General features: G+C 53.3%; 52 protein-coding genes (2 of these 52 running past the window's edge). 30 read left to right on the forward strand and 22 right to left on the reverse strand.

The window, feature by feature from the left end; translation table 11 throughout:
* The 6 genes from ABRZ28_RS11695 to ABRZ28_RS11720 all read right to left on the reverse strand — a co-directional run.
* Window positions 1-632, reverse strand: partial view of an ABC transporter permease gene (locus ABRZ28_RS11695; protein WP_319602837.1) — the 5' portion only. Its footprint begins 394 nt before the window's first position; 632 of the gene's 1,026 nt are visible here — the first part of the coding sequence; its start codon is at window positions 630-632; its stop codon lies off the left edge, out of view.
* On the reverse strand, window positions 629-1,726 hold the full coding sequence (locus ABRZ28_RS11700) for a microcin C ABC transporter permease YejB (protein ID WP_319602836.1): 1,098 nt from the start codon (window positions 1,724-1,726) through the stop codon (window positions 629-631). The genes ABRZ28_RS11695 and ABRZ28_RS11700 overlap by 4 nt, the downstream gene beginning before the upstream one ends.
* Before the next feature lie 14 nt (window positions 1,727-1,740).
* Window positions 1,741-3,549 carry an extracellular solute-binding protein gene (locus ABRZ28_RS11705; RefSeq protein ID WP_330520328.1) on the reverse strand — a complete coding sequence of 603 codons (1,809 nt, stop codon included), beginning with the start codon at window positions 3,547-3,549 and terminating at the stop codon, window positions 1,741-1,743.
* A 424-nt stretch (window positions 3,550-3,973) separates the two neighbouring features.
* Complete coding sequence (mepS, locus tag ABRZ28_RS11710; protein ID WP_319602834.1) at window positions 3,974-4,558, reverse strand: bifunctional murein DD-endopeptidase/murein LD-carboxypeptidase; 585 nt, start codon at window positions 4,556-4,558, stop codon at window positions 3,974-3,976.
* Between the two features lie 431 nt (window positions 4,559-4,989).
* A complete protein-coding gene (locus ABRZ28_RS11715; protein WP_330520329.1) occupies window positions 4,990-5,706 on the reverse strand; it encodes a phosphatase PAP2 family protein in 717 nt (238 codons plus the stop codon).
* Between the two features lie 42 nt (window positions 5,707-5,748).
* Window positions 5,749-6,735, reverse strand: a complete 987-nt coding sequence (locus ABRZ28_RS11720; protein ID WP_330520388.1) for a CobW family GTP-binding protein — start codon at window positions 6,733-6,735, stop codon at window positions 5,749-5,751.
* A 150-nt stretch (window positions 6,736-6,885) separates the two neighbouring features.
* Here ABRZ28_RS11720 and ABRZ28_RS11725 point away from each other — a divergent pair, with 150 nt between their 5' ends.
* The gene (locus ABRZ28_RS11725; protein WP_319602832.1) at window positions 6,886-7,209 is read left to right on the forward strand and encodes a YmdA family protein; all 324 of its coding nucleotides are present in this window, start codon (window positions 6,886-6,888) and stop codon (window positions 7,207-7,209) included.
* Between the two features lie 68 nt (window positions 7,210-7,277).
* On the opposite strand, the gene yeiP is transcribed toward ABRZ28_RS11725, so the two are convergent.
* A complete protein-coding gene (gene yeiP, locus ABRZ28_RS11730; RefSeq protein ID WP_249246346.1) occupies window positions 7,278-7,850 on the reverse strand; it encodes an elongation factor P-like protein YeiP in 573 nt (190 codons plus the stop codon).
* 204 nt (window positions 7,851-8,054) lie between these two features.
* Between yeiP and ABRZ28_RS11735 the strand changes: the two genes are divergently transcribed.
* Window positions 8,055-8,336, forward strand: a complete 282-nt coding sequence (locus tag ABRZ28_RS11735; RefSeq protein ID WP_319602952.1) for a YkgJ family cysteine cluster protein — start codon at window positions 8,055-8,057, stop codon at window positions 8,334-8,336.
* Here ABRZ28_RS11735 and ABRZ28_RS11740 read toward each other — a convergent pair.
* Entirely contained in the window at window positions 8,323-9,501 is a 1,179-nt protein-coding gene (locus tag ABRZ28_RS11740) for a sugar efflux transporter (RefSeq protein ID WP_330520330.1), read from the reverse strand. The two genes, ABRZ28_RS11735 and ABRZ28_RS11740, sit on opposite strands and share 14 nt — an antisense overlap.
* A gap of 337 nt (window positions 9,502-9,838) precedes the next feature.
* Here ABRZ28_RS11740 and fruB point away from each other — a divergent pair, with 337 nt between their 5' ends.
* The 3 genes from fruB to fruA are packed head-to-tail and all read left to right on the forward strand — an operon-like array spanning window position 9,839 to window position 13,615.
* On the forward strand, window positions 9,839-10,972 hold the full coding sequence (gene fruB / locus ABRZ28_RS11745) for a fused PTS fructose transporter subunit IIA/HPr protein (protein ID WP_319602830.1): 1,134 nt from the start codon (window positions 9,839-9,841) through the stop codon (window positions 10,970-10,972).
* Window positions 10,969-11,907, forward strand: a complete 939-nt coding sequence (gene fruK, locus ABRZ28_RS11750) for a 1-phosphofructokinase (protein ID WP_319602829.1) — start codon at window positions 10,969-10,971, stop codon at window positions 11,905-11,907. Before fruB ends, fruK begins: the two co-directional genes overlap by 4 nt.
* A 16-nt stretch (window positions 11,908-11,923) precedes the next feature.
* Window positions 11,924-13,615 (forward strand): PTS fructose transporter subunit IIBC, encoded by a 1,692-nt coding sequence (gene fruA / locus ABRZ28_RS11755; protein ID WP_330520331.1) that lies wholly within the window; start codon window positions 11,924-11,926, stop codon window positions 13,613-13,615.
* A gap of 72 nt (window positions 13,616-13,687) precedes the next feature.
* Here fruA and nfo read toward each other — a convergent pair whose 3' ends face one another.
* Complete coding sequence (gene nfo, locus ABRZ28_RS11760; protein ID WP_319602827.1) at window positions 13,688-14,536, reverse strand: deoxyribonuclease IV; 849 nt, start codon at window positions 14,534-14,536, stop codon at window positions 13,688-13,690.
* A 123-nt stretch (window positions 14,537-14,659) separates the two neighbouring features.
* Window positions 14,660-15,001 carry a hypothetical protein gene (locus ABRZ28_RS11765; RefSeq protein WP_319602825.1) on the reverse strand — a complete coding sequence of 114 codons (342 nt, stop codon included), beginning with the start codon at window positions 14,999-15,001 and terminating at the stop codon, window positions 14,660-14,662.
* Window positions 15,002-15,395: 394 nt separating this feature from the next.
* On the opposite strand from ABRZ28_RS11765, the gene yieE reads away from it, so the two are divergent.
* The 4 genes from yieE to ABRZ28_RS11785 all read left to right on the forward strand — a co-directional run bounded on the left by yieE (window position 15,396) and on the right by ABRZ28_RS11785 (window position 21,748).
* Window positions 15,396-16,268, forward strand: a complete 873-nt coding sequence (gene yieE, locus ABRZ28_RS11770) for a DNA-binding transcriptional regulator YeiE (RefSeq protein ID WP_319602824.1) — start codon at window positions 15,396-15,398, stop codon at window positions 16,266-16,268.
* 142 nt (window positions 16,269-16,410) lie between these two features.
* Window positions 16,411-17,883, forward strand: coding sequence for an amino acid permease (locus tag ABRZ28_RS11775; protein WP_319602823.1), 1,473 nt, complete (start codon window positions 16,411-16,413; stop codon window positions 17,881-17,883).
* A 398-nt stretch (window positions 17,884-18,281) separates the two neighbouring features.
* Window positions 18,282-20,387, forward strand: coding sequence for a TonB-dependent receptor (locus tag ABRZ28_RS11780; RefSeq protein ID WP_330520332.1), 2,106 nt, complete (start codon window positions 18,282-18,284; stop codon window positions 20,385-20,387).
* Window positions 20,388-20,785: 398 nt separating this feature from the next.
* Entirely contained in the window at window positions 20,786-21,748 is a 963-nt protein-coding gene (locus ABRZ28_RS11785; RefSeq protein WP_330520333.1) for a 2-hydroxyacid dehydrogenase, read from the forward strand.
* Between the two features lie 356 nt (window positions 21,749-22,104).
* Here ABRZ28_RS11785 and ABRZ28_RS11790 read toward each other — a convergent pair whose 3' ends face one another.
* Window positions 22,105-23,025: an ABC transporter permease gene (locus tag ABRZ28_RS11790; protein ID WP_330520389.1), complete on the reverse strand. Its 921-nt coding sequence runs from the start codon at window positions 23,023-23,025 to the stop codon at window positions 22,105-22,107.
* Window positions 23,026-23,096: 71 nt separating this feature from the next.
* Window positions 23,097-24,611: a sugar ABC transporter ATP-binding protein gene (locus ABRZ28_RS11795; protein ID WP_330520334.1), complete on the reverse strand. Its 1,515-nt coding sequence runs from the start codon at window positions 24,609-24,611 to the stop codon at window positions 23,097-23,099.
* 243 nt (window positions 24,612-24,854) lie between these two features.
* On the opposite strand from ABRZ28_RS11795, the gene ABRZ28_RS11800 reads away from it, so the two are divergent.
* Window positions 24,855-25,961 (forward strand): oxidoreductase, encoded by a 1,107-nt coding sequence (locus ABRZ28_RS11800; protein WP_330520335.1) that lies wholly within the window; start codon window positions 24,855-24,857, stop codon window positions 25,959-25,961.
* A 60-nt stretch (window positions 25,962-26,021) separates the two neighbouring features.
* Here the strand turns inward: ABRZ28_RS11800 and ABRZ28_RS11805 are convergent, their stop codons facing one another.
* The 3 genes from ABRZ28_RS11805 to ABRZ28_RS11815 all read right to left on the reverse strand — a co-directional run bounded on the left by ABRZ28_RS11805 (window position 26,022) and on the right by ABRZ28_RS11815 (window position 28,436).
* Entirely contained in the window at window positions 26,022-26,234 is a 213-nt protein-coding gene (locus ABRZ28_RS11805; protein WP_330520336.1) for a KTSC domain-containing protein, read from the reverse strand.
* Window positions 26,235-26,444: 210 nt separating this feature from the next.
* Window positions 26,445-27,290, reverse strand: coding sequence for an S-formylglutathione hydrolase (gene fghA, locus ABRZ28_RS11810; protein ID WP_330520337.1), 846 nt, complete (start codon window positions 27,288-27,290; stop codon window positions 26,445-26,447).
* A gap of 24 nt (window positions 27,291-27,314) precedes the next feature.
* Complete coding sequence (locus tag ABRZ28_RS11815) at window positions 27,315-28,436, reverse strand: S-(hydroxymethyl)glutathione dehydrogenase/class III alcohol dehydrogenase (protein ID WP_330520338.1); 1,122 nt, start codon at window positions 28,434-28,436, stop codon at window positions 27,315-27,317.
* Window positions 28,437-29,089: 653 nt separating this feature from the next.
* Between ABRZ28_RS11815 and ABRZ28_RS11820 the strand changes: the two genes are divergently transcribed.
* From ABRZ28_RS11820 to yeiB, 3 genes are all read left to right on the forward strand, one after another.
* Window positions 29,090-30,775, forward strand: coding sequence for a methyl-accepting chemotaxis protein (locus ABRZ28_RS11820; RefSeq protein WP_330520339.1), 1,686 nt, complete (start codon window positions 29,090-29,092; stop codon window positions 30,773-30,775).
* A 299-nt stretch (window positions 30,776-31,074) separates the two neighbouring features.
* On the forward strand, window positions 31,075-31,737 hold the full coding sequence (folE, locus tag ABRZ28_RS11825; protein ID WP_319602814.1) for a GTP cyclohydrolase I FolE: 663 nt from the start codon (window positions 31,075-31,077) through the stop codon (window positions 31,735-31,737).
* 116 nt (window positions 31,738-31,853) lie between these two features.
* Window positions 31,854-33,017: a DUF418 domain-containing protein YeiB gene (yeiB, locus tag ABRZ28_RS11830; RefSeq protein WP_330520340.1), complete on the forward strand. Its 1,164-nt coding sequence runs from the start codon at window positions 31,854-31,856 to the stop codon at window positions 33,015-33,017.
* A gap of 21 nt (window positions 33,018-33,038) precedes the next feature.
* On the opposite strand, the gene sanA is transcribed toward yeiB, so the two are convergent.
* Together sanA and rimO are read right to left on the reverse strand one after the other, a co-directional pair.
* On the reverse strand, window positions 33,039-33,803 hold the full coding sequence (gene sanA / locus ABRZ28_RS11835) for an outer membrane permeability protein SanA (protein WP_330520341.1): 765 nt from the start codon (window positions 33,801-33,803) through the stop codon (window positions 33,039-33,041).
* 193 nt (window positions 33,804-33,996) lie between these two features.
* On the reverse strand, window positions 33,997-35,310 hold the full coding sequence (gene rimO, locus ABRZ28_RS11840; protein ID WP_319602811.1) for a 30S ribosomal protein S12 methylthiotransferase RimO: 1,314 nt from the start codon (window positions 35,308-35,310) through the stop codon (window positions 33,997-33,999).
* A 377-nt stretch (window positions 35,311-35,687) separates the two neighbouring features.
* On the opposite strand from rimO, the gene ABRZ28_RS11845 reads away from it, so the two are divergent.
* Window positions 35,688-36,830 carry a PQQ-dependent sugar dehydrogenase gene (locus ABRZ28_RS11845; protein ID WP_330520342.1) on the forward strand — a complete coding sequence of 381 codons (1,143 nt, stop codon included), beginning with the start codon at window positions 35,688-35,690 and terminating at the stop codon, window positions 36,828-36,830.
* 14 nt (window positions 36,831-36,844) lie between these two features.
* Here ABRZ28_RS11845 and ABRZ28_RS11850 read toward each other — a convergent pair whose 3' ends face one another.
* Window positions 36,845-37,462, reverse strand: a complete 618-nt coding sequence (locus ABRZ28_RS11850; protein ID WP_319602809.1) for a glutathione S-transferase family protein — start codon at window positions 37,460-37,462, stop codon at window positions 36,845-36,847.
* Between the two features lie 159 nt (window positions 37,463-37,621).
* On the opposite strand from ABRZ28_RS11850, the gene ABRZ28_RS11855 reads away from it, so the two are divergent.
* The 4 genes from ABRZ28_RS11855 to ABRZ28_RS11870 all read left to right on the forward strand — a co-directional run bounded on the left by ABRZ28_RS11855 (window position 37,622) and on the right by ABRZ28_RS11870 (window position 41,800).
* Window positions 37,622-38,467, forward strand: coding sequence for a MetQ/NlpA family ABC transporter substrate-binding protein (locus tag ABRZ28_RS11855; RefSeq protein WP_319602808.1), 846 nt, complete (start codon window positions 37,622-37,624; stop codon window positions 38,465-38,467).
* Between the two features lie 194 nt (window positions 38,468-38,661).
* Window positions 38,662-39,678, forward strand: coding sequence for a methionine ABC transporter ATP-binding protein (locus ABRZ28_RS11860; RefSeq protein WP_330520343.1), 1,017 nt, complete (start codon window positions 38,662-38,664; stop codon window positions 39,676-39,678).
* Window positions 39,671-40,330: a methionine ABC transporter permease gene (locus ABRZ28_RS11865; protein ID WP_319602806.1), complete on the forward strand. Its 660-nt coding sequence runs from the start codon at window positions 39,671-39,673 to the stop codon at window positions 40,328-40,330. Before ABRZ28_RS11860 ends, ABRZ28_RS11865 begins: the two co-directional genes overlap by 8 nt.
* 264 nt (window positions 40,331-40,594) lie before the next feature.
* Entirely contained in the window at window positions 40,595-41,800 is a 1,206-nt protein-coding gene (locus tag ABRZ28_RS11870; protein ID WP_413556066.1) for a serine hydrolase, read from the forward strand.
* On the opposite strand, the gene deoR is transcribed toward ABRZ28_RS11870, so the two are convergent.
* Both deoR and deoC read right to left on the reverse strand, forming a co-directional pair.
* On the reverse strand, window positions 41,797-42,570 hold the full coding sequence (gene deoR, locus ABRZ28_RS11875) for a DNA-binding transcriptional repressor DeoR (RefSeq protein ID WP_319602805.1): 774 nt from the start codon (window positions 42,568-42,570) through the stop codon (window positions 41,797-41,799). The two genes, ABRZ28_RS11870 and deoR, sit on opposite strands and share 4 nt — an antisense overlap.
* A 165-nt stretch (window positions 42,571-42,735) precedes the next feature.
* The gene (deoC, locus tag ABRZ28_RS11880) at window positions 42,736-43,416 is read right to left on the reverse strand and encodes a deoxyribose-phosphate aldolase (RefSeq protein WP_330520344.1); all 681 of its coding nucleotides are present in this window, start codon (window positions 43,414-43,416) and stop codon (window positions 42,736-42,738) included.
* A gap of 198 nt (window positions 43,417-43,614) precedes the next feature.
* On the opposite strand from deoC, the gene rbsK reads away from it, so the two are divergent.
* The 3 genes from rbsK to ABRZ28_RS11895 are packed head-to-tail and all read left to right on the forward strand — an operon-like array spanning window position 43,615 to window position 46,922.
* A complete protein-coding gene (rbsK, locus tag ABRZ28_RS11885; RefSeq protein WP_319602803.1) occupies window positions 43,615-44,544 on the forward strand; it encodes a ribokinase in 930 nt (309 codons plus the stop codon).
* A gap of 14 nt (window positions 44,545-44,558) precedes the next feature.
* Entirely contained in the window at window positions 44,559-45,893 is a 1,335-nt protein-coding gene (gene fucP / locus ABRZ28_RS11890; RefSeq protein ID WP_330520345.1) for an L-fucose:H+ symporter permease, read from the forward strand.
* Between the two features lie 15 nt (window positions 45,894-45,908).
* Window positions 45,909-46,922, forward strand: a complete 1,014-nt coding sequence (locus ABRZ28_RS11895; RefSeq protein ID WP_330520346.1) for an aldose 1-epimerase family protein — start codon at window positions 45,909-45,911, stop codon at window positions 46,920-46,922.
* Window positions 46,923-47,100: 178 nt separating this feature from the next.
* Here ABRZ28_RS11895 and ABRZ28_RS11900 read toward each other — a convergent pair whose 3' ends face one another.
* Window positions 47,101-48,789 (reverse strand): aspartate:alanine antiporter, encoded by a 1,689-nt coding sequence (locus ABRZ28_RS11900; RefSeq protein ID WP_319602800.1) that lies wholly within the window; start codon window positions 48,787-48,789, stop codon window positions 47,101-47,103.
* Window positions 48,790-49,223: 434 nt separating this feature from the next.
* On the opposite strand from ABRZ28_RS11900, the gene ABRZ28_RS11905 reads away from it, so the two are divergent.
* From ABRZ28_RS11905 to ABRZ28_RS11920, 4 genes are all read left to right on the forward strand, one after another.
* Window positions 49,224-49,595, forward strand: coding sequence for an inner membrane protein YbjM (locus ABRZ28_RS11905; protein WP_319602799.1), 372 nt, complete (start codon window positions 49,224-49,226; stop codon window positions 49,593-49,595).
* 736 nt (window positions 49,596-50,331) lie between these two features.
* Window positions 50,332-50,745: a GNAT family N-acetyltransferase gene (locus ABRZ28_RS11910; protein WP_319602798.1), complete on the forward strand. Its 414-nt coding sequence runs from the start codon at window positions 50,332-50,334 to the stop codon at window positions 50,743-50,745.
* 28 nt (window positions 50,746-50,773) lie between these two features.
* Complete coding sequence (locus ABRZ28_RS11915) at window positions 50,774-51,463, forward strand: helix-turn-helix transcriptional regulator (RefSeq protein WP_319602797.1); 690 nt, start codon at window positions 50,774-50,776, stop codon at window positions 51,461-51,463.
* 19 nt (window positions 51,464-51,482) lie between these two features.
* Window positions 51,483-52,769: a purine-cytosine permease family protein gene (locus tag ABRZ28_RS11920; RefSeq protein ID WP_330520347.1), complete on the forward strand. Its 1,287-nt coding sequence runs from the start codon at window positions 51,483-51,485 to the stop codon at window positions 52,767-52,769.
* Between the two features lie 145 nt (window positions 52,770-52,914).
* Here ABRZ28_RS11920 and ABRZ28_RS11925 read toward each other — a convergent pair whose 3' ends face one another.
* On the reverse strand, window positions 52,915-53,181 hold the full coding sequence (locus ABRZ28_RS11925; RefSeq protein ID WP_319602795.1) for a GrxA family glutaredoxin: 267 nt from the start codon (window positions 53,179-53,181) through the stop codon (window positions 52,915-52,917).
* 378 nt (window positions 53,182-53,559) lie between these two features.
* On the opposite strand from ABRZ28_RS11925, the gene nfsA reads away from it, so the two are divergent.
* From nfsA to potG, 5 genes are all read left to right on the forward strand, one after another.
* Complete coding sequence (nfsA, locus tag ABRZ28_RS11930) at window positions 53,560-54,279, forward strand: oxygen-insensitive NADPH nitroreductase (protein ID WP_330520348.1); 720 nt, start codon at window positions 53,560-53,562, stop codon at window positions 54,277-54,279.
* Between the two features lie 93 nt (window positions 54,280-54,372).
* Entirely contained in the window at window positions 54,373-55,269 is an 897-nt protein-coding gene (gene rimK / locus ABRZ28_RS11935) for a 30S ribosomal protein S6--L-glutamate ligase (protein ID WP_319602793.1), read from the forward strand.
* Between the two features lie 185 nt (window positions 55,270-55,454).
* Window positions 55,455-55,934 (forward strand): type III secretion system chaperone family protein, encoded by a 480-nt coding sequence (locus ABRZ28_RS11940; RefSeq protein WP_319602792.1) that lies wholly within the window; start codon window positions 55,455-55,457, stop codon window positions 55,932-55,934.
* A 404-nt stretch (window positions 55,935-56,338) separates the two neighbouring features.
* Window positions 56,339-57,448: a spermidine/putrescine ABC transporter substrate-binding protein PotF gene (potF, locus tag ABRZ28_RS11945; RefSeq protein ID WP_319602791.1), complete on the forward strand. Its 1,110-nt coding sequence runs from the start codon at window positions 56,339-56,341 to the stop codon at window positions 57,446-57,448.
* Window positions 57,449-57,606: 158 nt separating this feature from the next.
* Window positions 57,607-57,671: the start of a putrescine ABC transporter ATP-binding subunit PotG gene (gene potG, locus ABRZ28_RS11950; RefSeq protein ID WP_319602790.1), read on the forward strand. It continues 1,069 nt past the right edge of the window; the window shows 65 of its 1,134 coding nt (coding positions 1-65); its start codon is at window positions 57,607-57,609; its stop codon lies beyond the right edge, outside the window.

Below are 57,671 nucleotides of genomic sequence, written 5' to 3' on the forward strand. Positions count from 1 at the left end.
ACCGTGATGCCCAGCAGCCACCAGAAATCGGGCTGGATCACGCTGGAAAGCAGAATAATCAGAAACAGGGTCGGCATCCCGGACCAGACCTCAATAAAGCGTTGGCCCCATAGATCCAGCCGGCCGCCGTAATAGCCCTGCGTGGCGCCGACGGTAATGCCGATCAGGCTGGAAATTATCGTCAGCGCCAGGCCGAACAGCATGGATATGCGGAATCCGTACATGACCTGGGCCACGACGTCTTTCCCCTGGCTGTCGGTTCCCAGCAGGTTTTGCCATGACGGCGGCGAGGGGAAAGAGACGGTGGTTGCGTAATTTATGCTGTCATAGCTATAGCGAATCATCGGCCATAAGGCCCAGCCGTGGCTGTCGATGCGCTGGGCGATGTAGGGATCGCGAAAATCGGCGGAGGTGTCGAATTGACCGCCGAATGTCTGCTCGCTGTAGTCGACGATGAACGGCGTGTAGAAGCGGTCGTCATATTTCACCAACAGCGGTTTATCATTCGCAATCAGTTCGGAAAAGAGCGTGACGACAAATAGCGCCAGGAAAATCCACAGCGACCAGTAGCCACGGCGGTTGCTTTTAAAGCGCGCCCAGCGCGCCTGATTAATCGGGCTTAATCGGCTCATTGGCGTCCCTCGAAATCAATACGCGGGTCAACCAGCGTATAGGTCATATCGCTGATGATATTCAGCAACAGACCGATCAGCGTAAAAATATACAGCGTGCCGAACATCACCGGATAGTCGCGTTGCAATGTGGCGTCATAGCCTAGAAGCCCCAAACCGTTCAGCGAAAACATCACTTCGATCAATAGCGAGCCGGTAAAGAACATGCTGATAAAGGTGGCGGGGAAGCCGGCAATCACCAATAGCATGGCGTTGCGAAACACATGACGGTAGAGAATGCTTTTTTCATCCAGCCCCTTGGCGCGGGCCGTCACCACATACTGCTTGCGGATTTCATCCATAAACGAGTTTTTCGTCAGCATGGTCAAGGTGGCGAAACCGCCAATCACCGTAGCGAACACCGGCAAGGCGATGTGCCACAGATAATCGGTGATTTTTTGGTACCAGGGCAAGGTATCAAAATTGCTGGATACCAACCCGCGCAGCGGGAACCAGTCCAGATAACTGCCGCCGGCAAACACCACAATAAGCAAAATGGCGAACAGAAAGGCGGGAATGGCGTAGCCGATGATAATCAGCGTACTGCTCCAGGTATCAAAGGCGGTGCCGTTTTTAACCGCTTTTTTGATCCCCAGCGGGATGGAAACCAGATAGATAATCAGCGTGCTCCATAATCCCAGCGAGATGGAAACCGGCATACTTTCCTTGACCAACTGTATGACGGAAGAGCCCCGGAACAGGCTATCGCCGAAGTCGAAACGCGCATAGTCCCACAGCAGTTTGAAATAGCGTTCGTGGATGGGTTTATCAAAACCGTAGCGTTTGGTGATCTCCTCAATCACCTCAGGGTCCAACCCGCGGGCGCCGCGATAGGTGTTCTCGATATTGGGCGCGCCTGCGCTGCCGGAACGGGCCATGCCCGCATCGAGACCGCCGCTGGCGGTATAGCCGCCGCCGTGTCCCATTTCGATATTGGCGATCGCCTGATCGACCGGCCCGCCGGGGGCGATTTGCACGATAAAGAAGTTAATGGTGATAATCGCCCACAGTGTCGGGATCACCAATAAAAGGCGGCGTAACAGGTAAGTTCCCACGTTGACTCCTTAACTTAACGTCGCTCTGCCGGCAGCGTGGCGGCCTGTTTAACATCGTACCACCAGCCGTCGAAACCCAGTGAATAGGCCGGACGCACCGCCGGCATGGCGAACTTGTTCCAGTAGGCGAAACGGTCATGATTGGAATACCACATCGGGATCATAAACTGATTCCAGGTCAGTACGCGGTCCAGCGCCCGTCCTAACGACAGCAAAGGGCCGGCCTGTCCCTGATGGGCGATGATTTGCTCAACCAGGGTATCGATCGCCGCATCCTGCACGCCGGAGGTATTGTAGGAGGAGTCGATATAATGTGAATGCCATTCCGTTTGCAAATTGGTGTTGGGGTAAATGTAGGCGCTATACAGCGTGGGGATCATATCGAAATCGCGTTTGCGCAGGCGGCTGTTAAACTGGGCGCTGTCGATATTGCGCACCGTCATGGTGATGCCCAGCTTTTTCAGATTTTGCTGGAAAGGCAGCACATACTGGGAATTTCCCGCACTCTGTAGCAACAGTTCAAAGGTAAACGGTTTTCCCGTGCGGCGGTTGATTAACTGCCGATCTTTCAGTTCCCAGCCGGCTTCATTGAGCAGCGCCAACGCCTTGAGCCAGTTTTCCCGGTCGTAGCCGCTGCCGTCGGATGACGGCGGCTGATAGCGCGGGCCGAACACCTCCGGCGGCACTTTCTCTTTCAACGGCGTCAGCCAGGCAAGTTCATCCGCGCTCGGTTCGCCTTTTGCGGCATAGACGGTATTTTGGAAATAGCTGTCGGGGCGTTGGTAAGCATTGTAATACAGCGCTTTGTTCATCCAGTTAAAATCAAACGCCAGCGTCAGCGCCTGGCGAACCCGGCGATCGCTGAAAATCGGGCGTTGGATATTGAACGCCAGCCAGCGCGTGTCCTGTGCGGACTGATTCTCCTGATCCTGCTTGATGATGTAGCCCCGGTTGAAGTTGCCGCCGTGATACTGCGTCGCCCAATGTTTTGGCGAGCCTTCGCTACGCAGATCGAAGGCGCCGGCTTTAAAGGCCTCCAGCGCGACGCTGTCATCCAGATAGTAGTCGTAGCGGATCTTATCGAAGTTGTACTGGCCTTTATTTACCGGCAGGTCGGCGCCCCAGTAATCCTGCACGCGCGAGTAGGTAACATATTGCCCGGTGCGATAGGCGGTAATGCGATAGGGGCCGCTGGCCAGCGGCGGGTAGGGCAATGGTTCGTTTAGCTTATGATTTTTCCAGAATTTCTCCGGCATAATCGGCAGCGAAAGCAGGCTGAACATGCGGTTTTTATCGGGGACGGGAAAATCAAAACGCACCGTCAGCGGCGCGACGGCTTTGGCCGTCACCCCTTTAAAGTAAATGCGAAACTGGGGGACGCCCTGCGTCATAAACATATTGTAGGTGAACGCAACATCGGCCGCGGTAATCGGCGTACCGTCATGAAAGCGAGCGCTGGGGTTGAGGTCGACTTCTATCCAGTGAAAATCAGCGTCATGGCGGGTGGATTGGGCGACTAACGGATAATAGCTGCCGGGCTCATCGTCGGAGCTGACGAACAGGGCGTCATAGAGCCGCTCGGTGCGGGCCGCTGCTACGCCGCGTAGAGCGTAACGGTTAAAGTTGTCAAAGGTGCCGAGCGCGCTGAGCGTGATGCTGCCGCCTTTCGGCGCATCGGGATTGACATAGTCAAAATGGCGAAAGTCCGCGCCGTATTTAGGTTCTCCTAAAATAGCGAAAGACGTGCTGTGTTCGATCGTTTCGGCATGCAGCCCCAGAGGCAGGGCGCAAAGTAATACGGCGGTAACGACGCTTTTCAACATCTTGACGGTAATCTCCTGCGGACCAACAAGGATTTATCGGATACCTGCATGCAGGCATGGTTTTCCAGAGCGGTTTGGGCGACATAAAGTTGTTGAAATAACAGACATTACCTCCCGTAAACGCGATTTTCCCTTTTTACCATGAATGGCAGCAATAAACCTACCATAATCACTGTCTTGCAAGTTGCAACCTCTGTAAGAAATTGTTTGGGAAATTTTAATTAAAAAACGTCGCTGGCGACGGCCCTCAGGGAGACCCCCAGAGATGGGGCGAATAAAAAAACGCCGGGAGCGTTTTTCAACGTCGCATGCGACGGCCCGCAGGGTGAGTCCCAGGGATGGGACGAATAAAAAAACGCCGCTTATTGCTAAGCGGCGTTTGCTGTCTCGTTTGGCATCGGGATACATCAGGGATGAAAATCGGTTAGCTGTTGGTTCCTTTACTCAGCACGCGACGGGCTTCCCGGTAGCGTTTTTTCCAATAGCTGTCATCCAGGTTGGAAATCATGACGCCGCTGCTGGTGGAGGCATGAACAAACTGTCCATTGCCGACATAGATGCCGACGTGGCGACCGGTTGAACCGGCGCGGAACAGCACCAGATCGCCGGGACTCAGCTTGGCGGGTTGCACCTTCTGACCGATTGCTTGCTGTTCGGAGGTTGAACGGGGCAAATCCATACCAAACTGTTCACGGAAAGTGCGTCGAACAAATGCGGAGCAATCAATGCCGCCTTTGCTGTCGCCGCCTAAGCGGTAACGTACGCCTTTCCAACTGGCATATTGGTTAAGTAATTTGGATTTGATATCCACGTTACGAACCAATGCTTCAAATTCATCCTGAGAGGCTTGCAGTAAAAGGCCGTCTTTATCATTAACTGCATGCATCTCAGTTTGTGGGTTTTGGTTGTTAGATACACTGTTGTTACTACATGCGGTAAGCGTCATCGCTATCGCAAAAGCAGGCAACGCCCGCCAGATATATCTCAGAATCGGTTGAGATTTGACCATTAGTGTTATGCTTCCTTGATGTCCTTAACGATAAATACCGTTATCAATGCCAAACGAAAACGAGATTCAGACTAAAACAGGGCTTGCGCTTCGCCAAACACTGAACAAAGAAAGTGTGTTGGAATGCACATTATTTTCCTTATGCCGCTAGCTTAAAGAGAGGCAAAAAGCAAACTTTACCGAGACTACCGTATTGATCGGCAGATTGCGAGCGGTTTTAACTATTTTATTTATAAGATTTAATGATGTGATTAGCAAAAAAGCGGCGATGTAAAAAATCTTAAGCGGAGGGCTTTTTCCTTTAAAAAATGTGTCGGAAAAAGGCGTGATGTCGGCAGTGCCATGACGGGGTTTTAGATAATAAGGGAAAAATTAGCGGGCGACGCCGACCGCTTAAGCGGCCGGCAAAAAGATCCGCAAGTTGGATAAGATTACGACGTTTTTTTCCGCGGGGAAAAACGGCCGGGTAAATAACGATGCAACAGATTGATTAATGTATCGCTGGCCGGCGTCAGCAGCAGCCAGCTCAATCCCACCAAAACGACGGAAAGCGAACCCACCGCAATATCAGTAAACCAGTGCGCGCCGATCATCACGCGCGGCAGTGCGAAAATAATCACGATTGCCACGGCAATGGCGAATGCGGTACGGCTAAAGTAGCGCAGCATAAATGCGGCGAACACCATCAGCATCATCCCGTGATCGCCCGGGAAGCTGTCTTTGGAGGCATCTTTCGCCGGAATATCGGTCAAGTCGCTCACCCGGTAAATATCATGAAAATAGAGGGTGGGGCTGGTATGCCGAACCGGCAATAGATGTCCCAGTTGATTTAAGACCAGGGCGCTGATCAGCATAACGATGCCGATAATCAGTAAACGCCGACGTTCGGGAGGCGCCGCCTTCAGATAAAATGACAGATACAACAATCCCATCACAATCAGCGCACAGGCATCAAATGCCCGCAGGTTGGCGATCGCCACCAGTTTCAGGAACAGCGTGCTTTGGGTTAGCTGATGATTAAAATAGAAGAAAATATGACGATCTAAACTAAACCAAAAGCCGTGATCCGGCGGTAAATACCAGGATAAAAAAAGTCCGATGCCTACTATGTTGAGCAGCAAAATAGATAAAGCGTTGCGCCAAGACATGAAACAAATCACTCAATATAACAATTAAACCAAACGACTATTCTATCCTATATTGGTTAAACGGGCCTTTAACAACACCGACTGTAGTTTATTCCACTCCGCAGGGGCGTCGTTGATGAGTTCAATACGGCTATCGTTCGGCGCGACGGCTTTCGTTTCGATACGCAGATCGGCCCCCTGGCGGTTGACGATCAGCGTGCCTTCTTTAATGCGCATAACGCCTTTGACCCGGCTGACCGGCGACAGGCGAACCCAGTCCAGCAGCGCCGCGGTATCAAAGATGGTTTCCGCGTTGAAAATCCAGCCGCAGGCGTGATAGCCCTGGCCCTGGTTTAATGATCGACGCCAGGGTTCATTGCCCGGTAGCCGCAGCGCAGCCAGACCTTGCGATGCGTTATGCTGATGGTGATGAGCGCCGTCGGGCAGTTCGCGTAGATTACGGCGAGGTTGATCCAGTAGCTGCCGATCGATTTGTCCCTGGCTGACCATCACTACCTGACGCGTATCGTTATTGTCCTGTCGCCACTTCTGCAACATGTCGCGATCCGCCTCAAGGTAGGTATCCTGCTTGTTGGCGACGATGATATCGGCGGCGGCCAGTTGGTCGCGGAAATTTTCATTTTCGGTAAAGCGTGATTCGCTGAGTTGACGCGCATCCAGCAGACATAATGTCGCCTGCAACGTCAGCCACGGTCGGTAACTTTCGCCCGTCAGCAGTGCGAGGATCTGCTTCGGATGGCCCAAACCGGTAGGTTCGATCAACAGGCGGTGCGGTTTTTTTTGCTGCAATAACATATTCAGGCCTACCTGCATGGGTAAACCGTTCACGCAGCACATACAGCCGCCGGGGATCTCTTTCAATACGGCGCCGCTGTCCGCCAGCAGTGCGCCGTCAATGCCGATTTCACCAAACTCGTTAACTAATACGGCCCAGACTTCATCTTCGGGTTTCTGAGCAAGAAGGTGACGGATGGTGGTGGTTTTCCCGCTGCCAAGAAATCCGGTGATGAGATTGATTTTGGTGAGCAACATAAACTCCTAATCGAAACATAGTTAGAAAACCAGTGTGGGCAGGCGCCGGTCTTGCTTATGTTACATCAGAAATAATATTGAATTAATTAATGTTCAGCCTACCTTTTGCCGATACCCGGATCGTATCCAGAAAAAACGGAGCGGTTTATGCGTAGATTAAAGCAATGGGCACTATTCAGCGGACTGACGCTGTGTTCGCTGGCGGCTGGGGCGACATCGGCATCAACCGGCGCTGCCGGGGGGATTATCCGATTTACCGGCGCAATCGTTGAAGGACCTTGCGTCGTCAGCACTAAACAGGCGGCAGTCGGCCTGTCTTGTCACCATGGCGGCAAGCAGGCTTCTTATCAATACAACGCGCGCTCTGCGAAAGCGTTCAGCAAGGGGTTACCTGAGTTTATTGATAATGCGCGACTGCAATGGATTAATCCTGAGCGGACGCAGAGCGTGCTGACGATTACCTATCTGTAATGAAGTGCCGACATGTTTACAAGCCACGACGCGAGGTCGCGCCCTGGCTTGTAACGCATATTTAGCGATTATTCAGCTCGTCCCATATAGCGACGTTCTGGAATATGAATGCGGATTTTTTCACCGGCGCTCAGATATTCCGGCACCTGGATAGTCAGACCGGTGGCCATCGTCGCCGGTTTGTTGCGGGCGCTGGCCGATGCGCCTTTGATGCCGGGCGCCGTGTCGACGATTTCCATATCCACCGTTTGCGGCAGTTCAAGCGCAATGATTTCGCCATCCCAGCTCAGTACCTGAATACCCGGCATGCCGCCTTCGGGAATGAACAGCAGTTCTTCTTCGATCTGATCTTTTTTGAAGTTGTATGGCGTGTAATCTTCATCATCCATAAAGACATACTCGTCGCCGTCAATATAAGAGAAGGTAACCGTCCGGCGCGTCAAGGAGATGGTGTCGAGAATATCATCGCCTTTAAAGCGTTCTTCAACCTTTAATCCGGTGCGCACGTCGGAAAAACGCATTTTATACAGCGTGCTGGCGCCGCGGGCGCTGGGACTCTGGATATCGATGTCCTTCACCAGCAGCAATTTGCCATTATAGTTAACGGCCATACCGCGTTTAATTTCGTTCGCTCTTGCCATAAAAATTACCTGTTATGAGGAGTGAGATTTTTGTGGCGACACGTTACTCGCGCCGCCGGATTCAGGCAAGCAGGATTTCATGCGGCGCGTATCGTTGTCAGCATTAATTGTCGATAACATGAACAAACGTTGGCGTGCGTCTTAATCGCTGTTATGGTGACGGACGATCTTTTCTTTCTTGCCAGCCCGCCGGAGAGCCTGCTGATGGACTGTCGTTCCGGTTGCGGCGCATGCTGCATCGCCCCATCAATCTCGACCCCGCTGCCGGGCATGCCGAATGGCAAACCGGCCAATACGCCATGTATTCATCTGGATGCGCACATGCGTTGCGGAATATTCGGTTCGCCGCTCAGACCGGCGGTTTGTTCAGGGCTTCAGGCGCGGGCGGATATGTGCTTTAGCCATCGTGACGAGGCGCTTGTTTACCTGGTCAAACTGGAGGCCGATACGGCGCCTGATAATGACCGCCGCGCTACGCGTCTTTAATTCGCCACATGCAGTATCCGGAACCGGCGATCATCATCAATGCGATAAAGAAGACGGCGTGATAATTCCAGATTTCCGCGACGATACCCGCCAGCGAACCGGAAATAATCCAGCCCACGCGGCTGGTATTGGTGAAAAGCGTGGTCGCCGCCCCTGCCTGACCGGGCATGAGATCCTGAAAATACAGCATGCCGATCCCGGCGAGAATGCCGATAAAAATCGCGTTCAGCAGTTGCATCGTCAGCAGGGCGATTTCGCTGTCGAGAAACAATAATCCGACATAAAACAGCAAGCCGGAGGCGATGGCCAGTCGCATCAGAAAGCGTTTGCCAAAACGTTTGGCGACATAACCCGCGATCAGCATGGCCGGGATTTCCAACCCGGCGGCGGTACCCATCATGATCCCCGCCAGTTTTTCCGGCAGATTAAGCTCGCGAACCAAATAGAGCGGCATGTTGATGATGTAAATGCCGTTGCACGCCCACATCAACGTACAGGCGGTGAACAACAGCAGCGTATCCCGTCGGTTGTTGCGCGGAGACTCCAGCGTGGCGGCGGTTTTGATCGCCTGTTTCGGCATGGACGGAAGAAAAATCCTGACCAGTATCCCGCAGAGCACAAATACCACGCCTGCAGTCAGATACATCGTGGTGAAGCCGAATCCCAGAGCCAGAGCAAAGGCGATCGGGGGGCCGATCACCCAGGAAAGCGAAATCTGGGCGCGTAATACGGAACTGAACATCGCGGCTTCGCGGCCGGTGCGATCGGCATGTTCCCGCGCCAGCGCGAATAGCTGGGGATTCGCCGTCGAGCCAAAACTGCTGAGCAGCACGCCGACAAACAGCAGAATAAAGTAGTTGCGATTCCAGGCGAATAAAACGCAGGCCAGCGCGCCAAGTAAACAGCACTGAAAAATCAGCGTCTTGCGGTCGCCTTGCCGGTCTGAGCGCGTCGCCAATATCTGGCTGACGATAATGCCGATGATCGCGCTGCCGGTATAAAACATGCCAACCAGAAACGGCCGCACCTGAACTTCATTCGAAAGAAAGAGACTGAGCGTCGGGAGTTGCAATGCGCCGGCAATCCCGGTCAGAAAAGCGATAACCAAGAACGCCGGCGAGGTCAGATCGGGCTGACGTCGGGCGGAGCTGACGGATGTGTGCATAGGGTGATGGCGCTTAAAAAGCAGACAAAAAGTGAAGTGGACGCGTCATACTACGCCGGTTTATAAAAAAACAGAAAAGCTGTTTTGATATTTTTCTTCAGCAGCGCTTCAGCTAAAGGCGATTTTTTATCTTACCAGGGCGTCGCCTGGCGACTAAAATGTGCGTGACGTCATAAATTCGTTACGACAATGATGCGGAATGCTTGCATAAATGACGTAATGGAAACAGACTCATTGAAACGTTTCAGCGATACTTTTTTTGAAACGCTTTTCTCAATAGACACATTTTTTCTCATAAAAGCTGAAACGATTCAACTTTCAGCAAGCGAGGAGAGCCATGTTCCAGTTGTCACAACAAGATATTCATTTAGGCGCGGTCGCCGGCAGTAAGCAGGAAGCTATACAGCTTGTTGCTTCAGCTCTGACTCAGGCCGGGTGCGTCAGCGCGGCATACGTTGACGGTATGTTGAAGCGCGAGACGCAAACATCCACTTATTTGGGCAATGGCATCGCCATCCCTCACGGCACCACGGATACCCGCGATCTGGTATTGAAAACGGGCGTTCAGGTATTTCAATTTCCGCAGGGCATCGCCTGGGGCGACGATCAAACGGCCTATGTGGTATTAGGCATCGCGGCGCGCTCGGATGAGCATCTGGCGCTGCTGCGCCAGTTGACGCATGTGCTGAGCGACGATCGCGTCGCGGCCCGTCTGGCGAGCACCACCTCGGTGGAAGAGCTGCGCAGTCTGCTGATGGGCGAGCAGCAAATGCCGGAGTTTCGTTTTGATACCTCGCTGATTTCGCTTGATGTGGCGACAGACAATCTGTTGACGCTACAAGCGCTGAATGCCGGTCGCCTGCAACAGATCGGCGCCGCGGACGCCAGCTTCGTCAGCCATGTCGTGAGCAATAAGCCGCTGAATCTGGGGCAGGGCGTCTGGTTCAGCGACAGCGCTGAAGGCAACCTCGGCAGCGCCGCGGCCGTCGCTCGTCCCGCCGCGCCTTTCGAGGCGGATGGCGAATCCGTCGCGTTGCTCGTGACGGTCGCTGCGACGGACGATCAGGCCTACGCGCCGATCGATTATCTGACGAAACTGCTGGCCGAACAGAAAGCTGAACGCTTGCTGAAAGCCGATGCCGCTACCTTGCTGGCCTTGCTGACCAGCGACGTGCCGGAAGAGAGCGGCGTGCAGACGGCGGAATTTACCGTGCGTAACGAGCATGGTCTGCACGCGCGTCCGGGGACGACGCTGGTTAATGTCATTAAGCAGTTCAGCAGCGATATCACCGTCGCGAATCTTAACGGCACGGGCAAACCGGTGAACGGACGCAGCCTGATGAAAGTTATCGCATTGGGCGTGAAGAAAGGTCACAAACTACGCTTTACGGCGAGCGGCGACGATGCCGAACAGGCGCTGGCCGCTATCGGTGAAGCAATTAATTCTGGCTTAGGCGAGGGGGCAGCATGAGCAGGCGAGTCGCCACCATTACCCTGAATCCGGCTTATGATCTGGTCGGCTATTGCCCAGAAGTTGAAAAGGGCGAAGTCAACCTGGTTCAGACAGCGGGTCTGCATGCCGCAGGCAAAGGCATTAACGTTGCCAAGGTACTGAAAGACCTCGGGATTGATGTCACGGTGGGTGGGTTCCTGGGAAAAGACAATCAGGATGGTTTCCAGCAGTTGTTCAGTGAACTGGGCATTGCAAACCGTTTTCAGGTTGTACCGGGACGTACGCGTATCAATGTCAAACTGACGGAAAAAGACGGAGACGTTACCGATCTCAACTTTTCGGGCTTTGAAGTCACGTCGCAAGACTGGCAGCGCTTTGTTAATGACTCCCTGAGTTGGCTCGGGCAGTTCGATATGGTCGCCGTCAGCGGGAGTTTGCCTGCCGGCGTTGATCCGGATGCCTTCACCGACTGGATGTCCCGCTTACGCAGTCATTGTCCGTGCATTATTTTTGACAGCAGTCGCGATGCGCTGGTGGCGGGGTTGAAAGCCTCTCCCTGGCTGGTGAAACCGAACCGCCGCGAATTGGAAATCTGGGCGGGACGTAAATTACCTACGCTGGATGATGTGGTCGATGCCGCGCACGCGCTGCGCGAGCAAGGGATCGCTCATGTGGTGATCTCGCTGGGCGCCGAAGGCGCGCTGTGGGTCAACGCATCGGGCGCATGGCTGGCAAAACCGCCTGCATGTGAAGTAGTCAGTACGGTGGGCGCCGGCGACTCCATGGTCGGGGGGCTGATTTATGGCTTATTAATGCGTGAGTCCAGTGAACATACTTTGCGTCTGGCGACGGCGGTTGCCGCACTTGCCGTGAGCCAAAGTAATGTTGGTATTACCGACCGGCCTCAGTTGGCTGCAATGATGGCGCGCGTCGATCTGAAACCTTTTAACTGACAGCAGGAGACGAATAATGAAAACGCTGCTGATTTTAGATAAATCACTGGGCCTGGCAAGAAGCCGTCTGGTGAAAAATCTGCTCGGCTCAGCCGCCGCGAAAGCGGGGCTGACGTTTACAGAACAGGCTGATGAGGCCGAATTGGCGATCATTCTTGGCGCGGCCGCGGCGGCGGACTCGACGCTGAACGGCAAACAGGTCTATGTCGGCGATGTCGAACTGGCCGCGAGCCAACCGGACGCTTTCCTGGAGAAAGCGAAAGCGGAGGCTGCGACTTATCAGGCGGCGGCGGCCGCGCCGGCGGTTCCGTCTGGCTCTTCAGTAAAACGCATCGTCGCCGTAACGGCATGTCCGACCGGCGTGGCGCATACCTTCATGGCCGCCGAAGCCATTGAAACCGAAGCGAAGAAACGCGGATGGTGGGTGAAAGTGGAAACCCGCGGTTCCGTCGGGGCAGGCAATCCCATCACGCCGGAAGAAGTGGAGCAGGCGGATGTGGTGATCGTCGCCGCGGATATTGAAGTCGATCTGAGCAAATTCGCCGGCAAGAAAATGTACCGCACCTCTACCGGTCTGGCGCTGAAAAAGACCGCGCAGGAGTTGGATAAGGCGCTGGCGGAAGCGACGGTTTATCAGCCGGGCGGACAAAACGGCGCCGAGGCGACCGGCCAGACCAAAAAAGGCGGCACTGGTCCTTATAGCCACCTGTTGACCGGCGTGTCTTACATGCTGCCGGTGGTGGTCGCCGGCGGGTTATGTATCGCGCTGTCGTTTATGTTCGGTATCGAAGCCTTTAAGGTTGAAGGCACGCTGGCCGCGCACTTGAAAATGATTGGCGACGCGGCCTTTATGCTTATGGTTCCGGTTCTGGCCGGCTATATCGCGTTTTCCATTGCCGACCGTCCCGGTTTGGCGCCGGGTTTGGTCGGCGGCGTGCTGGCCAATGCCATGGGCGCCGGCTTCCTGGGCGGGATTATCGCCGGTTTCCTGGCCGGTTATATCGCCAGAGCCATCAATAAGCATATTCAATTGCCGCAGAGTATGTCGGCGCTGAAGCCGATTTTGATTATTCCGCTGTTAGCCACTTTGCTGATGGGATTGATCATGGTCTACGGCGTCGGCACGCCGGTCGCCAAGATCCTGACCGGTTTAACCGACTGGCTGCAATCCATGGGTACGGCGAATGCGGTGATCCTGGGCGCTATCCTGGGCGGCATGATGTGTACCGATATGGGCGGGCCGGTGAACAAAGTGGCCTACGTGTTCGGCACCACGCTGCTGAGCAGCCAGATTTATGGCCCGATGGCCGCCATTATGGCCGGCGGGATGGTGCCGCCGCTGGCGATGGGCCTGGCGACGCTGCTGGCCGGCAAGAAATTCAACCCAACGGAACGTGAAGGCGGTAAAGCGGCGCTGATTCTGGGGCTGTGCTTCATCTCCGAAGGGGCGATTCCTTTCGCCGCCCGCGATCCGATACGCGTACTGCCATGCTGCATCGTTGGCGGCGCGTTGACCGGCGCCATTTCGATGGCGGTCGGCGCCAAGCTGATGGCGCCGCACGGCGGTCTGTTTGTGCTGTTGATCCCCAGCGCGATTACGCCGGTATTAGGTTATTTGTTCGCTATTATCGCAGGGACCGTGGTGGCCGGCGTGCTGTACGCGTTCCTGAAACGTCCGGATGACCAACTGGTGAAAGCAGCGGCTTAACGGAACGAGCCGCTATACAGGGAAGTAGGGAAAAGGCGCCGCTGGGGTTGACTCAGCGGCGCCTTTTAGCTTTTAGTGTCGGCAATCCTGTGATTTGAGCCAGGCGATTTCTTCGGCCCAGATATCCGGATTCACGGTTTCCAGAATGAGCGGAATGCCATCGAAGCGGGCATCGCCCATGATGTAACTGAAGGCGGTTTTGCCGATGTTTCCTTCTCCCAGGCTGTGGTGGCGATCTACCCGGCTGTTGAATTCGCTTTTAGCATCATTCAGATGCATACCGCGCAGATAGTGAAATCCGACCACCCGATCGAATTCGGCAAAGGTTTTTTCACAGGCTTCCCTGGTACGTAAATCATAGCCGCCGGCAAAGGCATGACAGGTGTCGATGCAGACTCCCACGCGACTTTTGTCTTCGACGCCGTCGATAATGGCGGCCAGATGTTCAAAACGGAATCCCAGGTTACTGCCTTGCCCGGCGGTATTTTCGATAACCGCCGTCACGCCTTCCGTTGCCGCCAGCGCAAGATTAATCGACTCGGCGATACGGGCCAGACAGCTTGCCTCATCAATCTGTTTCAGATGACTGCCGGGGTGAAAATTCAGCAGCGTCAGCCCCAGTTGCCGGCAACGCGACATTTCGTCAATGAAGGCGGCGCGCGATTTTTCCAGCGCTTCGCTCTCTGGGTGACCCAGGTTAATCAGATAGCTGTCGTGCGGCAAAATCTGCGCCGGGGTATAGGCATAGGTCGCACACGCGGTTTTAAATCGTTCAATCACCTCCGGCGTCAATGGCGCAGCCTGCCACTGCCGTTGATTTTTGGTGAATAAGGCGAAAGCCGTGGCTTCCAGCTCATGAGCGCGTATGACCGCCTGATCGACACCGCCAGCCGCACTGACATGCGCACCTACGTATTTCATCATGTATCTCCTCTTCGTGACGGCGCATTATGGCATTGTCGCTCAGGTTAACCAGCCATTAACCGGTAATTTATTGACGTCCGGCTGAATAAGCGGTCAAAAGTCAGATTAATCACGCGCCGGTTAAATCAGCCCGATGAATAACAGCGTTTTTGTCCCGGCATGATGAGTGTCGCTAATGCGGGTAGTCAGCCTCAATGCTATCATCGCCATGGCAAGCGGCATATTATCCAACCCGATGAGTTCGCCGGCCGGCGCCGGGGAATACCTGTGGGTGAGTTTAGCGCGGCGACAATCCGGGCAACCTTGCGTAGCGTCGATCCGAGGTATTGCCGCAGGTTTGCGGATTGAAAGACAACCAGTGATAATGCAGATGAAGCCGTTATCGTCGGGGGAAAGGGACATCGCCATCGCGGCAAAAATGACGCGGTTGTCACCGCGATTTATCTCTCCGGATGCTTGCATAAAGTATAATTCCCCTGCGCGGCAGATGGCGTTTTACCCACTGCGCGATCGGGACGTAAAATAAATTAAGTCATGGATATACCGTATTACCCAGTATGACGCCTGCCACGATTGCCAGTGTTAATGCGCCTGGTCCCCGCAGTAGTATGAATTTCGCCATAGTTGCCAGTTAAAAGAAGGAGATATGTCAGCAAACCTATTATCAATAAACCCGGGAGAATTTGTATCGTTCGATAGCGACGCTGAGTAAGCTGCCGAACGGCGGGAATAGCCGTCATTTTATTTACCTGTTCTGAGAATAACGAGCCGACGGCCAATCCTATTATCAGAGTAGTTAAAAGATTAATTGATTATAAATTTATAATTTATAGATATTTTAGATAAAGAGCCTGCTATGCATATCACATTACGTCAGTTGGAAGTGTTTACTGAAGTCCTGAAAAGTGGTTCAACCACTCAGGCCTCGGTCGTACTCGCTCTTTCTCAATCAGCAGTCAGTGCCGCACTGGCTGATCTGGAAGGGCAATTGGGCGTTCAATTATTTGATCGTGTGGGTAAACGATTAGTGGTAAATGAGCATGGGCGCTTACTTTATCCCAAAGCATTGTCGCTGCTTGAGCAATCAACGGAGATTGAGCAGCTTTTTCGCCGAGATAACGGGGCGTTGCGTATCTACGCCAGCAGCACAATCGGCAATTACCTGTTGCCCGCCATGATTGCCCGCTATCGTCATGATTTTCCCGAAATCCCTTTGGAATTACACGTTGGCAATACTCAGGATGTGATTACCAGCGTGTCGGAGTTCAGCGTCGATCTCGGGTTGATCGAAGGGCCTTGTCATCATCCCGATCTGGTCACGCAACCCTGGCTGGAAGATGAGCTGGTGGTATTCTGCGCGCCGACGCATCCGCTCAGCCGGCAGACATTGTCTTTATCGGCGTTGAGCGACGTTCCCTGGGTGCTGCGCGAGCAGGGTTCCGGCACGCGCGAGGTACTGGATCACCTGCTATTGGCGCACTTGCCGCGTTTTCATTTGGTGATGGAGCTGGGTAATTCCGAGGCAATTAAACACGCGGTGCGCCATGGTATCGGCGTGAGCTGCCTGTCCCGCCATGTTATCGCCGAACAGTTGGAGATGGGTACCCTGGTGGAGTTGCCGATTCCGCTGCCCAAATTTATGCGCACGCTGTACCTGGTACATCATCGTCAGAAACATCTTTCCAATGTTTTGCAGCGTTTCCTGAGCTATTGCCACGAGGCGGTATAACGGGGGCGGAGAGACGGTGTATTGCTAATGATCGGTCTTGAGTTATGAACCTAACTTATAATTCAACGATCCCGGCTATCCTGGTTAAGGCTATTTGTTACAATCCCGCCTCAATTTTTTAGCAAGAGCAGTCAGGACAATAATGGCTCAGCAAGATATGCAAAATTCTGCTCAGGGTAGAACATCCCTGCGCCGTGAGCTTAAAGCACGGCATTTGACGATGATCGCGATTGGCGGTTCGATTGGCACCGGATTGTTTGTGGCTTCCGGCGCAACGGTTTCACAGGCCGGGCCGGGTGGGGCGTTGTTATCCTACGCGCTCATCGGCCTGATGGTCTATTTTCTGATGACCAGCCTGGGTGAACTGGCGGCATTTATGCCGGTGTCCGGATCGTTCGCAACTTATGGCTCCCGCTATGTTGAAGAAGGCTTCGGTTTCGCGCTGGGCTGGAATTATTGGTACAACTGGGCGGTCACGATTGCGGTTGACCTGGTCGCCGCACAGTTGGTTATGGGCTATTGGTTTCCAGACGTCCCCGGTTGGATATGGAGCGCGCTATTTTTGGCGGTGATGGTGTTATTGAACATCATTTCAGTAAAAGGATTCGGTGAAGCTGAATATTGGTTCTCGCTGATCAAAGTGGTGACGGTGGTGATATTTATCGCCGTCGGCATCCTGATGATTGTGGGGATTTTGCGCGGCGCCGAAAATGCCGGGGTACATAACTGGCAGATTGGCGATGCGCCTTTTGCGGGCGGATTTTCCGCCATGATCGGCGTGGCGATGATTGTCGGTTTTTCATTCCAGGGTACCGAGTTGATCGGCGTGGCGGCCGGAGAGTCGGAAGATCCGCAGAAAAATATTCCGCGCGCGATTCGTCAGGTATTCTGGCGTATTCTGCTGTTTTATATCTTCGCCATTTTGATCATCAGCCTGATTATCCCGTATACCGACCCCAATCTGCTGCGCAACGATGTCAAAGATATCGCCGTCAGCCCGTTTACGCTGGTGTTCCAGCATGCCGGCCTGCTGTCGGCGGCGGCGGTGATGAATGCCGTTATTCTCACCTCGGTGTTGTCGGCGGGCAACTCCGGCATGTATGCCTGTACCCGTATGCTGTTTACGCTGGCTTCCGAGGGGAAAGCGCCGCGTATTTTCGCCACCCTGTCAAAGAGCGGGGTGCCGCGTAATGCGCTGTATGCGACCAGTATCGTGGCCGCATTGTGCTTCCTGTCATCCATGTACGGCAACCAGACGGTTTATCTCTGGCTGCTTAACACGTCCGGTATGACGGGTTTTATCGCCTGGCTGGGGATTGCCATCAGTCACTATCGTTTCCGCCGCGGTTATGTGAAGGCCGGACACGATTTGAGCCGTCTTCCTTACCTCTCCAGTTTCTTCCCGCTGGGGCCGCTGTTTGCCTTCGTGCTCTGTCTGGTGATTACACTGGGGCAAAACTATCAGGCCTTCCTGGAGGATAAAATCGACTGGTACGGCGTGACGGCAACCTACATCGGCATTCCGCTGTTTCTGTTGATTTGGTTCGGCTACAAGTTTTCCCGCGGTACGCATTTTATCAAGTATCAGGATATGACCTTTCCTGAAAGCAAATAGCACCTGTCGCGCAAGGCGTTCGTCTTCCCCCTCTAAACGGCGAGGGCGATAGTTTTATCGGGTTGTTTCACTGCGGTGAAACAACCTTTTTTTATGCCGTTTATCCTTCCTGATTACTCTCCCATTATTGGTTGTTATCTGCTCGCCACCTGACTGACATTATCGAAATCAGGCAAGTTTATTCAATTGATTTGTTGAGTGTTTTTTATGCTCATCTGTATTTTTGTTATTAACGATTTTCTATCTCATTGTTTTATATGGTTTTGATTTTACTGGTTGCGTATGGGAATGATTTTGTAAATGATATTTATTTATATTTACAATTTGATTGAATTAATTACACTGGTTCTGACAAAAAAACTCAACGTGGTTTATCCGTTTTTAGAAGGACAATAAACATGTCAATCAATATAAGAAAATCAGTGGCATTGGCGCTCGCAGCAGGCGCATCGGCATCCGTTATCGGCGCGCCGCAGGAGGATGTGCTGGTCGTTACGGCCTCCGGCTATGAACAAAAGATCACCGACGCCGCGGCCAGTATTTCGGTGATAAGTCAGGACGATCTGAGTAAACGTAAATACAACGATCTGGCCGAGGCGCTGAGCGACGTGGAAGGCGTTGACGTGCGCAGCACCACCGGGAAAACGGGCGGTCTGGATATCAGTATTCGCGGTATGCCCAGCAGCTATACGCTGATTTTGGTCGACGGTATCCGTCAGAACGGCACCTCGGACGTCACGCCGAACGGTTTCGGCGCCATGAATACCAGCTTTATGCCGCCGCTGTCCGCCATCGAACGCATCGAAGTCATTCGCGGGCCGATGTCCACGCTGTACGGCTCCGAGGCGATGGGCGGGGTGGTGAATATCATTACTAAAAAGGTGGCGCAGGCGTGGTCGGGATCGCTGTCTCTCGATCATGCTTTTCAGGAGGATACCAAATATGGCGATACCTCCAAATTCACCTTTTATTCCAGCGGCGCGCTGATTGAAGACAAACTGGGGCTGGCGCTGCGCGGCAGTATTTTCCGCCGCGATGCCTCAAACGTGGAATCCTCGTCCGGAGAACTGTTGAACCGGCGCGGAGCCAATCCGGTCAAATCGGATAACTACCTGCTTGGCGGTAAACTGACCTGGGCGCTGGACGACAAAAACGCGCTGTGGCTGGACGGCGAAATCGCCAACCAGAAATACGACAACGCGGAAAATCAGCTGGGTACGATCGGCGCCGCCGGCGGTTATGAAGATACGCTGCGCTACCAGCGCCGCAAGGTGACGTTGGGCAGCGACAACCAACTGGACTTCGGCATCTGGAACTCCAGTCTGTCCTATAACCAAACGGAAAACAAAGGCCGCCTTATTACTACGGATTCCGTTTTGCCCGGCTCAAGCGCCGCCGGTGAGAAACGGCTGCTGAAAAATACCAATATCATTCTAGATACCAAGCTGACGGCGCCGCTGGGCGACAGCCATTTGTTGAGCGTCGGCGGTCAGTACTGGAATGCGACGATGAAGGACGGCATCGTACTGGCGAATACCGGGGAGAAATTCGAACAGGACGCTTGGGCGCTGTTTGCCGAGGATGAGTGGCGGCTGCTGGATTCCCTGGCGCTGACCTACGGCGCTCGCTACGAGTATCAGGATACCTTTGGCGGACACGTCAGCCCGCGTTCCTACCTGGTCTGGAACGCCTCGGACGACTGGACGGTGAAGGGCGGCGTCAGTACCGGCTACAAAACCCCTTCGCTGGCCCAGTTGCATAACGGGGTGAGCGGGGTGACCAGTCAGGGAACGGTGACCACCATCGGTAATCCGGATCTGGAACCGGAAGAGAGCACCAATACCGAACTGGGGGTTTATTACGAGAACGACAGCGGATTCGGCGCCAACGCCACTCTGTTTCATAACCGTTATCGCAATATGATCTCTTCCCAGGAGATCGATGACTTCAGCAGCACTTATACCAACATTGGCAAAGCGGTAACTCAGGGCCTGGAACTGGCGACCATCGTGCCGTTATGGTCGGAGGACTGGAAACTCAATCTTAACTACACCTTTACCGACAGCGAACAGAAAGACGGCGACAATCAAGGCGCACGCCTGACCAATACGCCGAAACATATGGCCAATGCCCGTCTGAACTGGAACGTTAATGAGAAGTTTTCCACCTGGCTGAAGGCGGAATACCGCGGCAAGACCGCGCGCTATACGCAGAATTACGATACCTTGTCAGTCCCGCAACAGGCCGCTTACGACGAAAAGGGCGCGTATTTTAAATCCTATACGGTCTTCAATCTGGGCGGCTCCTATAAGCTGTCTCCGGATGTCACCGTCAATGGCGCGATCAACAACCTGTTCGATAGGGACTTCTCCAGCGGCGTACGCACCTACGGTACGGGCAGAAGCGCGTTCACGACGGGGGATTATTATTCCTTCAGCCGTTCGACCAGCGGCTCGGTAGTAACGGGTCGTAACTACTGGGTATCGGTAAATGTAACCTTCTGATATGCCGGCGATGCGGGCGCCTGAAGCCCACATCGCCATTCCCTGTTTCCGCTTGCTCCCATCACTTGCCAATCGCCGTTAATCCGCCTGCGCGCCGCGCTATGCCTACCACTTTTTTATAAAAGCGATAATGAAGGGAATTCATTATCTCTGGCGTTGTTAATCGCGTAAATACGGTTTACGCTAATGGCAAGCTGTATATCAGCATCTAATAATAATGAGACGGGTCATAATTTAATTGCAATAATATATCATTAGTTAACTATTCTTGAGCGTGTCGAGGAACAGTGTCGCTGTTATTTTTGCAGAGCGATTTATGTGATTTAGTTGTGGTGAATAAATTTTGTTGCTATCGATATTCAGGTCTTGCCGTATAAATAACAGTCAGAGTGGACGCTATGCTGGAAATTATTTTTTTGGACAAGAGAGCGTTGCCTGAAACTATTTTTTTAAAAAAGAACAGTTTCAGGCGGCCGCAATGCCGCCATGAATGGATCGAATATAGCTATACCGCGCCCGATCAGGTTATTGCCCGGGCGAAAAACAGCGATATCATTATCACCAATAAAACCGTATTAAGCCGGGAAACCCTGTTGGCTCTACCCTGTTTAAAACTGATTGCGGTGGCCGCGACGGGGACGAATACCATTGATACCGAGGCCGCCGCCGAACTGGGCATCGCTGTGAAGAACGTGCCGAACTGTTTTACCCAGGCGGTTTCCGAACACGCCATTGCCATGATTTTCGCGCTGAAACATAGCCTGATCGCCTGGTATCGCGACCAGCTTAGCGATCGCTGGGCGCGGGAGTTACGGTTTTCTTATTTCGACCATCCGGTAAAAGACATCGCCGGCTCAACGCTTGGCATCATCGGCGCCGGCGCGGTGGGTCGTGAGGTCGCTCGCCTGGCGACGGCGCTGGGGATGAAGCCGGTATTCGCCGAACGCAAAGGGGCGGCGACGTGCCGCCAGGGCTATTTGCCGTTTGAACAGGTGTTGCAAACGGCGGACATTATTTCGCTGCACTGCCCGCTGAGTGATGAAAGCCGATCTCTGATTAACGCGCAAACGCTGGCGTTGTGTAAACCGACGGCGGTCATCGTCAACACGGCCGCCGGCGGACTGATAGATGAAGCGGCGCTGTTGTCCGCCTTGCAGCAGCGTACTATCGCGGGAGCCGCGTTGGATTGTCTGACGCAAGAGCCGCCTTTGCGGGATCATTCGTTGATGACTGCGGCAAAGACACTACCTAACTTATTGATTACTCCGCATATTGGTTGGACGTCGGCTTCCGCTTTGCAAATATTAATGGAAAAGACGATTGAAAATATTGATGAATTTGTGCAGCAAAAAGGATATTGATAGTCTGGTACAGCCGAATATTCAGCACAGCAACCGGATATATTGTTTGGCTTTTGTAGGTTGAGAACATCAGCGCAGGAATTTTTATCCGTCATCGTCAGACAATAATAATTGCCTGATATTGATTGAACTGTTTTTACTGCGGTTAATTAAAATGATTTTTATTCATACCATTAACGTGAAGTTATTAGATGACGCCTTATTAAATAAGCTGCGTTAATGTTTTTATCGATTTCATGTTTTGCTTTTTATATTCGCCACGGCGATTGATGTCCCGCTTATCCCAATTGCTAACGCCGCGTTATCCCGGACGCTGGTGAAGTCAGCGTCCGGGAATGAACTTCGCAGGAATTATTTCAGCGTTTCTGGATATAGGTCATGGCGAGGGCCAGGGCCAGCACCAGGCCTTTGATGATATCCATGGCATAGTAAGGCACGGAAAGCATCACCAGCCCGTTTTGCAGTACGCCGAGGATGACCGCGCCGACCAGCGTGCCTAATGCGTTGGGTTTGCCTGAACCGGCCAACGAGAAGCCGATATAGGCGGCGGCGACGGCATCCATTAAATAGCCGCCGCCGGCATTGACCTGTGAGGAACCGATCCGCGAGGCCAATAAAATGCCGCCCAGCGCCGCCAGCAATGAAGAGAACAGATAGGCCTGAATCCGATAGCGGGACGTTCTGATGCCGGCCAGACGCGCCGCTTCAGGGTTGCCGCCGATGGCGTACATGCGGCGTCCGTGCTTGGTGAGCGACAGATACAGCTGGACGATGACGGTCACCGCCAGCATGATGACGACAATGACGGGAACCTGCCCCAGCGTGGCGAAAAACTCCGGAATGACGCCCTCGGCCATTTCACCGCTCGGCAGCACCATATTCTGCGTGATGGAGCCGCCGTAGCTGTAGGTCATGGCGACGCCCTGAATGACGAACAGGCTGGCCAGCGTTGCCAGCATATCGGGAATTTTCAGCACCACGATAAGAAATGCGTTAAACAAGCCAACCAGCATACACAGCAGCAGCGTCAGGACGATCGCCCCCGTGGTGCCGAAGCCGTGCCAGACGAACAGCGAAATCACCAGCGCATTGGCCAGCGACGCGGTCGAGCCGACGGAAAGATCGAATCCCCCCACCGACAGCGAGATGGATACGCCAATCGCAATCACGGTGACGATGGCGATTGAGCGCAGGATATTGATGATGTTATAGGGATCGAGAAAGTTGTCCGACGCCAGGCCGAAAAGCGCAATCAGCGCGACGACGGTGATCAGCATGCCCCATTTGTACAAAAATTCGAAAAAGCGGTGACGCAAGGGGAGAACCCCGTTAGGTGATAGTTGGTGACTCACGCGGGAGTTCCTCCAGTTGAATACAAAAGTAGTGTTTCTTCATCAATGGCTGATGCATCCAGTTCGGCGACAATGCGTCCATCCCATAATACGCAGATGCGATCGCACAGACCGATGAGCTCGGAAAATTCGCCCGAGGCGTAAATAATGCCTTTGCCCTGCTGAGCCAGACCGTCAATCAGCGAGAACAGATCCTGTTTGGCTTTGATATCGACGCCTTTGGTGGGTTCATCAAAGATCAGCACCTGCGCTTCACTGCGCAGCCATTTGCCGATAGCGACCTTTTGCTGATTGCCGCCCGACAGCCGCCGCAGTTTTTGCAGCGGCCCGGTGGTGCGGATGGTCAAGCGCGTAATGATCTGTTTAGCCCAGGACAGCGCCTGCCGGTGGCTGAACACGCCCCAGCGGGAAAAGCTGCTGCTGGCGCTGACGCTGAGATTCATGGCGACGGACTCTTCAATAAAAATGCCTTCCTTACGTCGTTCTTCCGGCACCAGGGCGATGCCCTGTTCGACGGACTGATACGGCGAATGCGGGCGCCAGGGCGCGCCGTTATATTCGCCTTGCTCGATTTTGCAGGGCGTGGCGCCGAACAGGGCTTTACACAGTTCGGTTTTTCCCGCGCCCGCCAGGCCGGCGATGCCGAGAATTTCGCCTTTACGCAGCGTCAGCGAGATATCCCGCAGCAAGGTTTCGTCATGCAGTCCTTTAACCCGGATCAAGGGGTCGGGCGATGGCGTGCGGCGTCGCGGCGGGAAGATATCATCCAGCCGGTGTCCCAGCATTTTCTCGACGATTTGCTCGCCGCTTAGCCCTTGCATCGCGCCGCTGCTGACGAATTCGCCGTCGCGCAGCACCGTCAGCGTATCGCAAATCTCGCTTAATTCATGAATACGGTGAGAAATGAAAACGATACCGATGCCCGCGGCCTGTAAACGGCGTACGACCTGGAACAGGCGCGCGCTTTCCGCCTGATCGAGCGGCGCCGTGGGTTCATCTAAAATTAAAAAGCGACATTCGTGGGATAAGGCTCTGGCTAACAGAATTTGTTGTTTTTCCGCCAGCGAACAGCGATCCAGACGTTGGCGCACATCCAGATGGATGCCGAGCTGGTCGAGCAGCGCCTGCGCCTGGCGATAAACCTGCGGCCAGTTGAGGACGTGTCCGTGCTGAGCCAGCGTATCCAGCATAATATTTTCCGCCACGGACAGCGTAGGCACCAGGGCGACGTCCACTTCCTGTTGTACCAGATGGATGCCATACTGTTTGGCCGCGCGGGGCGAATGAATATCGACCCGGCAGCCATCGATCAGGATGTCGCCGCTATAATGGCGGTACACACCGGACAGAATGGTCATCAGGGTCGATTTGCCCGCGCCGTTTGCGCCGGTTAATGCATGAATAGAACCGCCCTCTAGCGTAAAATCAACCTGCTTCAGTGCATGAAAGCCAGAAAATGAGATGGAAATGTTGCGCATTTCCAATCGTGTTCGTTGGGGGGTAGATATCATGTTCAGTAACGCTCTTGGCGGTGATTGTCATCAAAAAAACCGGCCTGAAATGTAACACAGAACTAACATTATTTAATTCAGATTCAGCGTGATAAAGGCGCGAATCTACGAATGAAAAAGAATAAGTTAAGCAAAAAAATTCTTAAACCGCGCCGGGTAAGTGAATAAGATAGCGCTATCAATCATTCTCCTTATTACCGCCATCGATCACGTTCAACGTGGCGCCGCGAGGAACATCAGACCATGAACACAACGGCAATCCGTGTACAGACCGGTCCGGCCAACTATTTTTCTTTTGCCGGCGCCATCGATAAGCTGCTGGATTTTTATTCGCCGGAGGCGCTGAACAACGCGTTATGGATATATGGCGATCGGGCGTTAACGGCGGCCCGGCCTTATCTGCCCGCTGAATTTGATGCCCCGTCGGCGCGGCGCGCGTTGTTCGCGGCGCACTGTAGTCGGGGCGAAGTGGCAAAACTGGCGGCGCTGGCGGGCGACGACTGTCAGGTGGTTATTGGTATCGGCGGCGGCGCGGTATTGGATACGGCCAAGGTGGTGGCGCGCGAAATCGGCGCGCCGCTGGTGGCTATCCCGACGATTGCCGCGACCTGCGCCGCCTGGACGCCGCTTTCCGTGTGGTATACCGATGAGGGCCAGGCGCTGCGCTTTGAGATCTTTCCCGACGCCAATCATCTGGTGCTGGTTGAGCCGCGCATTATCCTGGCGGCGCCCGTCGAGTATCTGCTGGCCGGCGTGGGCGACACGTTGGCGAAGTGGTATGAGGCGGTGGTGCTAAGTCCTCAGCCTGAAAGCTTGCCGTTGACCGTGCGGCTTGGGCTGCAAACCGCGTTGGATATCCGCGATGTGTTGCTGCAAAAAAGCGAATCTGCTTTGCAAGCGGCGGTCAGCGGTACGTTAACGCAGGACTTTCTTGATGTCGTCGATGCCATTATCGCCGGCGGCGGCATGGTCGGCGGATTGGGTGAACGCTACACGCGGGTGGCCGCCGCGCATGCGGTGCATAATGGATTGACGGTGTTGCCGCAGACTGAGCGCTTTCTGCATGGCACCAAAGTGGCGTACGGCATCCTGGTGCAAATTGCGCTGCAAGGGGATATCGAGACGCTACGCCAGTTGAAGGCCGCATTTAAGGTCTTTGGACTGCCGACGTCGCTGGCGGAACTGAATGTGGACATTAACGACGGCCCGTCTATTCAGGCCGTGGTGGAGCGCACCTTGCAACCGAGCGAATCCATTCATTATCTGCCGTTAACGTTGAATGCGTCTGTCTTGCTGGACGCGCTCAGGACGGTGGAAAGCATTAAGGCGGCGGAAACGGCGGCAGGTTGAGCAGGGTGACAACGGGCGGATCAGGCGGCTGTCGCAACAAGCGCCTGATTCGCCTATTGATCACTGAATTTTTTCGTAGGGAAATGAGCTTTTGATGTAGCGGGAGTAATATTGGGATTTAGCGGCACTCGCCATTAACTCTTCATAAATCATTCGGGCCACGCCGCGATATTGATAGATGCCGCCATTCAGCAATTCTATTTCCAGCACATGCTTTTCCTCGTTGTAGCCGACGGAAAACAATTCTGATGATGAAACTCGTTTTCTTTGCAAAATCAAATACTCCCACTAAATTTTTTGTTCGGCGACCACGGGCTGTTTGACAATAGGCGCCGCGCGCCCGTAATGATACGCCTCTGCAAAGATGTTTTATCGGCATGCCGACGCTTTTCTTTACCTGTGGAAAAGCGATCGGGCGGCGATTAATTCCGCCGCCCGATCGTCTCGCGCAAACAAACTCGTCTGAACCGATCAATGTCCCGATTATTGCTGCCGCAAATAGCGGGCGTGAAAGCGCAGGTGATCTTCAATAAAGCTGGCGATGAAAAAATAACTGTGGTCATAGCCGGGCTGAATTCTCAGCGTAAACGGCCAGTCGCGCCGCTTCGCCGGTTCGGCCAGCTTTTCCGGCTGCAACTGCTCAGGTAAAAACCGATCGCCGTCACCCTGATCGATCAGAATAGGGCGTTTGTATTGACTGTTGGCCAGCAAATGGCAACTGTCATACTGCAACCACTGCGTTTCGTCTTCGCCCAGATAAGCGCTTAACGCTTTGCGGCCCCAGGGAACCTGACTGGGATTGACGATAGGCGCGAAAGCGGAAACGGACAGATAACGCTCCGGATTGCGCAATGCCAGCATCAGCGCGCCGTGTCCGCCCATCGAGTGTCCGCTGATGGACTGACGACGGTTGACGTTGAAATGCCGTTGAACCAGCGCCGGCAGTTCATCACGCACGTAATCATACATCTGGTAATGGGCGGCCCAGGGCTGTTGGACGGCATTGACGTAAAATCCGGCGCCCTGACCCAGATCGTAGCCGGCGTCATCCGCGACGTTTTCCCCGCGCGGGCTGGTATCCGCCATAACCAGCACCACGCCCAGCTCGGCGGCGACGCGTTGCGCGCCGGCTTTGATGGTGAAATTTTCATCGTTGCAGGTTAATCCCGATAGCCAGTACAGCACCGGCAGCGGGGCATCATCGACGGTCGGCGGCAGATAGATACTGAACGTCATGTCGCAATGCAACGTGTCCGACGCATGACGGTAGCGCCGTTGCCAGCCGCCAAACAGGCGGTATTCTTCTAGAAGTTCCAGTGACGTGCTCATCGCGCGCAGTCTCCTTGTTCGCCGTTAGCGGAAATGGATGACGGAGCGGATCGACTTACCTTCATGCATTAAATCGAAGGCGGTATTGATCTCTTCCAGCCCCATGGTGTGAGTAATAAAATCACTGAGCTGAAATTCGCCATCCATATAGCGCTGCACAATGCCCGGCAATTGGCTGCGGCCTTTCACGCCGCCGAAGGCGGACCCGCGCCACACGCGTCCGGTCACCAGTTGGAACGGGCGGGTGGCGATCTCTTCGCCCGCGCCGGCGACGCCGATAATCACCGATTCGCCCCAGCCTTTGTGGCAGCATTCCAGCGCCGAACGCATCACGTTAACATTGCCGATACACTCAAAGGAGAAATCGACGCCGCCGTCAGTGAGCTCGACAATCACCTCCTGAATGGGTTTATCGTAGTCTTTGGGATTAATCAGGTCGGTGGCGCCCAGCTTACGCGCCAGATCGAATTTGCTGGTATTGATATCAATGCCGATGATCCGTCCGGCGCCGGCCATATGCGCGCCGATAATCGCCGACAGCCCGATGCCGCCGAGTCCGAAGATCGCCACGCTGTCGCCGGGTTGCACTTTGGCGGTGTTGATAACGGCGCCCATGCCGGTGGTGACGCCGCAGCCGAGCAGGCAGACTTCTTCCAGCGGCGCTTCCTTGCTGATTTTAGCCAGCGAGATTTCAGGCACCACGGTGAGCTCGGAGAACGTGGAGGTCCCCATATAGTGGAAAATCGGCTGACCGTCTTTGGAAAAGCGGGTGGTGCCGTCGGGCATCAGCCCTTTTCCCTGCGTGGTGCGGATTGCCTGGCACAGATTGGTCTTGCCGGAGCGACAGAATTTACATTCGCCGCATTCGGGGGTGTACAGGGGGATCACGTGATCGCCGACGGCGACGCTGGTCACGCCTTCGCCGACGGCTTCGACGATACCGCCGCCCTCATGTCCGAGGATGGCCGGGAAAACGCCTTCCGGGTCTTTACCCGAAAGCGTGTAGGCATCGGTATGGCAAACGCCGCTGGCAATGATGCGGACCAGCACTTCACCTCTCTGCGGCGGCATCAGATCCACTTCCTCAATGGACAGCGGTTGGTTTGGTCCCCAGGCGACGGCGGCACGGGTTTTAATCATTTGCATGGTGTGAGATCTCTCATGTCGGCAGTATGTTGCAGGAAAGTTTAACCTTAGTTGCCAAATTATTTTAGTGAAGATTATCTTTAAAGTGGAATTCCTTGCTGATGCGTTTTCCTGGGCTGCCGCATCAGCATCGTCAGACCCGCCGCCGAGGTTTTGTCATTGCGACTGATGCAACATCATTCCGCCGGCCCGCATACTGAGGGGGGCTTCGCCGCGGCTCGCGTCAATAATCAATCATTGCCTGATTATTTAAAGGCTTTTATGAAAAATAGCATTGAGTTATGAAAAAGAGTGTGTTGAGTCATTTTTATTATTATGCAGACGATTTCAGTTTGAGGGAATTTGGCTATCGAGAATTAAACGGGCATGAAATAAATGAACGGGTTGGTTTATTATCTCATCAAACACCGCTAATTATTTTCCTAATATTCAAACAAATAACAGCAAACAAATAATAGTCATTGGCTATTGTTTTTGTGATTGTCATCGAATTTGTTGATCAAAAGAAGTAAACCCCTCGCGATTACTGCCGATAACGAAAAGGAAAAACAGGATTATGCCGCCAAAAATGTAACAAAAGGTTTGCTTTTGTGTTAAAAATTAGCATTGAGTAAATAAAAGTGTTCGTTAAATAATGAATAAGGGGTTTTTCTGTGAGATTTTTAAAAAATATCACCATCAGGGCCATGCTTTTAAGCATTCTGGGAATATTCCTACTTTTATGGGGCGGGGTATCGCTCTATATGTCGTCATCACTGAGCGAAATGACCAATTTATTAGAATCGGGGGAAATACAGAAAAAAAATGCCGACACCATCGCCGACGGCAGCGATCAATATTTTCGCGCCGCTATCCGTTTAATTCGGGCAATGGATTATAACCAGAGCGGCGAAACCGCCGAGGTGGACAAGTTGCTCGTCTCGGCGGATGAAGCGATAAAAAACACCTTGGCCAAGCTGGCGGAATTTAAAGCCGCCGATCACGGCGATGTCGATCAGGCCATGGTCGAAGAGATGGCGGGAAACTGGACGCGGCTGATTGAGAACGGGTTGCAACCGCTGTTTGCATCGGTTCGCGACAATCGTCCCGAGGCGTTTCGTCATCTGTTCAGAGATGTTTATCCTAATCTGAGTATCACCTTCGGCGGCAGCATGGACAAATATCAGGCCAATGCTATCGCCTCCTCCGGCAGTTCGTTTGCCCGCGTACACGATCTGGTCGGCTGGAACAAAACTATCCTGCTGGTCGCGGCCATCGTCGGCCTGTTGATTTTGCTACTGACCGACCGCTATCTGGCGAATTATCTGGTCAAGCCGTTGGACATGATTAAAGGCCACTTCAAGGTGCTGGCGGATGGCCAGCTAGGCATACATCTTGATGACTTTGGCCGCAACTGCGTCGGCCAATTGATCCCTTTCTTGCGGGATATGCAAAGTAGCCTGATCAATACGGTTTCAACCATTCGCGATAGCGCCTCGTCGATCTATCAAGGCGCGAGTGAAATCAAAGGCGGCAATAACGATCTCTCTTCCCGTACCGAGCAGCAGGCCGCGGCGTTGGAACAAACGGCCGCCAGTATGGAACAGCTCGGCGCCACGGTGAAGCAAAACGCGGAGAACGTTCATCAGGCCAGCAAACTGGCGCAGGATGCCGCCATCGCCGCCAAAAAAGGGGGCGAAGTCACCACGGGGGTGGTGGGAACGATGGCCAATATCGCCACCAGCTCGAAAAAAATCGCCGATATTACCAGCGTCATCAACGGCATAGCCTTCCAAACCAATATCCTGGCGCTTAACGCCGCGGTGGAAGCGGCCAGAGCCGGCGAGCAAGGGCGAGGTTTTGCGGTGGTGGCGGGGGAAGTGCGTAATCTGGCACAGCGTAGCGCGCAGGCCGCCAAGGAAATCGAGGGGTTGATCGCCGAGTCGGTGGAGCGGGTAAATACCGGCTCGCATCAGGTCACGCAAACCGGTGAAGCGATGGAGTCCATCATTACCGCCATTACCCGGGTCAACGATCTGATGGGCGAGATTGCCTCGGCTTCCGACGAACAAAGCCGCGGTATCAGCCAGATCGGTCAGGCGGTGACGGAAATGGATGGCGTAACCCAGCAGAATGCCGCATTGGTGCAGGAGTCCGCCGCCGCCGCCGCCTCTCTGGAAGATCAAGCCCGTCAGTTAACCGCGGCGGTATCCGTCTTCCAACTGTCCGTCAATGAAACGCGTCGGCAGGGCGGCAATCAGCAGCCGGCAAAAACGCTGCCGACAGCCGCGCCCGTGTTGCTTGCCGCAGACAAAAGCAAGAAGAACGCAAGCGGCAGTGATAATTGGGAAACCTTCTGATGAAAAGCCGGAAAAACCGTTATCGAAAGCCGTCCCGGCGGTGGTTGCGGTAGCGAACGCCGTTGCAACCTGAAAGGGGAAACGTATAAACTCTCAGCAAGCACCGGCGTCGCGGCCGGTGCTTTTGTTTTTTCTCATCCCACAGGGTTGGCAAGGGAATAGCCGGTGAATGATAAGCTGAATCTATTTCAACTATCATGAGGCACTATCACTGGATAATCGTTTCTCTCTCAACTACAGTGGTGGCGCGTATTGGCCCGGCCAACGTCAAGATGAGTAACACCTGCTGGAGAATAATAATGTCATCCTTAAGTAAAGAAGCCGTCATGGTTCATGAAGCGTTGATGGCGCGAGGTCTTGAAACGCCGCTGCGTGGAGAGTTGTTAGATCGGGATACGCGGAAAAAGCGGATTGCCGCGCATATGACGGAAGTGATGAATCTGCTCAGTCTTGATTTGGAAGATGACAGTCTGGCAGAGACCCCGCATCGCATTGCGAAAATGTATGTTGATGAAATATTCTCCGGTCTGGATTATGCCAATTTTCCTAAAATCACCATCATTGAGAACAAGATGAAGGTGGATGAAATGGTCACCGTCCGGGATATCACCTTGACCAGCACCTGTGAACATCATTTCGTGACCATCGACGGCAAGGCGACGGTCGCCTATATTCCGAAAGATGGGGTGATTGGCTTATCAAAAATCAACCGTATCGTGCAGTTCTTTTCTCAACGTCCGCAGGTGCAGGAACGCTTGACGCAGCAAATCCTGATTGCCCTGCAAACGCTGTTGGGTACCAATAATGTCGCCGTATCGATTGACGCCGTGCATTATTGCGTCAAAGCGCGCGGCATCCGCGACGCCACCAGTGCGACGACCACCACGTCGCTGGGCGGACTATTCAAATCCAGTCAGAACACCCGTCAGGAATTTCTACGCGCGGTACGTCATCACGGTTAATTCATTCTTCGGCGGGCGCGATGCTAAATAAGCGCCCGTCTATCAACAAAATGCGTATTATTTCTGGCCGTCTGTTAATACAATCATCTATTCCGATGATTTGATACGTAGACGCTATGCCTTCTAAACCCACACCGTCATCACGTATTGCGACGCTGGATTTTGCGCGAGGCGTCGCGGTACTTGGTATTTTACTGATGAATATCACGGCGTTCGGCTTACCGAAGGCCGCCTATCTCAATCCCGCCTATCAGGGATTGCCCGCGTCGAGCGATGTCTGGACCTGGGCCATTATGGATCTGACGGTGCAGGCGAAATTTCTGACGCTATTTTCGCTGCTGTTTGGCGCGGGATTGCAGCTTTTGTTGTCGCGCGGCACGGCGTGGATCCATGCCCGGCTGTTCTGGCTGATGATCATGGGGCTGATCCATACCATTTTCTTCTGGGATGGCGACATTCTGCTGGATTATGGCCTGATTGGGCTGGTGTGTTACGGCATGATTCGCCATGCGCAGGGCAGTCGGATCTTGCTGCGCAGCGGCGCGATCATGTATGTCGTCGGGATTGGCGTGTTGCTGGTGTTAAGCCAGTTGCTCAACCTGCAACCGGGACGCTTCTGGCAGCCGGCGGCGACGGATATCGCCTATGAGGTCCATTGGCAGACATCGGGCGGGCCGGAGGCGTGGCGTAACCGGGTAGATCTGCTTATCGACAGCTTATTGTCGCTGGGCGTTCAATACGGCTGGTTATTGGCGGGTTCCATGTTGTTTGGCGCGGGATTGATGCGCAGCGGCTGGCTAAAGGGCGCGTTTCGTCTGACGCATTATCGCCGACTGGCCTTATGGATAATTCCTCTGGCGCTGTTTATCAACGGCGTCGGGGTGGCGGCGCAATGGCTGGTTCACTGGGAATATCGCTGGAGCGGCCTGTTATTGCAGATCCCGCGCGAACTGAGCGCGCCGTTACAGGCGATAGGGTATCTGGCTCTGTGTTATGGATTCTGGCCGACATTATGCCGGTGGCGTATCACATACTGGATCGCCGATATCGGCCGCATGGCGCTGACAAATTATTTATTGCAAACCCTGGTATGCACGGTGCTGTTTAATCATCTCGGGCTGTTTATGCGTTTGGACCGCCTGCAACTGGCGGCGATCGTTCCCGTGGTTTGGGGGATAAATCTGCTCTTTTCCCACTACTGGCTGAAATCGTTTCAACAAGGGCCGTTCGAATGGCTGTGGCGCAAGCTGACTGCGGCGGTTGCGCGCGCGCCGCGATGATTCTTCTTCGCGCGGGCGACGTTATTGCGCCGTTCTTTCCGCCGCGTCGTCCGCCGCGCTTGCCGGCCGCTCTGAAACGGCGGGCGCGATATTCGGCAGTTGTTCAGGCAGCACCGCGGGGTAGTCCTGCGCATCATCAGGAATATTATGCTGGGCGGGAATAGAGATGGTGGGGCCGAGAAAGCGGGGCTCGCGTTTCAGGATATACAAATCAAACAACGCGCCCAGTCTGGCGCCAAACTCCCGCACACGCACCATCATGATATTTTTCGGCGACGGCACGGCATAACATTGCGCCTGAATGCCAAGATGCAAAGCGATGAATAACGCGCGTTCACAATGAAAACGTTGGGTGATAATGGTGAAATCATTGGTATCGAACACTTTTCGTGTCCTGACGATCGAATCCAGCGTCCGAAATCCCGCATAATCCAGCACGATGTCCGTCGGCGGTACGCCGGCGGCGATTAAGTCGCGACGCATGGTCATGGGTTCGTTATAGCTTTGCTGGGCGTTATCGCCGCTCAGCAACAGGTAACTGACTTTACCGCTGTTATAGGCATTCAACGCGCCCTGAATACGGAAGAGGTAATACTGATTGATAACCCCGGTGCGGTAATACTTGGCGGTACCCAGCACCACGCCAACCTGGCGTGACGGCAGATCCTGGAGTTCGTCGTAGACAAAAGGAGCGGTTTTCCAACTGATCCAGCGATCGAGAACAAAAGCAGACAGCAACAGCGCGCCAATGATTGTTAACAGGCTGTATACCAAGCGTTTCCACATGCTTATGCCTCGGATAAGGCGATCGGAGTAGTCATGACCCAAGGCTACTTTACCTGAAAGTCAGACGCAAGGCGCAGGCGTCACAGGGGGATGATTATTGATGAATTTTACCGCAACAGGGTGAAAAGCGGACAGGTTGAATAACCATGCCGGTCTTGTCTTGAACAAAAGACCGGCAAAGAGAGAGGGACGATCAGATCCGGCTGCCCCACAAATCGTACTCGTCTGCGTGTTCTATCTTCACGCTCACGATATCGCCGACCTTAACGTCGGTCTCGCCATTCAGGTACACCACGCCGTCGATCTCCGGCGCATCGGCCATACTGCGGCCAATCGCGCCTTCAGCGTCGATTTCATCGATCAGCACCAGCAACTGCCGACCGATTTTTTCCTGTAGGCGTTGCGAGGAAATTTTCTGCTGAAGCTGCATGAAGCGGTGATAACGTTCTTCCTTGACCTCTTCCGGCACCTGGTCGGGCAGTTCGTTCGCCGCCGCGCCTTCCACCGGGCTGTATTTGAAACAACCGACGCGATCCAGTCTGGCCTGTTGCAGGAAATCCAGCAGCATCTGGAAATCCTCTTCCGTTTCACCCGGAAAGCCGACGATAAACGTTGAGCGTAACGTCAGTTCCGGGCAGATTTCCCGCCAGCGTTTGATGCGCTCCAGCGTTCTTTCCACCGCGCCGGGGCGTTTCATCAGCTTGAGGATGCGAGGGCTGGCGTGTTGCAAAGGAATATCCAGATACGGCAGGATTTTCCCTTCGGCCATCAACGGAATGACGTCATCCACGTACGGATAAGGGTAGACGTAATGCAGGCGCACCCACACGCCCAATGTGGCAAGCTGTTCGCACAGGCTGACCATACTGGTTTTCACCGGTTGTCCGTTCCAGAAGCCGGTGCGTTGCTTGACATCGGCGCCGTAGGCGGAAGTATCCTGAGAAATCACCAGCAATTCTTTGACGCCCGCCTCGACCAGTCGTTTCGCCTCATCCAGCACCGAGCCAATCGGACGGCTGTCCAGATCGCCGCGCATGGAGGGAATAATGCAGAAGGTGCAGCGATGGTTGCAGCCTTCCGATATTTTTAAATAAGCGTAATGACGCGGCGTCAGCTTCACGCCCTGCGCCGGAACCAGGCTGGTGAACGGATGGTGCTCCGGTTTGGGCGCATATTGATGCACATGCGCCAGTACCTGCTCATAGCTGTGCGGCCCGGTGATTTCCAACACCTTGGGATGGACTTCCCGGATTTGGTTCTCTTTGGCGCCCAGACAGCCGGTGACGATAACCTTGCCGTTTTCATTCAGCGCTTCGCCGATGGCTTCCAGCGACTCTTGCACGGCGCTGTCGATAAAACCACAGGTATTGACGATCACCAGTTCGGCATCGTCGTAGCGCGGCACCACCTGGTAACCTTCAGTACGCAATTCGGTCAGGATCCTCTCGGAGTCCACCAGATTTTTCGGGCAGCCCAGGCTTACGAAGCCAATGCGGGGTTGTTGCATGTTATTTGCTCACAATGTATTCAAAAAGGAAAACCGCCGAATTCTACACCATAGTCGGTGTGGCTTATAGTCATACGACTAAAGTCAGCGGGCGATTATATGCTGGTCGGCTTGTTCGCATGGACGGGCATTTTCTATATCGCCGCCGGCATGACGCTCGCGGATAGCCGTGCGATTCAACGGCGGCATCCACTTTATGAAATAACGGGACATCAATAGCATCAGAACGATCGAGTCACGATAATCTGTACCGGTAAGGCACGCACAGGATATCGTTCCTCTTTTTCTTCAGAAAATGTAAAGCTGTCGTCGATTTTTTGCACAAACATTCCCCGCCGCCTAAATTTACAGAACTTTTGTTGAATGGAGACAACGCCATGCCTTACCGCCCGCTATCGTTATCCCTACCGCCGCTGAGCCGCGGGTTATTTCTGGCCGCTGCATTGCTGTTTTCCGCCTCGTTGTTCGCCGCGCCGCTCAAGGTGACGGAGTTGCAGGATAAACTCGATCATCCCTGGTCATTGGCTTTTTTGCCGGACGAACAGGGGATTCTGATTACCGAACGGGCGGGTAATTTACGCCGCTGGCAGGCGGCAGGCGGGCTTTCCGAGCCTATCGCCGGCGTGCCGAAGGTGTATGCCAAATCGCAGGGCGGGCTGCTGGACGTGACGTTGTCGCCTGATTTTGCCCAGAACCGGCGCATCTATCTGAGTTTTGCCGAAGAGGGCGAAGATGGAAAAGCGGGAACGGCGGTGGGCTATGGTCGTCTGTCGGATGACTATACGCAGTTGGAGAATTTTACGGTTTTCTTCCGCCAGCAGCCCAAGTTGTCCACCGGAAACCATTTCGGCGGCAGGCTGGCGTTCGACCGTCAGGGATATCTGTTTATTGCCTTAGGTGAGAATAATCAACGGCCGACGGCGCAGGAACTGGACAAACTCCAGGGGAAAATTGTCCGTCTGAGCGCGGACGGGGAAATTCCGCCGGATAATCCGTTGGTTAACCGACCCGGCGTCCGACCGGAAATCTGGTCATACGGTCATCGCAACCCGCAGGGGATGGCGCTGAATCCCTGGTCGGGCGCGCTGTGGGAAAATGAGCACGGGCCGCGCGGCGGCGACGAAATCAATATTCCCCAAGCCGGCGAGAACTACGGCTGGCCGCTAGCCACCTACGGCATCAACTATTCCGGGCTGAAGATCCCCGAGGCCAAAGGCGAACAGGTGGCGGGCATGGCGAATCCCATTTTTTACTGGCAGAAATCCCCGGCCGTCAGCGGTATGGCGTTTTATAACAGCGACCGATTCCCACAGTGGAAAAACTCGCTGTTTATCGGCGCGCTGGCGGAGCGGAATTTGATCCGCCTGACGCTGGATGGCGATAAGGTGGCGGCGGAGGAGCGATTGCTGAATGAGCGCGATGAACGTATTCGCGACGTGCGGGTAGGGCCGGACGGCTATCTTTATGTGCTGACCGATCATGATAACGGCAAGCTGCTAAAAGTAGGGCCAGGCACCTGACGGTGCCTGCTATTTCAGGATAACGGGATCATGACGTGTGTTTGATAGGCCGGACGCGCCGTGAGCTGTTGATACCAGCGCGCCAGATTGGGATGCGCCTGGCGCTCGATGGGCATGTTAAGCCAGCCATAGGCGATGCAGCCCAGCGGAATGTCGCCGATGCCGAATTTATCGCCCGATAACCAGGTTTGGTTCGCCAGCGCCGCATCAGCAATGCTCAATAGCCGCTCACATTCCGTCATCCCTTTTTCCACCAGCGCCATATCGCGTTTGTCCGCCGCGACGCGCACCATATTGATAAAGACAGGACCAAACGCGCTCGCCAGCGTAATCGACCAGTCCATCCACTTTTCGGCGTTCGCCCTTGCGCCGGCATCCGTAATATACAGCGAGTTTTCTCCGTATTGCGCGGCCAGATAACGCACTATCGTGTTGGACTCCCACAGCACCAGCTCGCCGTCCTGTAAACAGGGAACCAGTCCGTTAGGGTTCATCGCCAGATAATGCGCATCCTGATTGCGGCCGAACTGCCCGCCGGCCGGGATATGTTGGTAAGGCAGCGCCAATTCCGCCGCGCACCAAAGCACTTTCTTGACGTTAGTCGAGTTTTCACGTCCCCAAATCGTTACCATTCGGTATCTCCGGAAAGAAAAAGTTTATGCTGTGAAGGATAAAGTAAACTACCCAGCGAGTCGTAGATGAGAAATAATGATATGCCTTTTTAATCTTTATGATTTAACTTGTTATTCTCAATAATGACGAAAAGTCGTGTTCTGACAGGAAATATTTCAATGAAATTGACACACTCTCTTCGTGCAACGTTGGGTGTTGCACTATTGGCGGCCGGTATTCAAGCGGCCTGCGCCAACAGCGATCCGCACACTATTGTCTTCGGCGTGGCGCCGGGGCCTTATGGCGATATGGTTAATCAGGCGATTAAACCTGAACTGGCGAAAAAAGGTTACAAAGTGGTAGTGCGCGAATTCAGCGACTACGTTCAGCCCAATCTCGCTCTCGCCAACGGCAGTATTGACGCCAACCTGTTCCAGCACACGCTGTATCTGGAAAAATTCGCGGCGGATAAAAACCTGAAAATCAGTCGGTTGATCGTGGTGCCGACGGCCAGCATGGGGCTTTACTCCAATAAAATCAAATCATTGGATGAACTGAAAAAGGGCGACGTCATCACCTTGTCCAACGATGCCACCAACCTTGCCCGCGGCCTGCGTTTTTTACAATCGCTGGGTCTGATCACCATTAAGCCCGATATCGATGCCACCAAAGCATCGGAAAAGGATATTGTCGAAAACCCGCGCGGTTTGGTTTTCAAACCGCTGGAGGCCGCGCAGTTACCCAGAACGCTGGACAGCGTGACCGGTTCGCTGGTTAATGGCAATTTCGCCTTTGCGGCGGGACTCAAGCTGTCTTCCGCCATCAAGCTGGAAACGCTGGATGAAAATCTGAAGAATGTGATTGCGGTGCGCACGGAAGATCTGGATAAGCCGTTTGTCAAAGATACCAAGGCCGTTGTTGAATCGCCCGCCTATGCCGCGGTGATTAACCAGCCGGGGTCGATGTTCAGTCAGTTCCAGAAACCGGAATGGATGCTGGCGACCACGCCCGCGCCCGCACAATAAGCGCGAGCCGGTATCGCCTGATAGCCGCGCGTTTCGTTCGAGAAGCGATATGCTCGGGGAAAATCCCAACGGAGCGGGTAATATCAGGCCAGGCGAGCGAGAGCAGGCGGCGCCGGCAATTAACCTGTGGTATTTGTCTGGCCGGTCAGTGACCGGCTTTCTTCTTTTCCGCTAATGCCAGGAGTTTGCGGATAATGATTCAGTTAGAAGGGGTATGTGTTGACTTCTCTCACGGGAAGCAGCAGGGAAATCGCGCCGTTGATAATGTGACGCTGCATATCAAACCGGGAGAAGTTTTCGGGATTGTCGGCACCAGCGGGGCGGGGAAGAGCACGCTGTTGCGGACGATCAATGTATTGCAACGGCCCACGGCCGGGTTTGTGCTCGTTAATGGCGTAAAAATCAGCGACCTGCATGGCAAGAGTTTGCGTGAACAGCGCCAGAAAATCGGCATGATTTTCCAGCATTTTAATTTGATGCAAACGCGCACCGTGGCGGAAAACGTGGCGTTCAGCCTGAAGTCGGCCGGCAAGTCTAGCGAGGAAATCGCGCAGCGGGTGCCGGAGATTCTGAATCTGGTGGGACTGGGCGATAAGGCCGGCGCGTTTCCTTCTCAGCTTAGCGGCGGGCAGAAACAGCGCGTAGGCATTGCCAGAGCCATCGCCAATCGTCCGGAAGTGCTGTTGTGCGATGAACCGACGTCCGCGCTTGATTTGGAAACCTCCGCGTCGATTCTGGTGTTGCTCAAAGAGATTAACCAGAAGCTGGGTATCACCATCGTGCTGATTTCGCATGAGATGAGCGTGATCAAGTCGATCTGTGACCGCGTCGCGGTGATGACCGGCGGCAAAGTGGTGGAAGAAGGCGATGTGTTTGATATTTTCGCCGCGCCGCAGCATGCCTTTACTCGTCAACTGGTGGCGCATACGCTGAATCTTGAGCTTCCTCCTCGTCTGCTGGAGGATTTACAGGGTACATTGCTGAAAATCCTGTTTGTCGGCGATTCGGCGGAACAGCCGGTGCTGTCTGATGTGGCGACCCGTTATGGCGTCTCCGTCAATATCCTGCATGGCAAAATCGAGTATATCGGCAATCGCGCATTAGGCATTCTGGTCGCGCTGTTAACCCATCCGGCCAGTCCGGAAAAAGTGGCGGAAGCGATAGCGCATATTCAGGCCACGACGGCGCAGGTGGAGGTGTTACATGGCTGATTTATGGATCGATCTAGTCGCGGCGTTTGGCGAAACGTTCCAGATGGTGGGGATTTCGACCCTGTTCGCGGTGATCGGCGGGCTGCCGCTGGGGTTCCTGATCTACGTGACCGATCGGCACCTGTTTTGGGAGAACCGGGCGCTTTACCTGCTCAGCACCGTGGTGGTGAACATCATCCGTTCCATTCCGTTTGTCATTCTGCTGGTGCTGTTATTGCCGCTGACGCAGATCCTGCTGGGCAGCACCATCGGGCCGGTGGCGGCCGCGGTACCGATGTCGGTCGCGGCGATCGCTTTTTACGCCCGTTTGGTCGATAGCGCGCTGCGCGAGGTCGAGCCGGGTATTATCGAAGCGGCGGAAGCCTTTGGCGCCAGCCCGATGCGTATCATCTGTACCGTATTGCTGCCGGAGGCCAAAGCCGGTTTATTACGCGGACTGACGATTACGCTGGTCAGCCTTATCGGCTACTCGGCCATGGCCGGGATTGTCGGCGGCGGCGGCGTCGGCGATTTGGCGATCCGCTTTGGTTATTATCGCTATGAAACCGAAGTGATGATTATCACCGTGATCGCGTTGGTTATCCTGGTGCAGATTGTGCAAACGCTGGGCGACTGGCTGTCGAAACAGGCGGACAAACGCGAACGTCGCTGATTATCTGTCTTGTATTAATCTGATGCGGCACCCTATCCGGTGCCGCATGGCGTTATCCCGACCAGCGCTGTCGGCGCCATTGCCGATTGTCTGATTTTTTTCCCGCCGGCGCGTCTTTTTTAGACCTTTTCATTTCTTTGATTATCTTTACAAAGTGAATTGTTTCCTTGAGGGAGATGACGGGCTACCTTGGCTGTGTCTAAAGTTTTCAAAACATATTGAAAGTTAAATCTTTTAAATGAATTGTGGATATCCGGCGATCTCATGAAGAAAACGTTTCTCTTTGCCCATCTCAAATCTTACACACTAAGCGCGGTATTGCTGACGGGATTGATGCCGTTGGCGCATGCCGAACAGATCCCAACCGTCCCGCAGATTGAAGCGAGGGCATTTATCCTATTGGATTATCACAGCGGAAAAGTGCTGGCCGAATCTAACGCGGATGAACGTCTTGACCCGGCGAGCCTGACAAAAATGATGGCGAGTTATGCCATCGGACAGGCGATAAAAGCCGGGAAAATACGCACGACGGATGAGGTCACCGTCGGGAAAGACGCCTGGGCGACCGGCAATCCGGTGCTGCGCGGATCGTCGCTGATGTTTCTGAAGCCCGGCGATCGCGTTCCGGTTTCGGAATTGAATAAAGGCATCGTCATTCAATCGGGCAATGATGCCAGTATTGCGCTGGCGGATTATGTGGCCGGCAGTCAGGATGCGTTCGTCAGCCTGATGAACAACTATGTTAAAACGCTGGGATTGACCAATACCCATTTTCTTACCGTTCATGGACTGGATGCGGCGGGACAGTACAGCACCGCGCGCGATATGGCGTTACTGGGTCAGGCGCTGATTCGCGATGTGCCGGACGAGTATGCGCTGCATAAAGAAAAAGAGTTTACCTTCAACAACATTCGCCAGCCTAATCGAAACCGCCTGCTGTGGAGCTCCAATCTCAATGTGGACGGCATCAAAACCGGTCATACCAGCGGCGCCGGACATAATCTGGTGGCATCAGCCACCGAAGGCCCGATGCGCTTAATCTCCGTGGTGCTGGGCGCGCCGACGGATGCGACCCGTTTCCGCGAGAGTGAGAAACTGCTTACCTGGGGATTTCGCTTTTATGAAACCATCACGCCGATCAAGACGGGCGCGCCTTTTACCACGCAGCGCGTCTGGTACGGCACGCAGAAAGAGGCCCGGCTTGGTGTGGCGCAGGATGCCGCATTGACGATCCCAAAAGGGCAGATGAAAAATTTGAAAGCCAGCTTTACGCTGCTTCAGCCGCAGTTGTCGGCGCCTTTGGCGAAGAATCAGGTCGTCGGCGCCATTGATTTTCAGCTTGACGGCAAGAGCATCGGGCAGCATCAACTGGTGGCGCTGGACGAGATCCCGGAAGCGGGATTCTTCAGCCGATTGTGGGATTCGGTAATGCTGAAGTTTCAGCAGTGGTTTGGCGGTCTGTTCGGTTAATGGTCGATGTTCATCAACCGAATGCCATGGTCGTTGCAGTAGCGAAGATAGCCGGCCGCCGGTTGGCGATCGGTTATCAGCGTATCGAACAGCGTCAGCGGGCCGATACAGGCGGGTTTAACCAGATCGAACTTGCTGCTATCGGCAACCAGAATGGCGCGCTGCGACATCGCCAGCGCCCGGTGTTTCATACTCAGTTCCGCGAAATTAAAGCAGGTGGCGCCGGCGGCGAGATCGATTCCCGCCGCTGAAATAAACGCTTTATTCGGGCAGACGTTATCAAGCTCGTTGCGCTGGCCGAGCGGCGTGAAAATGGCGTTGTCCGGGTGAAACTGACCGCCGCAGAGGATCGCTTGGCAGGCGTGCTTTCCCTGTAACGCCAGAAAGGTGTTCAGGGAATAACAAATACCGGTAAACGGCAGGTCTTCGGCAATGGCGTCGATAATAAAAGGCGTAGTGGTGCCGCAATCGAAAAATACCGTATCGTTCGCAGCAATCAGACGCGCGGCGACGGCGCCGGCGCTGCGTTTTTCCGCCACATGTTTGTTTTGTTGATCGGAAACAAAATAATTGGTGGCGTTGTTATTCTTCAAATCGCTGACCACATAGCCGCCGAGCAATACCACGGCCGCTGGCTCGGCGCTCAGATCGCGGCGAACGGTCATCTCGGACACGCCCAGTAACTGGGCGGCGTCCTTAAGGTGCAGTTTGTCAGTTGATTTCAAGGCCTGGGCAAGTTTATTAATCCGTTCTTCGCGCCGCGTTTCCATGTGATGTCCTGATAATGGGTCTGCCTAATCGAATAATTCCATACGCACCATGATGATTGATATATTCAGCCTGCGCAGGGAGAGGCGTCCCTGAAGATACCTCATCCGCTTGTTCGCATTGTCATCACGTCGGGGGAAAGCAATTTCATCTATGCGGAATGATAATCAGTAGTTTCCTGCCGCGGACGATTTGCCGGAAACGATAGCGACGCCGGAACTGGTGCCGATTCGGGTCGCGCCGGCGAGGATCATGTTTTCCGCCGTCTGACGGTCGCGAACCGCGCCGGAGGCTTTAACGCCAACCGTTGGGCCTACTGTTTCACGCATCAGTTTCACATGCTCGACGCGCGCGCCGCCGGTGCTGAACCCGGTGGATGTTTTGACGAATGCGACATTCAGCTCACGACACATCTCACAAACCAGCACGATTTGTTCATCGCTAAGCAGGCAGGTTTCCAATATTACCTTCAACGGTATAGCGGCGCAAACCTCGCGCACGGCCTGAATGTCGGCCTTAACGGCGCTGACGTCGCCGCTTTTCAACCAGCCGATATTGATCACCATATCTATTTCTCTGGCGCCGGCGTCAATGGCGGCTTTCGCTTCAAAGGCTTTGGCGGATGTCAGGCCGGAGCCCAGCGGAAAGCCAATCACCGAACAAACCCGCACCGGTGTGCCTTTTAACTGACCGACGGCTAAGGGGACATAACCCGAGTTAACGCAAACCGCATAAAAGCGATGCGTTTTCGCTTCCTCACACAGCTTGATGATTTGTTGTTCGGTGGCATCGGCGGCCAGCAGCGTGTGGTCAATATAGGGGGCGTAATCGCGCGTTTCAGTCGTCATGGTTGGCTCCTTTGACTGTTTAATAAATCATGCGTGTTATAATTATAACATTTTAACTGCAATATCAATTTCATCTGTTCTTTTTCCCACGTAAATACCTGTAGCCTGCGATCATTGTCACATTAATAACAAACCATGGTTGTTATTGTTATTAATGTAACATTTAATAATTAAAAAAACCATCCGGGGAAGCTGATTATGGATATCGCAGTCATTGGTTCAAATATGGTGGATCTCATCACTTACATTGATGAGATGCCTAAAACAGGCGAAACGCTGGCGGCGCCGGATTTTGAGATAGGCTGCGGCGGGAAGGGGGCGAATCAAGCGGTTGCTGCCGCCAAGCTGGGGGCGTCCGTCATGATGGTCAGCCGGGTCGGCGACGACCTGTTCGCCGGCAACACCATAGAGAACTTACGGCATTTGGGCGTGGACGTTCGCTATGTTACGCCGGTCGCCGGCATCTCTAGCGGGGTGGCGCCGATCTTTGTCGATAAGTCGTCACATAACCGGATTTTGATTATTAAAGGCGCGAATAACCATCTATCGGCTCGGGACATCGACGCGGCCGCTGAATCACTCAGACAGTGCAAACTGTTTATTCTCCAGTTGGAAATCCCGCTGGAAACCGTCTATTACGCCATTGATTTTGCTCGCCGGCATCACATTCAGGTCATTTTGAATCCAGCGCCGGCTGCGCGCGAGCTGGATATCGACTATGCCTGCCAGTGCGATTTCTTTATGCCGAACGAAACCGAACTGGAAATTCTGACCGGTATGCCGGTTGATACCGAAGAGAACATTTTCAGCGCGGGACGCTTGCTGCTGGCCAGGGGATTGAAAAACCTGATTATCACCATGGGTCACCGCGGCTCGGTGTGGATGACGGGGGAACAGATACATCATGTTAAGCCGGTCAGCGTTCACGCCATTGATACCAGCGGCGCCGGGGATGCTTTTATCGGCTGTTTTGCGCATTACTTTGTGAAGGACGGAAACATAAAACGCGCGATGGAATACGCCTCTGCTTTTGCGGCCTATAGCGTTACGGGAAAAGGCACCCAGCGTGCTTATCCGGATGCGGCGCAATTTCGTGATTTTCTTGCCAATCATTCTCTCGCCAACTAACCGGGGAAAACATCATGCGTCAGGATATTATCCAAATGCCAGATGGCTATCTGAATAAGACGCCATTGTTTCAGTTTATTTTGTTGTCGTGCCTGTTCCCGTTATGGGGATGCGCGGCCAGCTTGAACGATATTTTGATTACGCAATTTAAAAGCGTGTTTGAACTGAGCGACTTCGCCAGTGCGCTGGTGCAAAGCGCATTTTACGGCGGCTATTTTTTGATTGCGATCCCGGCATCGGTAGTGATCCGGAAAAGCAGTTACAAGATCGCGATTTTGATCGGCCTGACGCTCTATATCGCCGGCTGTAGCCTGTTTTATCCGGCATCTCACATGGCGACCTATACCATGTTCCTGGCGGCGATTTTCGCCATAGCCATTGGGTTGAGTTTTCTGGAAACGGCCGCCAACACCTACAGCTCAATGATTGGTCATCGTGATTACGCCACGCTGCGCCTGAATATCAGCCAGACATTTTACCCAGTCGGCGCATTGATGGGGATTGTCCTGGGTAAATATCTGGTATTCCAGGAAGGCGATAGCCTGGAAAGTCAGATGGCGAACATGACGCCGGATCAGATCCACACGTTCCGCCTGCAAATGCTGGAATACACGCTGGAACCCTATAAGTATTTGATTTTCGTGTTACTGATAGTTTTCTTTCTATTCCTGCTGACCCGCTATCCAACCTGTAAGGTGGAAAATGAGGGACAGAACAAGCAGACGCTGCCGTCGCTCGGTGAGACGCTGCGTTATCTGGCGGGCAACAACCATTTCAAACGCGGCATTGTGGCGCAGTTTCTCTATGTCGGTATGCAGGTCGCTGTGTGGTCTTTCACCATTCGTCTGGCGTTAACTTTAGGAGCGGCCAACGAGCGTGATGCTTCTAACTTTATGATTTACAGCTTTATCTGCTTCTTTATCGGTAAGTTTGTCGCCAATTTCCTGATGACGCGCTTCAGCGCCGAAAAAGTCCTGATCGCTTACTCGGCGGCCGGCGTGGCGACGCTGGCTTATGTCGTCATGGTGCCGAATTTTACCGCCGTTTATGCCGCGGTCTTCGTCAGCGTTCTGTTCGGCCCCTGTTGGGCGACGATATATGCCGGTACGCTGGATACCGTCGACAAAAAATACACCGAGGTCGCCGGCGCCATTATCGTGATGTCTATCGTCGGCGCGGCGGTGGTGCCGGCAGTGCAGGGATATGTCTCCGATCATTTGGGTTCTCTGCAAAAATCTTTTGGCGTGTCTCTGTTGTGCTTTGCCTATGTCGGTTTCTATTTCTGGGGCGAAATGCGCAACAAGCGGCATTTGGCCGTCGATCGGCCCGCGACCAGTAATGACGCTTGATGAGAGGGATATTTAATGAGCACGCAAATACATTTATCACGTTCGATGTTTACGGAACAGCCCCGGATACTGCTGGAAAACGCACACTTTTCGGCAACGACGTTTCGTTATGTTTCAGGGATTGAGGCCATCAAATTACAGAATGCGCGCGGGTACATCATCATTTTGCCATTCTACGGGCAGATGATTTGGGATGCCGAATTCGATGGTCATTCTCTGACCATGAGCAATCCTTTTTCGCAGCCGAAGCCGGGCAGTAGCATCATCGATACCTATGGCTGCTTCGCCTTTCATTCCGGTTTGCTAAGCAACGGCTGTCCCGCCGCGGACGATCAACATCCACTGCACGGAGAAATGGCTTGTGCGCCAATGGACGTCGCGCGCTTGATCATCGGCAATGACGCCCTGACGCTGACGGGGGACTATGAGTATGTTAAAGGATTCGGTCATCATTACCGTGCGGCGCCGGCGGTGACTATGACGGCGGGCAGTACGCTGCTGAACATTGAGATGACGGTGACGAATCTGGCGAGCGCGCCTATGCCGTTACAGTATATGTGCCATATGAACTACGCCTATGTGGCCGGGGCGACATTCAGTCAGAACATTCCCGATCGGGCTTTCGCCTTACGCAGCTCCATTCCGGGGCATGTACATCCAACGGCGCAGTGGCTGAGTTATACGGAGAAGCTGGCGCAGGCGCCGGAAAGCTTCAATGCGCTGGATGAACCTGGGTTTTACGATCCGGAAATCGTTTTTTTCGCCGATAATCTGTCTCAGTATGCGCAGCAGGTGGAGTTCAGTATGCATGCGCCGCAGGGGCATCGTTTTGTGACCCGTTTTTCCAGCGCGGAGCTGAATTATGCGACTCGCTGGATTTTGTATAACGGCGATCAAAAAGTAGCGGCCTTTGCGTTACCCGCGACCTGCCGGCCTGAGGGATACAATGCGGCTCGTCGGGCAGGAACCCTGATTGAAATGGCCGCCGGCGAAACACGGCGTTTTCATGTGGAAACCGGGCTGGGTTAAGGGTTTTGGGCGGGATGCAAAAAAGAAAACGCCCATCGTTCTTGAACCTGAAAGGCGGGAACGACGGGCTCCTCAATATGGGGATAACAAAGAAAAGCAGTGGCAGTAATTCAGACTCTGGCCTTAAGGAAAAGTTCTGCCTTTTGTCAGAAATAGTGACAATTTTTTATACTTTCTGTTATCCCGGCAATTCCGGCCAGATGATGATGATCAGCGAACCGGCCAATGTCAGCAATACATTGGCGATGGCATAGGTACCCGCATATCCCAGCGCCGGAATATTGCTGCGGGCGGTATCGCTGATAATCTCCATTGCCGGCGCGCAGGTTCTGGCGCCCATCATGGCGCCAAACAGCAGGGCGCGGTTCATGCGCAGCACATAAGCGCCGAATAAAAAGCAGATAACCACCGGCACCAGGCTGACGATTAAGCCCGAGACCAGCATTTGCATCCCTATTTCGCCGAAGCTGCGGCCGATACTGCTGCCGGCGCTTAATCCGACGCCGGCCATAAACACCATCAGGCCGAATTCTTTCACCATATTCAGCGCCCCTTGCGGGATATAGCCGAACGTCGGGTGGTTGGCGCGCAGAAAGCCGAGCATGATGCCGGCAAACAGTAAACCGGCGGCATTGCCGATGCCGAACGTGAAATTACTGAACTGGATGGTGATCAGGCCGACCATGATGCCGATGATAAAGAATGCGCAGAAGGCCAGCAGATCGGTCACCTGGCTGTGAATGGAAATAAACCCGATTCTGTCCGCAATGCTTTTTACCCGGCGGGCGTCGCCGCTAACCTGCAACACATCCCCTTTATTCAGCACCACGCCGTCATCAATAGGCATTTCAATCTGGCTACGGATAATGCGGTTAAGAAAACAGCCGTGATCGGTAAGTTTCAATTGGCTGAGACGTTTACCGACCGCATTGTGGTTTTTCACCACGATTTCTTCGGTGACGATGCGCATATCCAATAGGTCGCGATCGAACACTTCTTTCCCATCGCGGAAGTTGGGGTTCAGACGGGCATGAGCATCGGGGTAGCCCACCAGAGAGATTTCATCGCCAAGTTGCAGTACGGCGTCGCCATCAGGATTGGCCAAAATGCCATTGCGGCGGATGCGTTCAATATAGCAGCCCGTCTGGCGATAAATGCCCAGTTCCCGCAGATTTTTCCCGTCAGCCCAGGCGACCAGTTCCGGACCGACGCGGTAGGCGCGGATAACCGGCAGGTACACTTTTCGCTGGCTGTCGGTATCAAGCCCACGTTCGCGGGCAATCTGCTGCGCGCTGGTCGGCAAGTCCTGATGCTGTAATTTGGGCAGATAGCGCGCGCCGAAGATCAGGCTGACCAGGCCGACAAGATAGGTCAGCGCATAGCCCAGGCTTAGGTGGTCCTGCTCTACGCCTATTTGCGCGCCGAGGCCGGACATGGTGCGCAAGGTGTCGCCGGCGCCGACCAAGACGGGGGTGGATGTCATGGCGCCCGCGAGCATACCGGCCGTCAGCCCGATCCCCCAGCCGAATAACTTGCCTAATCCCAGCGCCAGCAGCATGGCGCTGACCACCATCACCAGGGCAAGCATGAGGTAATTCTTGCCGTCGCGGAAAAAAATTGAAAAGAAATTAGGCCCGGCTTCCACTCCGACGCAAAAAATAAACAACATAAAACCGAGATTGAGCGCTTCGGTGTTAATCGAAAAATGTTGTTGTCCGAGTAATAACGATACCACCAAAACACCAATAGAATTACCGAGTTGTACTGGCCCCAGACGTAACTTCCCAAGGCAAAGTCCTAATGAAAGAACCACGAATAACAGCAGAATGTAATTCCCGTTTAACAAATCAGCGACGTTTATATTCATGGGATGTAACTTGTCATTTACCAGTAAGTGCTTGATATAAATGGTTATAGAGGCTAGATTTAGCCATTAACTGCATAGGTTCCACTGACATCATAAATAACTGTCGGCGAGCAGGAACCCGGCGCGATCAGTCTAATTTATGCTGTACAAATTGTTCATCGCAATTATTGTGGCGTCGCTATTCTAGATGTTTGTTGGTCTTACAACCAGTATTCACTGAATAAATAGTGGCGATACCTCACTTTATGTCATATCGGGGATATTCAGTCATTCATATTTACCGTGTCGAAGTTTAACCCCATCGCTTTTTCAGGCGTGATCGCAGCGCATTCCCGGCGTTATCGTCCGGGGATACGGTCAGGCCGCAGCGTGAAACAGGTGGAGCAGGGCATCGGTCAGATATGACGTGGACGGCATATCAAGAGAGGAAACGTATGGCGAACGATAAAGGTTGGATTGGTTCAGCCTGTTGTTTTTTATTGTTTACCGTGGTCTTTTTAGGTCAAAAAATGAATGTGCCTGACGTGGTCTCTGACGATGGGCTGCGTGGCGATCCCGGAATGTTGCTCTTTTTATTGCCGGGCATCGTGGCAAGCTGTCTGTCCCGGCGCGGACGGCTGCTGTATCCATTGATTGGATCGCTCATCGCGATGCCGGTGTGCCTGCTTATCCTGCATTTTGGCCGCGCGCCCAATCACTCGTTCTGGCAAGAGCTGGCTTATATGTTGAGCGCGGTATTCTGGAGTGTGCTGGGCGCGCTGGGCGTTTTATGCCTGCATGCGACCTATCGGCGGTATTTTCGCTGAATCGGCGTTTATCGCGGATGGGGCTTGCTCCTCTATTCGGACAAAACGCTATCGGTTTGAACAACGCGATAACTGATGGTCGAATTCGTCGGGAACGACGTTGATCAGCAACGGCTGGCCAGCCAGCGGTGAGAGGCAGGATGTCTCTCAATTAACCCTGATACGCTTGTTCAAGTCCGTGATTCAGGTGACTGACAAAGCTGCCGGAGCAGATTTGAACGCTGCTTACAGCAGCCGAGTAACAAAGTCGACGCACAGGCAACTTGCCTTTATGACGAATACATACGGCTAAAATTGATCCATCGGCAAATTATATAAAAAATGTTTAAAGAGACCGCTGGTTATATAATATCAAAATATGTTGAACTGGTTGACGACTAACAGGTTCACCCGGCCAAAATACGCTCAGTCCGACTACTACTGTTGCGGTGATTTATCCTATATTTTTTCTCCACATGTCAGACATTATTTTAGCAGCAGGCGGATTCGGCATCCGTCACTATCACCTCTGAATATGTTTCCCTGGTGAAGGACATTATTCACATACCCCGATTGATCTGGCATGATATAAATATCTCGAACTTTATGTTCTTATAACGCTGCTTACCATAACGCAATATGAAAATATGAGAACGGGTGAAAACCCCTCTTGTTTCAGAAGACTATTTGTGCTATTGACCAATCATGAATGCTGTAAATATCTTTTATATATAAATAATAAGGATGCGAATAATAAATGAATTTAAATATTACCGATAAGCCGGATCAAAGTGAACAAGACTACGTTATTCAAAGTTTGTGGCAGCACAATGAAAAATATGACGCCGTCGATATTCAGCCATTATTTTTGAACTTCAAGGATCAGACCGGCGCCATCGTGGCGGGTCTGGTGGCCAGAACCTGGTGGGGAGGCCTTGAAGTACAATATCTATGGGTCAGCGAGAAATACCGAAAAACCGGATTAGGCAGCCAACTGATGAAAAAAGCCGAAGAGGAAGCGCTTAAACGCGGTTGCCATCTGGCCTATGTCGATACCTTCAGTTTTCAGGCGCGGGGCTTTTACGAGAAACTGGGATATCGCGAATACGGCAACCTGCCGGGATATGCCCACAAGCATACGCGGCACTATTTAGCAAAACTGATCCGCTGAGTCAGCCTGAGTCTAAAAGGAGGGCAGGATGCCATCGTCATCAAAAAGTATGAATGATTATATCCGCAGCCTTATCACCATGATGGAGTACCTGAATGAGCCCTGGGGGATTAAAGATTTGGAATCCAGGCATATCTATATGAATAAAGCGGCATACCTTTATACCAATACGCCCCTGAATTTTGATATCGAGGGGAAGTTTGATGATGAGTTTCCTGCCGGTTGGGCTGAGTTATCCGATGACCTGAAAGAGCATGATCGCCGTACGGAAAATAGCGCACAGCGCGTTACCGTTATCGAAACCCACTATTGGTACGGCAAAAAAACGCTAACGCCGTTCATTAGCGAGAAAATCCCCATCTTTAATGCAGAGCGGATTTGCATCGCAACCATGTGGAACGCCAGGCCGCTTAATACGCTGTCGCCTCTGGTTTATATTGACCACAAAAAGCCCACGACGTTAAATACCGAATTAACCACCAGCATTTTTACCAAGTCTGAACTTGATATTGTTTTTCTGATCTTACAACGACTAAGCAATAAAGAGATCGCCAGAAAAATGAACGTTTCCTATAAAACCATTCAGAATAGAGTATATAGCATATATCAAAAGGCGAACGTCCATTCATTGAATCAATTCGAGGAGTTTTGTCGTCATCTGGGACTGGATAATTATGTTCCAAATTCGCTCATAGAGAAAGGCATTCAATTTATTTAAATATAAGGAAGATATTCGGATGGAAAGTATCGATGATTATCCGGTCAGTCGGGTGCCGATGAATGTACGGTTGCCCTTTTTTAATGTGGCATTGGTCCATATAGGGATGCTGACCGCGCTGGATCAATTTATGTTAGGCGCCGTACTGGGCAACGCAATGACGCTGCGCGATGCCTTTATCTCGATTTTTATCGGCAGCTCGATATTCGGGGTGGTAACGTTGGGCCTTGGCTATGCGGGTATGAAAGAGGGATTATCCGGCAGTCTGCTGGCCCGATGGTGCGGTTTCGGCCGCGTGGGTTCCGTATTGATCGGCGTGGTGATAGCCGTCAGCCTGTTAGGCTGGTTCGGCGTGCAAAACGCCGTCTTTGCCAAAGCCCTCAACTTCGCCCTCGGCGACAGGTTAGGCTTCGGCTGGTCGGCCACCCTGTCCGGCGCCGCGCTGACGATTCTGGTCGCCTTTGGCTTCAAGGCGTTAAAATTTACCGCGAAAATAGCCGTTCCGCTGTTTATCTTTATTGTCGGCTATATCTCCGTTATGACCCTCTCGGGGCACAATATCGCCGAGTTGCTGCGTTCCGCTCCCGCCGGCACGGCCGTTTCCATCAGCGCCGGCGCCACCATGGTGGTCGGCGGCTGTATTGTGGCAAGTTTAATTACCCCCGATATGACCCGTTATTCCCGAAAAGGCAACCACGTTTTCTGGATCACCATTATGTCGATCATCGTGGGGGAATTTATCGTCAACGGGTTGGCGATATTAATTGCCCGGGCGCTGAATACCGCCGATGTGGTGACCATCATGTCGCAAACCGCCGGGGGGATCGGGCTGATCGCGGTCATTTTCTCCACATTGAGAATCAATGACATCAATCTTTATTCGTCATCATTGGGTATTGCCAACGCCATAGAAGGCATGACCGGCAGAAAACTCAGCTATATGTCGATCACGCTGGTGATTGGGTTTATTGGCACCTTCCTTTCCGTGATGGGTATTTTGGATAGGTTCGTGGATTTTCTCACGCTGCTTGGCGTACTTTTCCCGCCGATTATCGGCATCATGCTGGTCGATTATTATATTTTACGCACTCATGGACAATTACTCGCCGCGAGCAGAAAAGCAGGCGAACTGCCGGAAGCCGCCGATACGCCGTTGATCGGTTGGGCGGCCATCGCCGCGAGTGTTGCCGGCGCCATAGTAGGCTTCGCCATAGAATGGGGGATTCCGGCGCTTAATTCGCTATTGGCGGCCAGTCTTCTGTATTGGCTGATTAAACGCGGCAGCAGGGTTTCGACCGGACATTAAACAGGCCGTGCCATCCTTTAAAAAAATGCCGGTCAGCTTAAGCGACCGGCATTCAGCCTGTTGACAAATCTATCCATTCTCACCGCGCGACGTCCTTTGTCATCAGCCTTATTACGCAACATGCGTCTTTTTTGTCGTGCGCCGATTATTTTTGGAACAAACTCAAATTTTCTTTCGCGTAAGCTTCAAAGTCCGTACAGCCGCCGATGTGTTTTTCATCCAGGAATATCTGCGGCACGGTTTCAACCGGTTTGCCTACCGTCTTCGACAAATCGTCTTTCGTGATGCCTTCCGCCCGGATATCGACATAGCGGAAACGGAAGTCATCACGCTGTTCAGCCAGTTTTTCTGCCAACGCTTTGGCGCGCACACAGTATGGACAACCCGGGCGCCCGAAAATAACAGCGAACATGTAAACTCCTTATAAATGGGAAAAGTGTCGTTTTTCTGAAATTGCCGGCGAATGCCTATCTTTAATGCGGTGACTATGCCTGCATTAGCCGATGAAAAAAAGTCGTCGTTGCCTGTCGCAATAATTCGCTTTATCTATCATATACGCTTCCTTTATCGGTTGCAGCCTTGTTGGCCTTGCTTGCCCGACAAGGGCGTGATGGCGGCGGTGGAAGAAAGTTGGTCCGGCGTGTCGGCTGACCTATAATTATCCGCTGGGGTCGGCGGAATATCCTATGCGTGCTCGGCGTCTGTTTGCATTAAGGATCCGCACAGTATAATGACGCCATGCATCAGAACTTTTCATCGGTAAAGTACATAATGCCTGAAGGATATCAGAGTGACGCCCACCATTGATCTATTACGACATCATCGTTCCATTCGTGCTTTTACCTCACAAACGCTGACGGACGAACAGCGCGGCGCGATCGTCGCCGCCGCGCAAAGCGCTTCCAGCTCCAGTTTTTTACAGTGCAGTTCAATTATCCGCATTACCGATCCGGCCATGCGGCAGACGTTGGTTCACTATGCCGGCGAGCAGGGCTATGTTGCGCAGGCGGCGGAGTTTTGGGTGTTTTGCGCCGATTTTTACCGTCATCTGCAAATATTTCCACAGGCCGAAACCGGCTTGGCGGAACAGTTGCTGATAGGCTGCGTGGATACCGCCATCATGGCGCAGAACGCGTTGGTCGCCGCAGAGTCATTAGGGTTGGGCGGCGTGTTTATCGGCGGCATCCGCAACAATATCGCTGATGTCACCGCTTTGCTGCAACTGCCGAAACAGGTGCTGCCGTTATTCGGTCTCTGCCTGGGATACCCCGACGCCGATCCGGCGTTAAAACCGCGATTGCCGCCGGCAATGTTAATGCATGAGAATACCTACCAACCGCTCGATCGTGAAAAACTGGCCGAATACGATCGGCAATTGGCGGAGTATTACCTACAGCGCACCCATAATCGGAGTGATAGCTGGAGCGAACATGTCCAGTACACGCTAAAAAAAGAACTGCGGCCGTTTATGCTGGATTACTTGCATCGGCAGGGATGGGCGATACGTTAGTATCCGCATTGCCGTTATTTTTCAAGACGCAATTGCGTCGGCCCGGAGGCGGGCAGGATAGCCCGCCATCAATCTATTGGGTATGGGACATTTATGAAGATTGCGATTCTGTCTCGTGATGGTTCGTTATATTCCTGCAAACGGCTGCGTGAAGCGGCGGAAGAGCGCAAACATCGGATTGATATCATTGACCCGCTGTCCTGTTACATGAATATCAATTCGGCGGCGCCGTCGGTGCATTATCGCGGGCGTCGGCTGGTTAAATATGATGCGGTTATTCCGCGCATTGGGTCGCAAATTACGTTTTACGGCACGGCGGTGCTGCGCCAGTTCGAATGCTTGGGAAGTTTCCCGCTTAACAACGCCGTCTCGGTTATCCGCGCCCGCGACAAGCTGCATTCGCTTCAGTTGCTGGCCGGCGCCGGCATCGATCTTCCGGTTACCGGTTTTGCCCATTCGCCGGATGATACCAGCGACCTGATAGAAATGGTCGGCGGCGCGCCGCTGGTCGTGAAGCTCGTGGAAGGCACGCAGGGTATCGGCGTGGTGCTGGCGGAAACCCGCCAGGCCGCGGAGAGCGTGATTGACGCTTTTCGCGGCCTGAATGCCCATATTCTGGTGCAGGAGTATGTGCGGGAGGCACGGGGCAGGGATATTCGCTGTCTGGTGATCGGCAACCGGGTGGTGGCAGCCATCGAACGACAGGCTAAAGCGGGCGAGTTTCGGTCCAATTTGCATCGCGGCGGTTCGGCGAGCAGGGTGCAAATTACCGCCCGTGAGCGAGCGGTTGCGCTTAATGCGACCAAAACGTTGGGATTGAATGTCGCCGGAGTGGATATTTTGCGCGCTGAGCGCGGGCCTCTGGTGATGGAAGTGAATGCCTCGCCGGGGCTGGAGGGCATCGAAAGCACCACCGGGATTGATATCGCCGGCATGATCATTGAATTTATCGAGCAACATGTCCGGGCGTTATCGGCGCATAAAGGTTAGCGTTTTGTATCTTGGCCGGCGCGCATCGGTCAAAAAAGGTGGCGGGCATGAACGGCCCGCCATAAAATACGCAACGGGTCGTTGGTGATTTATCGCAATTTAACGCGTGTTTGTCATGGCATCGGGCGGTAATATTCCGTAAGCTATGGACCCTTTTTTAACAACAGTCAGCATGAGGCAAAATAATGGATTCACTCATCGTCCCGGATTTGGCTATGCTACGGCGGTGGCTGGATCAATTAAACATCCTGTTTTTCGAATGCGACTCCTGTCAGGCGCTGCATTTACCGCATATGCAGAATTTTGACGGCGTATTCGACGCCAAGGTTGATCTGGTGGATAACGTAGTGCTGTTTTCGGCCCTGGCCGAGGTGAAACCCAGCGCGTTAATCCCGCTGGTGGGCGACTTGAGTCAAATCAACGCCAGTTCCCTGACGGTAAAAGCCTTTATCGATGTTCAGGATGACAATCTGCCGAAGCTGATCGTCTGTCAGTCGTTCAGCGTTGCCGCGGGTATGACGCTGGAGCAGTTCAGGCACTTCATGCAGCAATCTGAAGAGCAAATATCAATGGTCATTTTAGAGGCCGGGGCAAATAATCTTCTGTTTATTGGTGATGAAGAAGAAACTCCTGCCAGTAGAATGAATACCTCCTTCCTTCATTGAAGCCATTGCTGCCAACGGCAGCAATCAGTTTTACTTATTTTAAGTCATCCGTCATTTATTCTGCATTTTTGCTGTTTTTACCGAGCATTAATCGGCGTTTATCGGTAAATGCCCCTATTGCATAGATAAAATATGAATAAATAATCGATAAAAACCATTTTTTCCGTTCGACTATGGTATGACCGGTGCAGTGCGGTTATGCTTAATTTCTGTCACAGTTTTGCGATAGGCTCGCATTTGTAACGGCGTCCGCTATGCTGCATTCAACGCAGATAGCCGGAAAGATGAACAACATAACTATTCATTGCTTGCTGTCGCGATGACATAGACGCAGGAAGATTTTTGTATCCGACGGATATAAGTTTACTCTCATGAATCACATCCTTGTATGGAGGAAGGAACGGATGTTCACCCAACGTAAAAAATGGTTATCGGGTGTTGTTGCTGGCTTAATGATGGCCGCGTCCGTCACCGCGTCTGCGGAAGAGAAAGTGCTGCATGTTTACAACTGGTCTGACTATATCGCGCCGGACACGTTGCAGAATTTCCAGAAGGAAACGGGCATAAAAGTGGTTTATGACGTGTTTGACTCCAATGAAGTATTGGAAGGCAAACTGATGGCGGGCAGCACCGGGTTTGATTTGGTCGTGCCTTCGGCCAGTTTTCTCGAGCGTCAACTCGCTTCCGGCGTTTTCCAGCCATTGGATAAAAGTAAACTGCCGAATTACAAAAATCTCGATCCTGAACTGTTGAAACTGATTGCTCAGCACGATCCGGATAATAAATATGCGTTGCCGTATTTATGGGCGACCACCGGCATCGGCTACAACGTCGATAAGGTCAAAGCGGCGCTTGGCGCCGATGCGCCGGTTGATAGCTGGGATCTGGTATTGAAACCGGAAAATCTGGAAAAGCTGAAAAGCTGCGGCGTCTCTTTCTTGGATGCGCCTGAAGAGATTTTCGCCACCGTCTTGAACTATCAGGGCCAGGATCCTAACAGCACCAAAGCGAACGACTACACGACGTCGGCGACGGAACTGTTGCTGAAACTGCGCCCCAGCATTCGCTACTTCCATTCCTCGCAATATATCAACGATCTGGCGAACGGCGATATCTGCGTCGCTATCGGCTGGGCCGGCGACGTGATGCAAGCGGCCAACCGCGCCAAAGAAGCCAAGAACGGCGTCAACATTCATTACAGTATCCCGAAAGAAGGGGCGCTGGCGTTCTTTGATGTTTTCGCCATTCCGGCGGATGCCAAAAATGTGGATTCCGCCTATCAGTTCCTGAACTATCTGCTGAAGCCGGACGTCATCGCCAATATCAGCAACCATGTGTACTACGCCAGTGCGAATAAAGAAGCGGTGCCGTTGGTGAACGAAGACATTCGCAACGATCCCGGTATCTATCCGCCAGCGGACGTACGCGCCAAGCTGTTTACGCTCAAGGTTCAATCGCCACAAATTGACCGCACGCGTACGCGCGCCTGGACCAGGGTAAAAAGCGGAAAGTAAGCGTTTTTCATCCTGAATATGTATACACAACAGGCGGCCGATACCGCCTGTTTGCACTATTAAGAGTGTCTAATCGTGTCGCCTCATGTGCGTAAAGGCCGTATTCCGCCTGAAGCCAGACGGCGACTTGTTTTGCTTTTGCCGGAGAGCAATGCGAAGTGAGTGAAGCTATTCCCCGTCCCCAACCCAGGCCCCAAAAAGCGGTGACGCCGCTGTTGGAAGT

The organism is Brenneria sp. g21c3, assembly GCF_040240345.1.
Classification (GTDB): Bacteria; Pseudomonadota; Gammaproteobacteria; order Enterobacterales; family Enterobacteriaceae; genus Brenneria.

Excerpts from the sequence above, each read along its gene's own strand:
- ABRZ28_RS11925 (WP_319602795.1), bottom strand. The coding sequence starts at position 53,181 with ATGTTCGCTGTTATTTTCGGGCGCCCGGGTTGTCCATACTGTGTGCGC.
- fruK (WP_319602829.1), top strand. The coding sequence starts at position 10,969 with ATGAGCAGGCGAGTCGCCACCATTACCCTGAATCCGGCTTATGATCTG.
- yeiB (WP_330520340.1), top strand. The coding sequence starts at position 31,854 with ATGCCTTCTAAACCCACACCGTCATCACGTATTGCGACGCTGGATTTT.
- fucP (WP_330520345.1), top strand. The coding sequence starts at position 44,559 with ATGCGTCAGGATATTATCCAAATGCCAGATGGCTATCTGAATAAGACG.
- fghA (WP_330520337.1), bottom strand. The coding sequence starts at position 27,290 with ATGAGCACGTCACTGGAACTTCTAGAAGAATACCGCCTGTTTGGCGGC.
- nfo (WP_319602827.1), bottom strand. The coding sequence starts at position 14,536 with ATGAAATACGTAGGTGCGCATGTCAGTGCGGCTGGCGGTGTCGATCAG.
- ABRZ28_RS11905 (WP_319602799.1), top strand. The coding sequence starts at position 49,224 with ATGGCGAACGATAAAGGTTGGATTGGTTCAGCCTGTTGTTTTTTATTG.
- fruA (WP_330520331.1), top strand. The coding sequence starts at position 11,924 with ATGAAAACGCTGCTGATTTTAGATAAATCACTGGGCCTGGCAAGAAGC.
- ABRZ28_RS11895 (WP_330520346.1), top strand. The coding sequence starts at position 45,909 with ATGAGCACGCAAATACATTTATCACGTTCGATGTTTACGGAACAGCCC.
- potF (WP_319602791.1), top strand. The coding sequence starts at position 56,339 with ATGTTCACCCAACGTAAAAAATGGTTATCGGGTGTTGTTGCTGGCTTA.
- ABRZ28_RS11725 (WP_319602832.1), top strand. The coding sequence starts at position 6,886 with ATGCGTAGATTAAAGCAATGGGCACTATTCAGCGGACTGACGCTGTGT.
- ABRZ28_RS11790 (WP_330520389.1), bottom strand. The coding sequence starts at position 23,025 with ATGCTGATCACCGTCGTCGCGCTGATTGCGCTTTTCGGCCTGGCGTCG.
- ABRZ28_RS11715 (WP_330520329.1), bottom strand. The coding sequence starts at position 5,706 with ATGTCTTGGCGCAACGCTTTATCTATTTTGCTGCTCAACATAGTAGGC.
- rimK (WP_319602793.1), top strand. The coding sequence starts at position 54,373 with ATGAAGATTGCGATTCTGTCTCGTGATGGTTCGTTATATTCCTGCAAA.
- yieE (WP_319602824.1), top strand. The coding sequence starts at position 15,396 with ATGCATATCACATTACGTCAGTTGGAAGTGTTTACTGAAGTCCTGAAA.
- ABRZ28_RS11740 (WP_330520330.1), bottom strand. The coding sequence starts at position 9,501 with ATGCACACATCCGTCAGCTCCGCCCGACGTCAGCCCGATCTGACCTCG.
- yeiP (WP_249246346.1), bottom strand. The coding sequence starts at position 7,850 with ATGGCAAGAGCGAACGAAATTAAACGCGGTATGGCCGTTAACTATAAT.
- rimO (WP_319602811.1), bottom strand. The coding sequence starts at position 35,310 with ATGCAACAACCCCGCATTGGCTTCGTAAGCCTGGGCTGCCCGAAAAAT.
- ABRZ28_RS11735 (WP_319602952.1), top strand. The coding sequence starts at position 8,055 with ATGGACTGTCGTTCCGGTTGCGGCGCATGCTGCATCGCCCCATCAATC.
- fruB (WP_319602830.1), top strand. The coding sequence starts at position 9,839 with ATGTTCCAGTTGTCACAACAAGATATTCATTTAGGCGCGGTCGCCGGC.
- ABRZ28_RS11900 (WP_319602800.1), bottom strand. The coding sequence starts at position 48,789 with ATGAATATAAACGTCGCTGATTTGTTAAACGGGAATTACATTCTGCTG.
- ABRZ28_RS11860 (WP_330520343.1), top strand. The coding sequence starts at position 38,662 with ATGATTCAGTTAGAAGGGGTATGTGTTGACTTCTCTCACGGGAAGCAG.
- ABRZ28_RS11705 (WP_330520328.1), bottom strand. The coding sequence starts at position 3,549 with ATGTTGAAAAGCGTCGTTACCGCCGTATTACTTTGCGCCCTGCCTCTG.
- ABRZ28_RS11800 (WP_330520335.1), top strand. The coding sequence starts at position 24,855 with ATGAACACAACGGCAATCCGTGTACAGACCGGTCCGGCCAACTATTTT.
- ABRZ28_RS11850 (WP_319602809.1), bottom strand. The coding sequence starts at position 37,462 with ATGGTAACGATTTGGGGACGTGAAAACTCGACTAACGTCAAGAAAGTG.
- ABRZ28_RS11785 (WP_330520333.1), top strand. The coding sequence starts at position 20,786 with ATGCTGGAAATTATTTTTTTGGACAAGAGAGCGTTGCCTGAAACTATT.
- ABRZ28_RS11780 (WP_330520332.1), top strand. The coding sequence starts at position 18,282 with ATGTCAATCAATATAAGAAAATCAGTGGCATTGGCGCTCGCAGCAGGC.
- ABRZ28_RS11815 (WP_330520338.1), bottom strand. The coding sequence starts at position 28,436 with ATGCAAATGATTAAAACCCGTGCCGCCGTCGCCTGGGGACCAAACCAA.
- ABRZ28_RS11775 (WP_319602823.1), top strand. The coding sequence starts at position 16,411 with ATGGCTCAGCAAGATATGCAAAATTCTGCTCAGGGTAGAACATCCCTG.
- ABRZ28_RS11845 (WP_330520342.1), top strand. The coding sequence starts at position 35,688 with ATGCCTTACCGCCCGCTATCGTTATCCCTACCGCCGCTGAGCCGCGGG.
- deoR (WP_319602805.1), bottom strand. The coding sequence starts at position 42,570 with ATGGAAACGCGGCGCGAAGAACGGATTAATAAACTTGCCCAGGCCTTG.
- rbsK (WP_319602803.1), top strand. The coding sequence starts at position 43,615 with ATGGATATCGCAGTCATTGGTTCAAATATGGTGGATCTCATCACTTAC.
- folE (WP_319602814.1), top strand. The coding sequence starts at position 31,075 with ATGTCATCCTTAAGTAAAGAAGCCGTCATGGTTCATGAAGCGTTGATG.
- ABRZ28_RS11795 (WP_330520334.1), bottom strand. The coding sequence starts at position 24,611 with ATGATATCTACCCCCCAACGAACACGATTGGAAATGCGCAACATTTCC.
- ABRZ28_RS11915 (WP_319602797.1), top strand. The coding sequence starts at position 50,774 with ATGCCATCGTCATCAAAAAGTATGAATGATTATATCCGCAGCCTTATC.
- ABRZ28_RS11765 (WP_319602825.1), bottom strand. The coding sequence starts at position 15,001 with ATGCAAGCATCCGGAGAGATAAATCGCGGTGACAACCGCGTCATTTTT.
- ABRZ28_RS11920 (WP_330520347.1), top strand. The coding sequence starts at position 51,483 with ATGGAAAGTATCGATGATTATCCGGTCAGTCGGGTGCCGATGAATGTA.
- ABRZ28_RS11855 (WP_319602808.1), top strand. The coding sequence starts at position 37,622 with ATGAAATTGACACACTCTCTTCGTGCAACGTTGGGTGTTGCACTATTG.
- deoC (WP_330520344.1), bottom strand. The coding sequence starts at position 43,416 with ATGACGACTGAAACGCGCGATTACGCCCCCTATATTGACCACACGCTG.
- ABRZ28_RS11870 (WP_413556066.1), top strand. The coding sequence starts at position 40,595 with ATGAAGAAAACGTTTCTCTTTGCCCATCTCAAATCTTACACACTAAGC.
- sanA (WP_330520341.1), bottom strand. The coding sequence starts at position 33,803 with ATGTGGAAACGCTTGGTATACAGCCTGTTAACAATCATTGGCGCGCTG.
- ABRZ28_RS11910 (WP_319602798.1), top strand. The coding sequence starts at position 50,332 with ATGAATTTAAATATTACCGATAAGCCGGATCAAAGTGAACAAGACTAC.
- mepS (WP_319602834.1), bottom strand. The coding sequence starts at position 4,558 with ATGGTCAAATCTCAACCGATTCTGAGATATATCTGGCGGGCGTTGCCT.
- ABRZ28_RS11940 (WP_319602792.1), top strand. The coding sequence starts at position 55,455 with ATGGATTCACTCATCGTCCCGGATTTGGCTATGCTACGGCGGTGGCTG.
- ABRZ28_RS11865 (WP_319602806.1), top strand. The coding sequence starts at position 39,671 with ATGGCTGATTTATGGATCGATCTAGTCGCGGCGTTTGGCGAAACGTTC.